This window comes from Sphingomonas sp. KRR8 (assembly GCF_023559245.1).
Lineage (GTDB): Bacteria > Pseudomonadota > Alphaproteobacteria > Sphingomonadales > Sphingomonadaceae > Sphingomicrobium.
This window is the reverse complement of record NZ_CP097462.1, coordinates 2,531,189-2,586,501: the sequence shown is the minus strand read 5'-3', so window position 1 is coordinate 2,586,501 and position 55,313 is coordinate 2,531,189. Positions and strand designations below refer to the sequence as shown.

Annotated in this window: 56 protein-coding genes, 3 tRNA genes and 3 pseudogenes (1 of these 62 cut by a window edge); 40 read left to right on the top strand and 22 right to left on the bottom strand. The window is 66.4% G+C overall.

From position 1 onward, the window contains the following. Window positions 1-1,174 carry the 5' portion of a tyrosine-type recombinase/integrase gene (locus M8312_RS13105; protein ID WP_250118123.1) on the bottom strand. The gene continues 128 nt to the left of window position 1, outside the view, so only the first 1,174 of its 1,302 coding nucleotides appear in the window; it begins with the start codon at window positions 1,172-1,174; the stop codon falls past the left edge of the window. 302 nt (window positions 1,175-1,476) lie between these two features. Beyond that, window positions 1,477-1,566: transfer RNA gene (locus tag M8312_RS13100), tRNA-Ser, on the bottom strand. A gap of 119 nt (window positions 1,567-1,685) precedes the next feature. Between M8312_RS13100 and M8312_RS13095 the strand changes: the two genes are divergently transcribed. From M8312_RS13095 to M8312_RS13070, 6 genes and pseudogenes are all read left to right on the top strand, one after another. After that, window positions 1,686-2,354, top strand: coding sequence for an SDR family NAD(P)-dependent oxidoreductase (locus M8312_RS13095; RefSeq protein WP_250118122.1), 669 nt, complete (start codon window positions 1,686-1,688; stop codon window positions 2,352-2,354). Window positions 2,355-2,418: 64 nt separating this feature from the next. Continuing rightward, the gene (gene hspQ / locus M8312_RS13090) at window positions 2,419-2,769 is read left to right on the top strand and encodes a heat shock protein HspQ (RefSeq protein ID WP_250118121.1); all 351 of its coding nucleotides are present in this window, start codon (window positions 2,419-2,421) and stop codon (window positions 2,767-2,769) included. 142 nt (window positions 2,770-2,911) lie between these two features. Continuing rightward, complete coding sequence (locus tag M8312_RS13085; RefSeq protein WP_250118120.1) at window positions 2,912-5,719, top strand: TonB-dependent receptor plug domain-containing protein; 2,808 nt, start codon at window positions 2,912-2,914, stop codon at window positions 5,717-5,719. Window positions 5,720-5,854: 135 nt separating this feature from the next. Next, window positions 5,855-6,214 (top strand): annotated as a pseudogene (gene rplU, locus M8312_RS14530) (50S ribosomal protein L21); the annotation flags it as partial. A 213-nt stretch (window positions 6,215-6,427) separates the two neighbouring features. Further along, complete coding sequence (gene rpmA / locus M8312_RS13075; RefSeq protein ID WP_250118118.1) at window positions 6,428-6,706, top strand: 50S ribosomal protein L27; 279 nt, start codon at window positions 6,428-6,430, stop codon at window positions 6,704-6,706. A 168-nt stretch (window positions 6,707-6,874) separates the two neighbouring features. Further along, the gene (locus M8312_RS13070; protein ID WP_250118117.1) at window positions 6,875-7,411 is read left to right on the top strand and encodes a GNAT family N-acetyltransferase; all 537 of its coding nucleotides are present in this window, start codon (window positions 6,875-6,877) and stop codon (window positions 7,409-7,411) included. Between the two features lie 105 nt (window positions 7,412-7,516). Here M8312_RS13070 and M8312_RS13065 read toward each other — a convergent pair whose 3' ends face one another. Next, the gene (locus tag M8312_RS13065; protein ID WP_250118116.1) at window positions 7,517-8,404 is read right to left on the bottom strand and encodes a metal-dependent hydrolase; all 888 of its coding nucleotides are present in this window, start codon (window positions 8,402-8,404) and stop codon (window positions 7,517-7,519) included. Window positions 8,405-8,452: 48 nt separating this feature from the next. Here M8312_RS13065 and M8312_RS13060 point away from each other — a divergent pair, with 48 nt between their 5' ends. Further along, entirely contained in the window at window positions 8,453-9,046 is a 594-nt protein-coding gene (locus M8312_RS13060; RefSeq protein WP_250118115.1) for a TetR/AcrR family transcriptional regulator, read from the top strand. Here the strand turns inward: M8312_RS13060 and M8312_RS13055 are convergent. Next, window positions 9,043-9,585: a peroxiredoxin gene (locus M8312_RS13055; protein ID WP_250118114.1), complete on the bottom strand. Its 543-nt coding sequence runs from the start codon at window positions 9,583-9,585 to the stop codon at window positions 9,043-9,045. The two genes, M8312_RS13060 and M8312_RS13055, sit on opposite strands and share 4 nt — an antisense overlap. A 74-nt stretch (window positions 9,586-9,659) precedes the next feature. Here M8312_RS13055 and M8312_RS13050 point away from each other — a divergent pair, with 74 nt between their 5' ends. Then, entirely contained in the window at window positions 9,660-10,580 is a 921-nt protein-coding gene (locus M8312_RS13050; protein WP_250118113.1) for a hydrogen peroxide-inducible genes activator, read from the top strand. Window positions 10,581-10,633: 53 nt separating this feature from the next. Here M8312_RS13050 and katG read toward each other — a convergent pair whose 3' ends face one another. Both katG and pgsA read right to left on the bottom strand, forming a co-directional pair. Beyond that, window positions 10,634-12,874 (bottom strand): catalase/peroxidase HPI, encoded by a 2,241-nt coding sequence (gene katG / locus M8312_RS13045; RefSeq protein WP_250118112.1) that lies wholly within the window; start codon window positions 12,872-12,874, stop codon window positions 10,634-10,636. Between the two features lie 296 nt (window positions 12,875-13,170). Continuing rightward, complete coding sequence (gene pgsA, locus M8312_RS13040; protein ID WP_250118111.1) at window positions 13,171-13,737, bottom strand: CDP-diacylglycerol--glycerol-3-phosphate 3-phosphatidyltransferase; 567 nt, start codon at window positions 13,735-13,737, stop codon at window positions 13,171-13,173. A gap of 94 nt (window positions 13,738-13,831) precedes the next feature. Here pgsA and M8312_RS13035 point away from each other — a divergent pair, with 94 nt between their 5' ends. Next, window positions 13,832-15,145: an MFS transporter gene (locus M8312_RS13035; protein ID WP_250119789.1), complete on the top strand. Its 1,314-nt coding sequence runs from the start codon at window positions 13,832-13,834 to the stop codon at window positions 15,143-15,145. On the opposite strand, the gene M8312_RS13030 is transcribed toward M8312_RS13035, so the two are convergent. The 4 genes from M8312_RS13030 to rpsA all read right to left on the bottom strand — a co-directional run bounded on the left by M8312_RS13030 (window position 15,142) and on the right by rpsA (window position 17,782). Continuing rightward, complete coding sequence (locus M8312_RS13030; protein WP_250118110.1) at window positions 15,142-15,306, bottom strand: hypothetical protein; 165 nt, start codon at window positions 15,304-15,306, stop codon at window positions 15,142-15,144. The two genes, M8312_RS13035 and M8312_RS13030, sit on opposite strands and share 4 nt — an antisense overlap. Before the next feature lie 179 nt (window positions 15,307-15,485). After that, a tRNA-Leu gene (locus M8312_RS13025) sits at window positions 15,486-15,570 on the bottom strand. A gap of 45 nt (window positions 15,571-15,615) precedes the next feature. Next, window positions 15,616-15,918: an integration host factor subunit beta gene (locus M8312_RS13020; protein WP_250118109.1), complete on the bottom strand. Its 303-nt coding sequence runs from the start codon at window positions 15,916-15,918 to the stop codon at window positions 15,616-15,618. Between the two features lie 148 nt (window positions 15,919-16,066). Further along, window positions 16,067-17,782, bottom strand: a complete 1,716-nt coding sequence (rpsA, locus tag M8312_RS13015) for a 30S ribosomal protein S1 (RefSeq protein ID WP_250118108.1) — start codon at window positions 17,780-17,782, stop codon at window positions 16,067-16,069. Window positions 17,783-18,210: 428 nt separating this feature from the next. Between rpsA and M8312_RS13010 the strand changes: the two genes are divergently transcribed. The 5 genes and pseudogenes from M8312_RS13010 to M8312_RS12990 all read left to right on the top strand — a co-directional run bounded on the left by M8312_RS13010 (window position 18,211) and on the right by M8312_RS12990 (window position 22,256). Beyond that, complete coding sequence (locus tag M8312_RS13010; RefSeq protein ID WP_250118107.1) at window positions 18,211-18,462, top strand: PilZ domain-containing protein; 252 nt, start codon at window positions 18,211-18,213, stop codon at window positions 18,460-18,462. Window positions 18,463-18,513: 51 nt separating this feature from the next. After that, the gene (locus M8312_RS13005; protein ID WP_250118106.1) at window positions 18,514-19,953 is read left to right on the top strand and encodes an NAD-dependent succinate-semialdehyde dehydrogenase; all 1,440 of its coding nucleotides are present in this window, start codon (window positions 18,514-18,516) and stop codon (window positions 19,951-19,953) included. Beyond that, window positions 19,950-20,324: a DUF423 domain-containing protein gene (locus M8312_RS13000; protein ID WP_502957426.1), complete on the top strand. Its 375-nt coding sequence runs from the start codon at window positions 19,950-19,952 to the stop codon at window positions 20,322-20,324. The genes M8312_RS13005 and M8312_RS13000 overlap by 4 nt, the downstream gene beginning before the upstream one ends. Window positions 20,325-20,511: 187 nt before the next feature. Next, window positions 20,512-20,862 (top strand): annotated as a pseudogene (locus tag M8312_RS14525) (PAS domain-containing protein); the annotation flags it as partial. A 104-nt stretch (window positions 20,863-20,966) separates the two neighbouring features. Next, entirely contained in the window at window positions 20,967-22,256 is a 1,290-nt protein-coding gene (locus M8312_RS12990) for a sensor histidine kinase (RefSeq protein ID WP_502957425.1), read from the top strand. Window positions 22,257-22,258: 2 nt separating this feature from the next. Here M8312_RS12990 and M8312_RS12985 read toward each other — a convergent pair whose 3' ends face one another. After that, window positions 22,259-22,840 (bottom strand): hypothetical protein, encoded by a 582-nt coding sequence (locus tag M8312_RS12985; protein ID WP_250118103.1) that lies wholly within the window; start codon window positions 22,838-22,840, stop codon window positions 22,259-22,261. 98 nt (window positions 22,841-22,938) lie between these two features. Here M8312_RS12985 and M8312_RS12980 point away from each other — a divergent pair, with 98 nt between their 5' ends. The 16 genes from M8312_RS12980 (at window position 22,939) to M8312_RS12905 (ending at window position 33,908) form a co-directional block, all read left to right on the top strand. Beyond that, window positions 22,939-23,238, top strand: coding sequence for an SCP2 sterol-binding domain-containing protein (locus M8312_RS12980; protein WP_250118102.1), 300 nt, complete (start codon window positions 22,939-22,941; stop codon window positions 23,236-23,238). 113 nt (window positions 23,239-23,351) lie between these two features. Continuing rightward, entirely contained in the window at window positions 23,352-23,987 is a 636-nt protein-coding gene (locus tag M8312_RS12975; RefSeq protein WP_250118101.1) for a glutathione S-transferase family protein, read from the top strand. A gap of 62 nt (window positions 23,988-24,049) precedes the next feature. Continuing rightward, entirely contained in the window at window positions 24,050-24,760 is a 711-nt protein-coding gene (locus M8312_RS12970; protein WP_250118100.1) for a CoA transferase subunit A, read from the top strand. Next, window positions 24,760-25,395: a CoA transferase subunit B gene (locus tag M8312_RS12965; protein ID WP_250119787.1), complete on the top strand. Its 636-nt coding sequence runs from the start codon at window positions 24,760-24,762 to the stop codon at window positions 25,393-25,395. The genes M8312_RS12970 and M8312_RS12965 overlap by 1 nt, the downstream gene beginning before the upstream one ends. 7 nt (window positions 25,396-25,402) lie before the next feature. Continuing rightward, complete coding sequence (locus M8312_RS12960) at window positions 25,403-26,086, top strand: glutathione S-transferase family protein (RefSeq protein WP_250118099.1); 684 nt, start codon at window positions 25,403-25,405, stop codon at window positions 26,084-26,086. 19 nt (window positions 26,087-26,105) lie between these two features. Then, the gene (locus M8312_RS12955) at window positions 26,106-27,101 is read left to right on the top strand and encodes an NADPH:quinone oxidoreductase family protein (protein ID WP_250118098.1); all 996 of its coding nucleotides are present in this window, start codon (window positions 26,106-26,108) and stop codon (window positions 27,099-27,101) included. Between the two features lie 69 nt (window positions 27,102-27,170). Beyond that, window positions 27,171-27,494, top strand: coding sequence for a DUF1476 domain-containing protein (locus M8312_RS12950; protein WP_250118097.1), 324 nt, complete (start codon window positions 27,171-27,173; stop codon window positions 27,492-27,494). A gap of 6 nt (window positions 27,495-27,500) precedes the next feature. Further along, entirely contained in the window at window positions 27,501-27,740 is a 240-nt protein-coding gene (locus tag M8312_RS12945) for a BolA family protein (protein ID WP_250118096.1), read from the top strand. A 5-nt stretch (window positions 27,741-27,745) separates the two neighbouring features. Beyond that, window positions 27,746-28,063, top strand: a complete 318-nt coding sequence (grxD, locus tag M8312_RS12940) for a Grx4 family monothiol glutaredoxin (protein ID WP_250118095.1) — start codon at window positions 27,746-27,748, stop codon at window positions 28,061-28,063. Between the two features lie 220 nt (window positions 28,064-28,283). Further along, window positions 28,284-29,531, top strand: a complete 1,248-nt coding sequence (locus M8312_RS12935) for a glycosyltransferase (protein ID WP_250118094.1) — start codon at window positions 28,284-28,286, stop codon at window positions 29,529-29,531. Window positions 29,532-29,598: 67 nt separating this feature from the next. Next, window positions 29,599-30,006, top strand: a complete 408-nt coding sequence (locus M8312_RS12930) for a hypothetical protein (RefSeq protein WP_250118093.1) — start codon at window positions 29,599-29,601, stop codon at window positions 30,004-30,006. Between the two features lie 48 nt (window positions 30,007-30,054). After that, complete coding sequence (locus M8312_RS12925) at window positions 30,055-30,909, top strand: MBL fold metallo-hydrolase (RefSeq protein WP_250118092.1); 855 nt, start codon at window positions 30,055-30,057, stop codon at window positions 30,907-30,909. Next, window positions 30,891-31,619 (top strand): hypothetical protein, encoded by a 729-nt coding sequence (locus tag M8312_RS12920; RefSeq protein ID WP_250118091.1) that lies wholly within the window; start codon window positions 30,891-30,893, stop codon window positions 31,617-31,619. The genes M8312_RS12925 and M8312_RS12920 overlap by 19 nt, the downstream gene beginning before the upstream one ends. 89 nt (window positions 31,620-31,708) lie before the next feature. Next, on the top strand, window positions 31,709-32,452 hold the full coding sequence (locus M8312_RS12915; RefSeq protein WP_250118090.1) for a hypothetical protein: 744 nt from the start codon (window positions 31,709-31,711) through the stop codon (window positions 32,450-32,452). Window positions 32,453-32,506: 54 nt separating this feature from the next. Beyond that, window positions 32,507-33,538 carry a quinolinate synthase NadA gene (gene nadA / locus M8312_RS12910; protein WP_250118089.1) on the top strand — a complete coding sequence of 344 codons (1,032 nt, stop codon included), beginning with the start codon at window positions 32,507-32,509 and terminating at the stop codon, window positions 33,536-33,538. 67 nt (window positions 33,539-33,605) lie between these two features. Beyond that, window positions 33,606-33,908 (top strand): hypothetical protein, encoded by a 303-nt coding sequence (locus tag M8312_RS12905; RefSeq protein ID WP_250118088.1) that lies wholly within the window; start codon window positions 33,606-33,608, stop codon window positions 33,906-33,908. Here M8312_RS12905 and M8312_RS12900 read toward each other — a convergent pair. Beyond that, window positions 33,905-34,333, bottom strand: coding sequence for a DUF4112 domain-containing protein (locus M8312_RS12900; RefSeq protein WP_250118087.1), 429 nt, complete (start codon window positions 34,331-34,333; stop codon window positions 33,905-33,907). The genes M8312_RS12905 and M8312_RS12900 overlap by 4 nt on opposite strands. A gap of 2 nt (window positions 34,334-34,335) precedes the next feature. After that, on the bottom strand, window positions 34,336-35,787 hold the full coding sequence (locus M8312_RS12895; RefSeq protein WP_250118086.1) for an ABC transporter substrate-binding protein: 1,452 nt from the start codon (window positions 35,785-35,787) through the stop codon (window positions 34,336-34,338). Window positions 35,788-35,889: 102 nt separating this feature from the next. Between M8312_RS12895 and M8312_RS12890 the strand changes: the two genes are divergently transcribed. The 3 genes from M8312_RS12890 to M8312_RS12880 all read left to right on the top strand — a co-directional run bounded on the left by M8312_RS12890 (window position 35,890) and on the right by M8312_RS12880 (window position 41,779). Then, entirely contained in the window at window positions 35,890-37,896 is a 2,007-nt protein-coding gene (locus M8312_RS12890; protein WP_250118085.1) for a transglycosylase domain-containing protein, read from the top strand. Window positions 37,897-38,051: 155 nt separating this feature from the next. Beyond that, complete coding sequence (locus M8312_RS12885) at window positions 38,052-38,228, top strand: Flp family type IVb pilin (RefSeq protein ID WP_250118084.1); 177 nt, start codon at window positions 38,052-38,054, stop codon at window positions 38,226-38,228. 422 nt (window positions 38,229-38,650) lie between these two features. Then, complete coding sequence (locus M8312_RS12880) at window positions 38,651-41,779, top strand: ATP-binding protein (RefSeq protein WP_250118083.1); 3,129 nt, start codon at window positions 38,651-38,653, stop codon at window positions 41,777-41,779. A gap of 5 nt (window positions 41,780-41,784) precedes the next feature. Here M8312_RS12880 and M8312_RS12875 read toward each other — a convergent pair whose 3' ends face one another. The 7 genes from M8312_RS12875 to M8312_RS12845 all read right to left on the bottom strand — a co-directional run bounded on the left by M8312_RS12875 (window position 41,785) and on the right by M8312_RS12845 (window position 47,626). Further along, window positions 41,785-43,233 (bottom strand): Dyp-type peroxidase, encoded by a 1,449-nt coding sequence (locus M8312_RS12875; protein ID WP_250118082.1) that lies wholly within the window; start codon window positions 43,231-43,233, stop codon window positions 41,785-41,787. Next, complete coding sequence (locus M8312_RS12870; protein WP_250118081.1) at window positions 43,230-43,946, bottom strand: hypothetical protein; 717 nt, start codon at window positions 43,944-43,946, stop codon at window positions 43,230-43,232. The genes M8312_RS12875 and M8312_RS12870 overlap by 4 nt, the downstream gene beginning before the upstream one ends. Next, window positions 43,936-45,039: a catalase gene (locus M8312_RS12865; RefSeq protein WP_250118080.1), complete on the bottom strand. Its 1,104-nt coding sequence runs from the start codon at window positions 45,037-45,039 to the stop codon at window positions 43,936-43,938. The genes M8312_RS12870 and M8312_RS12865 overlap by 11 nt, the downstream gene beginning before the upstream one ends. Then, on the bottom strand, window positions 45,036-45,959 hold the full coding sequence (locus M8312_RS12860; protein WP_250118079.1) for an SMP-30/gluconolactonase/LRE family protein: 924 nt from the start codon (window positions 45,957-45,959) through the stop codon (window positions 45,036-45,038). Before M8312_RS12860 ends, M8312_RS12865 begins: the two co-directional genes overlap by 4 nt. Window positions 45,960-46,139: 180 nt before the next feature. Next, entirely contained in the window at window positions 46,140-47,027 is an 888-nt protein-coding gene (locus M8312_RS12855; protein WP_250118078.1) for an alpha/beta hydrolase, read from the bottom strand. Window positions 47,028-47,173: 146 nt separating this feature from the next. Continuing rightward, window positions 47,174-47,249, bottom strand: a tRNA-Ala gene (locus M8312_RS12850). Between the two features lie 47 nt (window positions 47,250-47,296). Then, entirely contained in the window at window positions 47,297-47,626 is a 330-nt protein-coding gene (locus M8312_RS12845) for a TIGR02300 family protein (RefSeq protein ID WP_250118077.1), read from the bottom strand. A 116-nt stretch (window positions 47,627-47,742) separates the two neighbouring features. Between M8312_RS12845 and cmk the strand changes: the two genes are divergently transcribed. The 4 genes from cmk (at window position 47,743) to M8312_RS12825 (ending at window position 51,206) form a co-directional block, all read left to right on the top strand. Continuing rightward, the gene (gene cmk / locus M8312_RS12840; protein ID WP_250119786.1) at window positions 47,743-48,369 is read left to right on the top strand and encodes a (d)CMP kinase; all 627 of its coding nucleotides are present in this window, start codon (window positions 47,743-47,745) and stop codon (window positions 48,367-48,369) included. Window positions 48,370-48,380: 11 nt separating this feature from the next. Then, window positions 48,381-50,054, top strand: a complete 1,674-nt coding sequence (locus tag M8312_RS12835) for a thiamine pyrophosphate-binding protein (RefSeq protein WP_250118076.1) — start codon at window positions 48,381-48,383, stop codon at window positions 50,052-50,054. Window positions 50,055-50,123: 69 nt separating this feature from the next. Then, on the top strand, window positions 50,124-50,318 hold the full coding sequence (locus M8312_RS12830) for a YgaP family membrane protein (protein WP_250118075.1): 195 nt from the start codon (window positions 50,124-50,126) through the stop codon (window positions 50,316-50,318). Between the two features lie 90 nt (window positions 50,319-50,408). Next, window positions 50,409-51,206 (top strand): class I SAM-dependent methyltransferase, encoded by a 798-nt coding sequence (locus M8312_RS12825; RefSeq protein WP_250118074.1) that lies wholly within the window; start codon window positions 50,409-50,411, stop codon window positions 51,204-51,206. Window positions 51,207-51,220: 14 nt separating this feature from the next. Here M8312_RS12825 and M8312_RS12820 read toward each other — a convergent pair whose 3' ends face one another. Further along, window positions 51,221-51,877, bottom strand: a complete 657-nt coding sequence (locus M8312_RS12820; protein ID WP_250118073.1) for a hypothetical protein — start codon at window positions 51,875-51,877, stop codon at window positions 51,221-51,223. After that, window positions 51,877-52,889, bottom strand: a pseudogene (gene thiS / locus M8312_RS12815) (sulfur carrier protein ThiS). The gene M8312_RS12820 and the pseudogene thiS overlap by 1 nt, the downstream one beginning before the upstream one ends. Window positions 52,890-52,927: 38 nt before the next feature. Between thiS and aroQ the strand changes: the two are divergent. Genes aroQ through accC form a run of 3 tightly spaced genes read left to right on the top strand, consistent with a single transcriptional unit; the run spans window position 52,928 to window position 55,239 of the window. Then, window positions 52,928-53,359 (top strand): type II 3-dehydroquinate dehydratase, encoded by a 432-nt coding sequence (gene aroQ, locus M8312_RS12805; RefSeq protein WP_250118071.1) that lies wholly within the window; start codon window positions 52,928-52,930, stop codon window positions 53,357-53,359. Between the two features lie 37 nt (window positions 53,360-53,396). After that, window positions 53,397-53,885, top strand: coding sequence for an acetyl-CoA carboxylase biotin carboxyl carrier protein (gene accB / locus M8312_RS12800; protein WP_250118070.1), 489 nt, complete (start codon window positions 53,397-53,399; stop codon window positions 53,883-53,885). Window position 53,886: 1 nt separating this feature from the next. After that, window positions 53,887-55,239: an acetyl-CoA carboxylase biotin carboxylase subunit gene (gene accC / locus M8312_RS12795; RefSeq protein ID WP_250118069.1), complete on the top strand. Its 1,353-nt coding sequence runs from the start codon at window positions 53,887-53,889 to the stop codon at window positions 55,237-55,239. Window positions 55,240-55,313: the final 74 nt, after the last annotated feature.

Sequence of the window (55,313 nt, the reverse complement as noted above, 5' to 3'; positions counted from 1 at the left end):
GCTCACTGGCCGAGATACCGACCGGAAGATGCGCAAGCATGAGGTCAATGACCATGCGATCTTTATCTCGACCGTTGCTTAGCGCCCACTCATTCATAATCGTTGAGAAGGTGCTCCGCCAACCGTGAGGAACATGGCGGCCGCGGAAACCTTCTCGGAGGTAGAGGTAGCTAAGCGCGTTCTCGCTCATCGGGTCCTTGGTCGACCTAGCTCCCGGAAAAACGTAGTCGCTCCCGCTGTTCAGTGCGTAGCTCGCCCTGAGAACGTCGACAGCTTCACTTACGAGCGGCACCGGGTGGTCGAACTCGTCACTGGCCTGCAACGACAGCTCCTGCTTCATCTTCGCAGCTGGTACCCACCAGATGGCCTCGGGACATTCATCGACGCCCTCAAAGTCGATGTGGTGCAGTTCCTCCCAACGCATCCACCGGATCATGCCTGGTCTCTGCGCTGTGATGCTGAGGTAACGAGATGCAAGCTTGATCGTTGGCGTGACTTCGGCTTCGTCGGACGCCTGAAGCACCTTTCTTGCGTCCTCGATCTTCTTTACAGCTGGCCAACGCTTTCCGGCTGGCTTCGCTTGCAGTGCTTTGTTGAGGGTCGCCGCCGGGTCGTTCATCGAACGGCCGGCCGCGATACCGTAGACGAAGATGGCCGAGATCCGCTGACGGAGCCGATGAGCCGTCTCGACAGCTCCTCTGCCCTGCACCTTCTTTAAGATTGCGAGCACGATCGGCGAGTTGATGATCCCCACTGACAAGGGGCCAAGGTCGGGAAAAACGTCCCGTTCAAGGCTATGCAGAACGTCATCGGCGTGAACGCTGGTCCAACGCGGCTTCTGATCCTTGAACCAGTCACGCGCCAGCGTCTCGAAAGTGTCGGAAGCGGCGACGCTTGCCCTGAGGGCACGGGCGGCCGCTTCTACGCCCGGATCGATGCCATCGGCAAGTAGGCGCTTGTCCTCATCCCGGAGCGCTCGGGCTTCCTTAAGTCCGATCAGGGGATAGGCGCCGTACAGCCGCTGGCGTTCCTTGCCCGCGAACCTGTACTTCAGGCGCCAGGACTTGTGGCCTGTCGGCGAGACAAACAGGAAGAGGCCGCCACTATCGAACAGCTTCTGTGGTTTCGACTTCGGCTTGGCGCCTTTGCACTGAGCATCGTTAAGCAATTTCATCCCCCCTGCAACTTTTCACTTAGTCACAGGAGAGAACTTCAGGACATCCGTCGGTCACAGTTGCACATGTATGCTTAGAGGAGGTCGCTCTTGCCCCAGATTGGCCCGTTCAATCTCTGAATCACTGCTGCCGCTCGGAAAGCTGCGATGCCCCCAAAAATGGGCGTCAGTCCCCCCAACGATGCCCCTCAGTCGATGACCACAAACGATCACGGATTGTGAGGTTTGACCAAGCATTTGCGCCTGAGCCCCTGACGAACAGAGGCGAGTGGCCATAGATGGACCGACCTACATCGGGTAAGTGGCGGAGAGGGTGGGATTCGAACCCACGGTACGGTTGCCCGCACGCCGCATTTCGAGTGCGGTGCTTTCGACCACTCAGCCACCTCTCCGCAGATCAAAAGAAAGCGCTGCCCAGTGGGTCGCGGGCGGGCCTCTAGCAACAGCTTGCGCCCTTGCCTAGCCCGCAGGCCAGCTAGGAAACAGGCTGCCCTTCTTTCACCTTCACTCCATGTCCTCACTCATCATCGGCGCTTCCGGCGGCATCGGCGCCGGCCTCGCCTCCGTGTTGCGCACCAAGGGGCCGGTTAAGACCCTGTCACGCGCAGCCGGCGAGATCGATCTCTCCGATCAGGCCAGCATTGCCGACTCGGCGGCGCGACTGCGCGCGGAAGCACCATTTACGCGAATCATTGTCGCGACCGGCTTGCTGCACGGTGATGGCGTCGCTCCCGAACGCTCCTTGCGCGAACTCGACGCCGAGCGGCTGGCCCACAGCTTCGCCGTCAACGCCATCGGCCCGGCCCTGTGCGCCCGCTTCTTCCTGCCCCTGCTCCGCGACGACGGCCGCTTCGCCGCTCTTTCGGCGCGGGTCGGAAGCATCTCGGACAATCGGCTAGGCGGCTGGTACGGCTATCGCGCGTCGAAGGCCGCGCTGAACCAGCTCATCCGCACCGCCGCCATTGAGCTTGCCCGCACCCGACCGCAGGCCGTCTGCGTCACCCTCCACCCAGGCACAGTGGACACGGACATGAGCCGTCCTTTCCAGCGCGGCGTCAGCCCCGAACGCCTGTTCACCCCGCGTGAGTCCGCCGAGCGGCTCGTCGCTGTCCTTGACGCGCTGAAACCGGAGGACAGCGGCCACTGCTTCGACTGGGCCGGCGCGCCCATTCCCTTCTAGCGCTTGTGCTGCGCGCTTCCTCCACTAGATTGCAGCCATGACGCCCGTCGAACGTTCCCTGGTCATGACTGTCGATCCTTCAGCCCCGGCGGTGGCTCGCGCCCGCTTCGGCATTGGCGAGGTGGTGCGGCATCGCCTGCTCGACTTCCGTGGCGTGATCTTCGACGTCGATCCCGTCTTCGCCAACAGCGAGGAATGGTATGAGGCCATCCCGGCCGAGATCAGGCCGCCCAAGAACCAGCCCTTCTATCATCTGCTCGCCGAAAATGCGGAAAGCAGTTACGTCGCCTACGTCAGCCAGCAGAACCTCATCCCGGACGACGAGGATGAGCCGATCGATCATCCCGCCATCGACGGTCTGTTCGACGGCTTCGAGCCGGGCCGCTACCGGCTCAAGCCGGAGCACCGCCACTAGACTCCCTGCAGTGTGACGCCATTGTTGCAGCGCAGCAACATGACCGGCCATTAGCGCGTCGCTAGTCACCCAAAGGCTTGTCATCGCAGCGAATTCGGCATTCGTTACTTCCGAAGCTCCGCCAGAGCTCGGGGGATTACCAATGACCGCATTCACCAAGGCCTTTCTTCTCGCGTCCTTGAGCAGCGTCGCCGTCGCGACCGCCGCCGGCGCGCAATCGACCAACCAGACCTCGCCCGCCGCGCAGGACGCCACCGGCGCCACGCAAGCTAATGACCAGCGGCCCGCCGGCGACCAGACGATCATCGTCACCGGTACACGCACGGCCAACCGCACGGTCGCGAACAGCCCGGTGCCGGTCGACGTCATCGGGTCTGACGCCATCATTCACACCGGCCAGACCGAAACCAACCGGATTCTCAATCAGCTGGTCCCCTCGTTCAACTTTCCCCAGCCGTCGATTGCCGACGGTTCCGACTCGCTCCGCCCAGCGACCCTGCGCGGCCTCGCCCCCGACCAGACGCTGGTGCTGGTGAACGGCAAGCGCCGTCACGTGGCCGCGCTGCTCAACATCAACGGCACCATCGGCCGCGGCAGCGCGGCGGTGGACCTGAACCTCATCCCGGGCATCGCCATCAGCCGCGTCGAGGTGCTGCGTGATGGCGCCGCGGCCCAATATGGCTCCGACGCCATCGCCGGCGTCATCAACATCCAGCTCAAGAGCGCCAATCATGGTGGTCGCGCCAGCCTGACCTACGGAGAATATTGGACCACGCTGAAGGACGTCGCCAACGTCACCAGCCTGCAGTCCAGCGCCGGCCAACCCGTGCTCGACACGGACCCGCGCTATTTCCTTGCCAATACGAATGGCGACCGGACCGCGCATGACGGCACCCAGGCGACGCTCGCCGCCAACCTCGGCCTGCCGCTGGGCAGCCGCGGGTTCGTCAACGTCTCAGGTGAGGTGCGCGTCCGCGATCGCACCAACCGCGCCGGCTATGATCTCCGCCCCAACTTCAATCGCGTCGGCACCGGCCCGTTCGACTCGCGCGAGCTGACCTTCAACCGGCTCCAGTTCCGCTTCGGTGACCCCGACACCACCGACTACACCTTGTTCGTCAACTCCGGCTACGACATCACGCCGGACTGGCAGCTCTATGCGTTCGGCTCCTACGGTCACCGCAACGCCACCAGCGCGGCCAACTGGCGGCAGCAGTCGGCCACCGCCAACCGCGACTTCTCGACCCTGACGCCGGCCACCGCGCCGACCTCGGCCAATTTCGTGCCGCTGACCGACATCGGCTTCCTGCCACTGATCGCGACCAAGCTTCGGGATTATTCGGCGATCGGCGGCCTGCGCGGCAAGCTGGCCGGGTTCAAGGCCGACTTCTCGATCGGTCGCGGCTTCGACAAGTTCGATTATGACGTGAACAACACGCTGAACACGTCCTACGGCCCGGCCAGCCCGCGCAACTTCGATGCCGGCGGGCTTCGCTACGGCCAGTGGCTGGTCAACGCCGACTTCAGCCAGGACTTCAGCGTCGGCTTCGCCAAGCCGCTGACCCTGGCCTTCGGTGCCGAGCACCGCCGCGAGCGCTTCCAGATCCGCCCCGGCCAGCTCGAGTCCTACGCGGTCGGCCCGCTGTTCCGCGCCGCCTTTGCGACCACGTCCGCCAATTGCGCAACGCAGGGCGGTGTCTACGACACGACCACCGGTGTCTGCAGCTTCCCGGGCCGGCAGGCTCCCGCCGGCGCGCAAGGCTTCCCCGGCATTCCCGCGAGCAGCGCCACGGACGCCAAGCGGCACAGCTGGGCGGCTTATGCCGAGGTCGACACCGACCCGCTGCCGAACGTCACCACCACCATCGCTGGCCGGTTCGAGCATTTCTCCGACTTCGGCTCGACCGTGAACGGCAAGTTCGCCGCGCGCTGGGAGTTCATCCCCCACTATGCGATCCGTGGAGCCATCTCGAACGGCTTCCGTGCGCCGTCGCTGCACCAGCAGTACTTCACCACCACCTCGACCAACTTCATCGGGGGCGTTCCGGTCGACATCGCCACGCTGTCGGTCGGCGCACCGGCCGCTGTCGCGCTGGGCGCCAAGCCGCTCAAGCCTGAAAAGTCGGTCAACCTGAGCTTCGGTGCCACTGCCAACCCCTTCCGCGGCCTGACGCTCACCGCCGATTATTACCACATCAAGATCAAGGACCGGATCGTCCTCACCGAGACGCTGGGCAACGGCGGCACCGGCAACACCGCCACGGTGCAGAGCCAGGTCACCACCCTCCTCCAGACCCTCGGCTTCCCGACGGTCGCCGCTGCCCGCTTCTTTGTGAACGGCATCGACACCACCACCAAGGGCATCGACCTGGTGGGCGCCTACAACTGGCGGATGGGCGATTTCGGCAAGTGGACGGTGACCGCCGCCTACAACCGTAACAAGACCAGCATCGACAAGCGTCTGGCCGCGCCCGGTGCGCTGGCGCAGATTCCGAACATCGTGCTGTTCGGCCGGGTCGAGGGACTTCGCTTCACCGAGGGGCAGCCCAAGGACAAGATCGTGCTCAGCGCCGATGGCGATCTCGGTCCGGTCGGCATCACCGCCCGCACCACCCGCTACGGCCGAGTGGTCTCGCCCGGTTCCGCCAACCCGATCAGCGATCCCACCAGCCTCACCGCCTTCGGGCCCGACGACATCTTCCTTGGCCGCAAGTGGGTGACGGATGCCGAAATCCGCTGGAAGCCCGGCAAGGGCGGCAAGGGCGTGGAGTTCGCGCTTGGCGCCAACAACCTGTTCGACGTCTATCCGGACCGCTCGCCGTTCGGGCTGCGGCCGGCCAGCGTGACGGGTTCCTACCCGGCGAACCAGGAGTATATCCCTTACTCCATCTTCTCGCCGTTCGGCTTCAATGGCCGGTTCGTCTACGCCCGGGTGTCGGCCGACTTCTAAAGCGTCGTTCGGGAGGGCCGGCGCGGTTGACACCCGCCCGGCCCTCCCTTAGGCGGCACGCTTTCCGCGCGAGGGGTTTCCCTTGGGCTTCACGGCGCGCGGAAGCGAGATTCGAGACAGAAAAGAGAAGAGCCAATGTTCGCAATCGTGCGCACGGGCGGCAAGCAATATCGCGTCGCCCCCGGAGACAAGATCGTCGTCGAGAAGCTGGACGGCAATGCCGGTGACAGCATCACCCTCTCCGATGTGCTGCTCGCCGGTGACGGCTCTGACCTCAAGAGCGTCGATGGCCTGACCGTCGCCGCCGAGATCGTGGCCCAGGCCAAGGGTGAGAAGGTCGTCGTCTTCAAGAAGCGCCGCCGTCACAATTATCGCCGCAAGAAGGGCCATCGTCAGCAGCACACCATCCTGCGCATCACCGCGGTGGGCGACCAGAAGGCTGAGAAGAGCGCGCCGAAGAAGGCCGCGGCTGCTCCGACCGCTGCCGCTCCAGCCACTGGTGCCGGGGAAGCCACTCCGGCCAAGGCGCCGCGCAAGTCCAAGGCCGCCAGCAACCCGGCGCCCGAAGATGCAGTGAGCAACGAGGGCGTCGCTCCGGCCGACGCGGGCACCGAGGCGACGCATGAAGTGTCGACTCAGGATGCTGCACCTGCTAAGAAATCCAAGAAGGCCCCTGCGGCCAACCCGACCGAAGAGAAGTAATTCGTCATGGCACATAAAAAGGCTGGCGGCTCGTCACGGAACGGCCGCGACTCACAGAGCAAGCGCCTCGGCGTGAAGAAGTTCGGCGGTGAGCAGGTGCTCGCCGGCAACATCATCGTGCGTCAGCGCGGCACCAAGTGGTATCCGGGCAACAATGTTGGCCTGGGCAAGGACCATACCCTGTTCGCGCTGACCAGCGGACAAGTCGAGTTTCGCGACGGCCTGCTTGGCCGAAAGTACGTCCACGTGTCGGCGATTATGCCGACGATGGACGCCGCGGAATAGGGGTTGGTCACTGACAGGCCGTCCCCAGAGGGGCCGGCCCAGACCAACATCCGCACACCGGATTGAGGAAAGGGAGAAGAGGGAAGGCCCCTCTTCTCCCTTTCTTTTTCTTCTCCCGAAACTGTCACCGAGCCCGTCCATTGGGCTCGTCGAGTGGAGGGAAGACCAGTGTTCGCGAGAACCGAAAGACTGCTGCTGAGACCCGGCTGGGCCGAAGACGCTCCGGCGCTCGCCCAGGCGATCGCCGACGAGCAGATCGTCCGCAACCTGTCGGTCGTGCCCTGGCCCTATGGCCTGAAGGAGGCCGAAGCTTTCCTGGGTGCGCCCAAGGACCCGTGCCTGCCGAGCTTCCTGGCATTCGCCCGCACCAGCGCTGACCCGGAACTGGTCGGCGCTTGCGGTCTTGTCCGGCGCCCGACCGGGTCTGTCGAGCTTGGCTATTGGATCGCCCGCCCGCACTGGAACAACGGCTATGCAACCGAGGCAGCGACCCAGCTGATCGCGATCGCGCGCACGCTGGGCCTGCCGCGCCTGGCCGCCTTCCACTTTCTCGACAACCCGGCGAGCGGCCGGGTTCTCGAAAAGCTTGGCTTCACCCCCACCGGCCTCGTCGGGCCGCGCTACAGCTGCGGCCGCGCCGCGGAGGCACCGGCCCGGCAGCTCGCGCTCGGCTTGGCGCAACGGGCGGAGAAGCTTGCGGCATAGTTCGCCACCCCGGCCGTGCGCCGGGGTGTGCGTACTGATTGCTGATCAATGAGAGCGGATCCGTGAACGGGCTCCACCGCCGTCCATCAGGTCCGCGACGTTGAGTTAGAGAGCGCCGCGAACGCGCTTCTTGGGCGGCACCTGCAGGTAGGGATAGGTCTGCTCCCATCCCTTGATCAGCGCACGGTCATCCTCGTTCCACGGGTGGAACCCTGGCAGGAAGAACTTGAACCAGCCCCCGGCCACCTTCCGGAAGACGCCGGGCGAACCCCACATCTTCCACTGCAGCGTCCACCACACCTTGCGGCCGGTCAGGCCGTCCTGGCGCAACAGCTCCAGTGCGCCTTCCGTTCGGTGCTTCACGAAATTCTTCGTGACCAGCAGCATCATCATGGACTTGAGCTTCCAGCGCTTAAACCGCGGCATCTTCGCGGTCACGGCCAGCCAGGTGTCGTAAGCCACACCCTTGTGCTCGATCTCCTCCACCGCATGCCACCGCCACATGTCAGAGGTGGCCTGGTCCGCGCCGGCCAGGTGGCGCGGCGTCGCCAGCAATTCATGGGCGATGATGGCAGTGAAATGCTCCAGGCACATGGTCGACATGAGCCCGACGATCGGCGGCTTGGCCCGTAGCTCGACCAGGCTGTCCTCGACGGCCTGCTCGAGCGGCCGGAGGTCGAAGCCGGCATCCGTCGCACGCTTGTTGAAGGCCACATGCTCGCGGCTGTGAATCACTTCCTGCGTGGTGAAGGCCTTGATCTCGCCCGCCAGCCGTTCGTCGGCATGGTCACGAAATGCCCGCACCGTTTCGATGAAATTGGCCTCGCCCAGCGGGAAGGTCGCCGACAGGGCGTTATAGATGGCGGTCTCATAGGGATCGCCGTTCAGCCACCAGCGCGCTGTCCGTTCCTCTCGCCCGAACCGCAGGTCGCGGGGCGTGATGGTCAAGTCCGGCGGCGTCGGCGTCGTTCGGTTCAGGGTTGCAACGGTCATGAGCCTACTCCAAGCCTGTCCGGTCTTATCTGCGCATTGCTTACAAATATGTCAATAAAACCCCTCGCCCGTAAAAGAGTTTCGCCGGAGGAAAGCCGCGCCGCCGCACTGGAAGCCGCGCGCACCCTGCTGATCCGGGATGGCGCGGCGGCGGTGACCCTGCAGCGCGTGGCGATGATCGTCGGCCGAACCCACGCCAACCTGCTCCACCACTTCGGCTCGGCTGCGGGCCTCCAGCAGGCCATGGCCGAGGATATCGCCCACACCGTCTCAGCCTCGATCGAGGGCGCCATCGAGCAGCGCCGCCGCGGCGAGGCGAGCGAGCGTGACGTCATCGACGCCATGTTCGACGCCTTCCGCCGCGAAGGCGCGGGCGAGCTCATCGGCTGGATCGCGCTCACCCGCCAGCGCCAGGCACTTCAGCCGGTCATTGCCACCATCGAGCGGATCATCCGCACCATGCGGGCGGCGGGCGACCCGCGCCCGGTCGACCAGATGACGCTGGGCCTGACGCTCCTTGCCATCGGCGACAGCCTGGCCGGCGAGGAGATTGCACGCGCCTGCGGGTTGGATCGCGAAAAGGTCCGCGATGTCGCCATTCGCCAGATCGAAGCACTCGCCGGCGAGGCGCTTCGCCCCTAGGCCGGGCGGGGCAGGGTCGGCTCGCCCTCCAGCCAATTCGCCCCGCACGGCTCACCCGTCTGGATAGCGGCCAGCACGCGCAGCGTCTCGTGCGGGTTGCGGCCGACGTTCAGGCTGTTCACCGACACATGCTGGATCACGCCGGCAGGGTCGACGATGAAGGTCGCTCTCAGCGCGACCTGCTCACTGGCGTCGAGGATTCCGAGCGCCCGCGCCAGCACCCGCTCATGATCGGCAATCCACGGGAAATCCGCCGCCGCCAGTTGCTCGTCGGAACGACGCCAGGCGAAATGCTGCTCGGCGGTATCGGTCGATGCTCCAATCAACATCGCATCGTGCGCGGCGAAGGGACCCTTCAGGGCGCCGAAGGCCACGATCTCGGTCGGGCAAACAAAGGTGAAGTCGCGCGGCCAGTAGAATAGCACCCGCCACTGCCCTCGTGTCTCGCCCAGGTCGATGGTCTTCTCCGCGGGCGCCGCTGCGACCCCACGCTGCACCGGCACCACCAATGGTGGCAGGCGATCTCCAACCGTCAGCATCTCTTCTCCTCGTCACCCTGCCAGTGGCAGATGGTGCAATTCATCAATCACCCTGCTACTCATCGAGGAAAGCGATGAGCAACTACCTCCCCACCCTGCGCCAGCTGCAATATCTGGTCGCACTTCACGACCATGGCCATTTCGGCCGCGCTGCCGACGCTTGCTTCGTTACCCAATCAACCCTTTCCGCCGCCTTGCGCGAACTCGAAACCCTACTCGGCGCGATCATGGTCGAACGCACCCGCCGGGTGATCCGGTTCACTCCGCTCGGGCTGCGCGTGGTGGACAAGGCCCGCCAGGTGCTGCGCGAGGCGGAAGAGCTGGCCGATCTCGCCTCGGCCGAGCGCACCCCGCTGACAGGCGATCTTCGTCTCGGCGTCATCCCGACCATTGCCCCCTTCCTCCTGCCGACCCTGCTGCCGAAGCTGCGCGCCGAGTTCCCCGGCCTCAAGCTCTACCTGCGCGAAGAGACCAGCCAGGCGGCCTGCGACGGCCTTCGCCGTGGCCAGCTCGACTGCGTTCTGCTGGCGACGCCCTACCATTGCGGCGACGTCGAAGAGGCGGCGCTGTTCACCGACGAGCTGATGGTGGCGGTGCCCGCCGGGGAGGCCACGGGAGAGAGCATCGCGCCGGACGACATCGCCGCCGGTCGGCTGCTGCTGCTCGAGGACGGACATTGCCTCAAGGACCACGTCCTGTCCGCCTGCAATCGTCCCGACCTGCGCTCTTCGGCGATGATGCTTGGCACTTCTCTGCACACGCTGGTGCAGATGGTCGACAATGACCTGGGCGTCACGCTGGTGCCGCGGATGGCGGTGGAGGCCGGCCTGCTCGACGGTACCGGGGTCCGTGTGCGGCCACTGGCGGCGGATCACGCGAGCCGCACCATCGCCCTTGTCTGGCGGCGCGGCTCCGCCCGCTCCGCGGAGTTCCAGCTCCTTGCTGACGCATTGCGCCGCAACGCCAACCGGGCTGAGCAGCGCCAGGCTGCATAGGAAAGGGCCCGGAGGCATGTGCCTCCGAGCCCTCCTCACATCATGCCAGAAGCCTAGGCTCCGCGGTAGGAGCCGTCGCCGGCCTGGTCGGCCGAGACCTGCGCCTTGCCCAGCAGGTCGAAGCGGTCGGCGTTCATCACCTTGGTCCAGGCGGCGACGAAGTGCCGCACGAACAGCTCTTCATTGCCGCGCTCGGCATAGACTTCGGCGGTGGCGCGAAGCTGGCTGTTGGCTCCGAAGATGAGGTCGGTCCGGGTGGCCCGCCACTTCTCCTCACGACCCTCGCGCTTGTAACCGATGAACTCCTCGTCAGCGCTGGTGTCGACCACTTCCCAGAAGGTGTCGTTGTCCAGCAGATTGACGAAGAAGTCATTGGTCAGTTGCCCGACACGGTCGGTCAGCACGCCTTCCTTCTTGTTCTGGTAGGTCGCGCCGAGGACCCGCAGGCCGCCGACCAGCACCGTCATTTCCGGTGCGGACAGACCGAGCAGCGCCGCCTTGTCGAGCAGCAGCTCCTCCGTCTTCACGCTGTGCTTGGTCTTGAGATAATTGCGGAAGCCATCGGCCGCCGGCTCCATCACGTCGAAGCTCTCGACGTCGGTCCAGTCCTGGGTGGCATCGCCGCGGCCACCGCTGAACGGCACCTCGACGTTGAAGCCGGCGTCGCGCGCCGCCTTCTCCACCGCCGCCGTGCCGGCCAGCACGATGGCGTCCGCCATCGACAGGCTGCCACGCAGCTCCTCGAGCTTGGCAAGCACGCGGCCGAGCTCTTCCGGCTCGTTCACCGCCCAGTTGCGCTGCGGCTCCAGGCGGATGCGCGCGCCATTGGCGCCGCCCCGGTGATCCGACACGCGGTAGGAGGAGGCCGAGGCCCACGCCGTCTTGACCAGCTGGCTGATCGTCAGGCCCGAGTTCAGGACCTTGTCCTTGAACGCAGCGACGTCGGCGTCGGACGGCTTCGAACCCTGCGGCACCGGATCCTGCCAGATCAGGTCCTCGGCCGGCACTTCCGGTCCGAGGTAACGGACCTTCGGACCCATGTCGCGGTGAGTCAGCTTGAACCAGGCGCGGGCAAAAGCGTCCTTGAACGCCTCGTGGTCGTTGCGGAACTTCTCGCTGATCACGCGGAATTCCGGATCGACCTTCAGCGCCATGTCGGCAGTGGTCATCATGGTCGGGACCTTCTTGCCCGGCACATGAGCGTCCGGCGCCATGTCCTCTTCGCGCTGATTGATCGGCTGCCACTGCTGCGCACCGGCCGGCGAGCGGACCAGTTCATATTCATAGTCGAGCAGCAGGCGGAAGTAGTTCTCCGACCACTCGGTCGGCGTGTTGACCCACGCGCCTTCGATGCCGCTGGTGATGGTATGCTCGCCCATCCCGCTCTCGTGCGTGCTGGTCCAGCCAAGGCCCATCATCGCAATGTCCGCGCCCTCCGGCGCAGGGCCGACATGACTCGGATCGCCGGCGCCATGCGCCTTGCCGAAGGTGTGGCCGCCAGCGGTCAGTGCCACCGTCTCCTCATGGTTCATTGCCATGCGCTCGAAGGTGATCTTGATGTCGCGCGCGGACTGCAGCGGGTCGGGGTTGCCGCCCGGGCCTTCCGGATTGACGTAGATGAGGCCCATCTGGATCGCCGCCAGCGGGTTCTCCAGTTCCTTCTCACGGTCGGGCTGGATGCGGGTTTCGTCGGCCGCGACCCACTGCTCCTCGGCGCCCCAGTAGATGTCGCGTTCCGGCTCGAACACATCGCGGCGACCGCCGCCGAAGCCGAACACCGGTCCGCCCATGCTCTCGATGGCGACGTTGCCCGCCAGGATGAACAGGTCGGCCCAGCTGATGTTCTTGCCGTACTTCCGCTTGATCGGCCACAGCAGGCGGCGGGCCTTGTCGAGGTTGCCGTTGTCCGGCCAGCTGTTGAGCGGCGCGAAGCGCTGCTGCCCGCTATTGGCCCCGCCGCGGCCATCGGCGGTGCGGTAGGTGCCCGCCGCGTGCCAGGCCATGCGGATAAAGAAAGGACCGTAATTGCCATAGTCGGCCGGCCACCAGGGCTGGCTGTCGGTCATCAGCGCGGTGAGGTCGGCCTTCAGCGCATTATAGTCGAGCGCGTTGAACGCCTCGGCGTAATCGAAATCCGAGCCCAGCGGATCGGGCGAGCGCCCGCCCTGGTGGAGAATGTCGACGGGCAGCGCCTCGGGCCACCAATCCTTGTTCTGGCGACCCAGCAGCGAACGGGTCTGGCTTGGCTGGTGAATCGGGCAGCCGCCGGAAAGATCGCCGGTTTTCGCGTCCATGGAATCGTCACTCCTGTCAGGGTTTCTTGAGCTTGCCCTAGCTTGGGCTGCTCATCGACGGAAACAAACAATCTTCGTTGAAGTGAGCGACAAAACCGATTGAACGCCGCGCCGAAAGCCCGCCCCGAAGGTCACACCGAAGTTTCCATGTTTCCCCGGTATGGCAGGTTCTGGCGGCACCCTGCCGAGGGGAGGACGGCGAGGGCAACTGGTTCAGCTGTGACCCTGTCCATCTGGGCGGTCCCGTTTGCAGCAGAGACTCCCGGGCGCCACCCAAGCAGCCCAAACCCTATCGTTCAATCCATGTGCCTGAGGCCGAGGCGCAGATAGTCCCAGCCCGTGAACAGCGTCAGCAGCGCGGCCGCCCACAGGCTGAACAGCCCGACCGTGTGGATCCACGGCGCGTGGGGCACGCCGCCCGCGAGGATCAACGCGCCCAGCGACACCAGCTGGAAGGTCGTTTTCCACTTGGCCAGCTGGCTGACGGGAACCGAGACGTGCAGCGGCGCCAGGAACTCGCGCAGGCCCGAGACGATGATCTCGCGCAGCAGGATGGTCAGCGCGGGCAGGATGTGGATGCCGGCAATGATCGGATCCTCGCTCGCATGGCGGGTCGAGATCAGCATCACGATCACGGCGGCGATCATGATCTTGTCCGCGATCGGGTCGAGAAACTGGCCAAGCCGGCTGATCTGCCCATTCGCGCGGGCAAGATAGCCGTCGAAATAGTCGGTGATGCCGACAATGCAGTAAAGAACGAAGGTGACCAGATAGTCGACCGGAACCGGACGCCACAGCAGGAAGACGAGGATCGGCACCGCCAGGATGCGGGACAAGGTCAGCAGGTTTGGAAGCGACAGCACCGCCCTTTGTTATAGCGTTTGGTTCGACCCGCAAAGCTGGCTATGCCGGCGCCACTGCCGTTTGCCCCTGCGTTGGAGTTTCCCTACCGCCGTGATGCAGAATGTTACCCATCTGCTGCGTTCGCGGCGCTTCCTGCCACTGTTCGTCACGCAGTTCTGCAACGCCTTCAACGACAACCTTTTTCGTACGGCCATGATCATGCTGGTGATCTACGGCGTGTATCGGTCCGAAGCGCAGGAAGCGGCGTTCAGCGCCATCGCCGGCGGGCTGTTCATCCTGCCCTTCTTCCTGCTTTCGGCACTGTCGGGACAGTTGGCCGACGCGATCGACAAGACCCGGATCGTGCGCGCCGTGAAGAATGCCGAGATCGGGATCATGCTCGTCGGCGCCGGCGGCCTGATGCTCCACAACGTCCCGCTGATGCTGGTCGCGCTGACCGCCATGGGGGTCCACTCGACCTTTTTCGGACCCATCAAATATGCCCTCCTGCCCCAGCACCTGGAGGCGGACGAGGTGCTCGGCGGAACGGGCCTGGTCGAAGCCGGCACCTACATCGCCATCCTGGGCGGGACCATCCTGGGCGGCATCCTGGTCGTCGAGCAGTCGGACGGCAGCTACCATGCGGGCCTGGCCGCGGCGGGCGTGCTGGTGGTGGCGGTGCTCGGGCGTATCGCTGGGCAGTTCGTGCCGCCCGCCCCGCCGGTCGACGAGCCGGAGGACGAGGGCTTTCCGGCACGCGGGCTCGACTGGCACATCCTGCGCGCGTCGATCCGGCTGGTCCGCGCTACCCTGCACATCCCGCGCCTGTTCCTGGCGATCATGGCGATCAGCTTCTTCTGGGCGATCGGCGCCGTGCTCGCCGCGCAATTCCCGCCACTGGTCAAGAATGTGTTCAACGGGAGCCAGAGTGTCGCGACCCTGTTCCTGGCCATCTTCTCGGTCGGGGTGGCGGTAGGATCGCTGGTGATCAACCGCCTGCTCAAGGGAGAGGTGTCGGCGCGCTTCGCACCTGCCTCGGCGCTGCTGATGGGCGCGTTCGTGTTCGTGCTCTACCTGTTGGCGCGCACCTGGCCGCAAGGTTCGGGGTCGCTGATCGACGTGTCGGTCTTCCTGACGAACAAGAAGGCCTGGTGGGTCATCGCGACCCTGTTCGGGGTGGCGGTCGCGGGCGGCATGTTCGTGGTGCCGCTCTACGCGTTCCTGACCACCACCGTGCCAAAGTCGGAGACAGCGCGGACGGTCGCGGCGAACAATATCGTCAATGCCGGGGCGATGGTGCTTGGCGCCGTGCTGCTGCTGGGCCTGACCTGGCTGGGCGTGTCGATCGCCGGAACGCTGCTGCTGGTCTCGGCGGGGACGGTGGTTTCAGCCTGGCTAGGCTGGAAGCTCCACCTCGCCTGCGATTAAGAGATCCAGGCCGACACCACCACGAACGCGGCCGCATAAGCCGTCAGGAACAGCCTTGCGTCAGCCGAAAGCGTGATCGCCCGCGGCTGTGGCAGGGCCAGGGTGAAGGCACGGCCCCGGCCGAACTGGGCGGGTGCGGACAGGCGGACAAGTGGACGCATGCGCAATTCCTAACGCGACGTTTACCATTTCGGCAATTACGTCTGCGATGGGATGTGGGTCCGCGCGTCCCGAGCCGGGACAAGGGGAACGGTTCGCTGGCTTGATGAAGTGGGGAGCGGGCGGCGCCGACCGGCGCGGTTCCCGCTTTGCCGGGCGCGCGGCAGCGCTCCCGTCATGGTGGTGCGGGCGGCGGGACTCGAACCCGCACGCCTCAAGGACAGAAGATTTTAAGTCTCCAGCGTCTACCGTTCCGCCACGCCCGCACGGCTGTGCTCATCGGCAGCGGCGCCGCGCTGGTCAAGCGCTGGTTACTCGGCCTCGGCCGTCACCTCGGACAGGTTGAGACGCTCACGCATCTCCTTGCCCGGCTTGAAATAGGGAACGCACTTGGCGTCGACATCGACGCTGGCCCCGGTGCGCGGATTGCGGCCGACCCGGGCGTCGCGCTGGCGCGTCGAGAAGGCCCCGAAGCCGCGAAGCTCGACCCGGCCATTGTCGGCCAGCTGCTCCGTGATGGAGTCGAACAGGGCCGCGACCACGGTCTCGACCTCACGCTGGGTAAGGTCCGGGAAATCTCCACACAGCTTGTTGACCAGTTCCGACCGGATCATTCGCCGTCCTCGTCTTCGGTTCTTTGCCCAGAAAAGAAACGCTTACCCGGCATCGGGCAAGCTGTCAGGAAATTTCCGGCCGCGCAAGCCATTGCCCGCCGGCCGGAAGAAAGGGCGCGCCGCACTCGCATGCGGCGCACCCTGTCGCTTACTTCTTGGTCTTGCCCTGAGCTTCCTTGAGCGCCTGGCCAAGGATGTCACCAAGGCTCGCGCCGCTGTCGCTCGAACCGTACTGGGCGACCGCCTGCTTCTCTTCGGCGATCTGCAGCGCCTTGATCGAGAAGGTCGGCTTCTTGGACCGGTCGTAGCCGGTGACCAGGGCGTCGAACTTCTGGCCGACCTGGAACCGCTCCGGACGCTGCTCGTCGCGGTCGCGGCCAAGATCGTTGCGCTTGATGAAGCCGGTCGCGCCATCGTCGCCGATCTGCACTTCCAGGCCGCCGTCGCGGACCTCGAGGACGGTGACGGTGACCGTCTCGCCCTTGTTGGCGCCGCTGCCGGTGCCGCCGCCGACGGCCACGCCGCCGCGCTCGAGCTGCTTCATGCCGAGGCTGATGCGCTCCTTCTCGACGTCGACGTCGAGAACGACCGCCTGCACCCGCTCACCCTTGTGATGCAGCTGCAGCGCTTCCTCGCCCGACACGCCCCAGGCGATGTCCGACATGTGGACCATGCCATCGACGTCGCCGTCGAGGCCGACGAACAGGCCGAACTCGGTCGCGTTCTTGACTTCGCCTTCGACGGTCGAGCCCACCGGGTGCTTGTCCGCGAAATCGTGCCACGGATTGCTCTGGGCCTGCTTGAGGCCGAGCGAGATCCGGCGCTTCTCCTGATCGACCTCGAGCACCTTGACGTCCACCTCCTGCGAGGTGCTGACGATCTTGCCCGGGTGGACGTTCTTCTTGGTCCAGCTCATCTCCGAGACGTGGACCAGGCCTTCGATGCCCGGCTCCAGTTCGACGAAGGCGCCATATTCGGTGATGTTGGTGACGCGGCCGCGGAAGGTACCCTCGATCGGATACTTGGCAGCGGCGCCCTCCCACGGATCGCTTTCGAGCTGCTTCATGCCGAGGCTGATGCGCTGGGTCTCACGGTTGATGCGGACGATCTGCACCTTCACCGTGTCGCCGATGTTGAGCACTTCCGACGGGTGGTTGACGCGCTTGTAGCTGATGTCGGTGACGTGCAGCAGGCCGTCGATGCCGCCGAGATCCACGAAGGCGCCGTAGTCGGTGATGTTCTTCACCACGCCCTCGATCACCTGCTCTTCGGCCAGGCTCTGGATCAGGCCCGAACGCTGCTCGGCGCGGGTCTCTTCCAGAATAGCGCGGCGCGAGACGACGATGTTGCCGCGGCGGCGATCCATCTTCAGCACCTGGAAGGGCTGCGGCAGATCCATCAGCGGCTGGACGTCGCGGACCGGGCGGATGTCGACCTGGCTGCCGGGCAGGAACGCCACGGCGCCGCCGAGGTCGACAGTGAAGCCGCCCTTGACGCGGCCGAAGATCACGCCGTCGACGCGGTTGCCGGCCTCGAATTCCTTTTCAAGCTTGTCCCAGGCGGCTTCGCGGCGGGCGCGGTCGCGGCTGAGCATCGCTTCGCCGTTGGCGTTCTCGACCCGGTCGACGAACACCTCGACTTCGTCGCCGACCTTCAACTCGGCCTTCTGGCCGGGGAGGGCGAACTCACGCAGGGGAACCCGGCCTTCGCTCTTGAGGCCGACGTCGATCACCGCCAGGTCGTTCTCGATCCCGGTGACGGTGCCCTTGACGACGCGGCCCTCGAAGGCCTCGTTCTCGCCGCCAAGCGATTCATTGAGCATTGCCGCGAAATCGTCGCGGGTCGGAAAAGCCGCAGTGGCCATGAGATTCTTTCTTTCGTGCTCGGTCGGTTTGCCGCCAGCCGGACCAACAGCGGTCGGCTTTCCATCTGGCGGACCTGGCAAGCGTTGGGTCCAAGGCTCCGCCGGCACCATGCCGGACGAAGCACCGGACGAACGGCGAAGCACGAACAGCCCGGGACCGAGGGGGCCGCCAGCTTGATGCCGGGCGGCCTGCATGCTGGCGAGGGCCTCAAAAAGGCCCGGTGAGCACGCCGAAGGAACGGGCTGCCCGCGGATTTCACCACCCGTCAGGCAGGCGCGCCTTTAGCGCAGCACCTCCCCAGAGACAAGCGACGCCGCAGAAGTGTCAAGCTAGCTGATCACAGAGGCTTTCGCTTCAGCTTAAATTATGATTAATCCCGAACGACATCGCGGGGTTGTTCGTTCTCCGCCAAGCGTATGGAGCAGGAATGACGCGTGGACCGCGGGTCGGGGTTGAGTATCCGGCCATCCTCGTCGCCCGAGACGGGCATCAGTCGAAGGTGACCGTCAAGGATGTCTCCGCGCGGGGGTTCCGGCTGGAGCACTTCGACGATCTTCATGAAGGGGACGAGATCGAATTGCGCCTGGAAAAGGGCGAAACCGTGCTCGCCCGCATCCAGTGGACCTTGGGGAACGAGGCCGGCGGCCTGTTCCTCGACCCGCCGCCGACGGTGGATTGAGCCCCAGCGAACGGGCTTGGCGGGGGGCATCGGGAGGCCTAGATCGTCCCCATGACCGACACCGCCACCTACGACGCCGACCTCAAGCTCTTCATCGACGGCAGCTGGCGCGCCGGCGAGCAAGCCGATGCCGCAGCCGTGATCAACCCGGCTACCGGCGATACGATCGGCGAAGTGCCGCTCGCGTCCACCGCCGACCTTGAGGAAGCATTGGCGGCGGCCGACCGCGCCTGGCCCGCCTGGCGCGCGACCGATGTCGAGGCGCGCGGTGCGATCCTCCACAAGGCCGCCGCTCTGCTGCGCGAACGGGCGCCGGCAATCGGCGCGCTCCTCACCCAGGAGCAGGGAAAGCCGCTGCCCGAGGCGATCGGCGAGGTCTACGGCGCGGCGCAGCTGTTCGATTATTATGCCGAGGAGGCCAAGCGCTCCTACGGCCGCGTGCTGGTTCGCCCGGCCGGCCAGCGCTCGATCGTGATTCCGCAGCCGGTCGGCCCGACCGCTACCTTCACGCCGTGGAATTTCCCGATCTACCTTCTCGCCAAGAAGGTCGCGGCGGCGCTCGCGGCGGGCTGCACCGTCATTTCCAAACCGCCCGAGGAAACGCCGGGCTGCACCGGCGCGCTGGGCCGGGCGCTGGCCGATGCCGGCATTCCCAACGGCGTGTTCCAGCTGGTCCACGGGGTTCCCGACACGGTCAGCCGCCAGCTGATCGGCAGCCGGGTCATCCGCAAGATCAGCTTCACCGGCTCCATCCCCGTCGGCAAGCATCTGATGAAACTCGCCGCGGATGGAATGAAGCGAATCACCATGGAGCTTGGCGGACACGCGCCCGTGCTAGTGTTCGACGATTGCGACCTGGAAAAGACCCTGGATGCGGTCGTTCCACAGAAATTCCGCAACGCCGGCCAGGTGTGCGTCTCCCCCACCCGCTTCTACGTCCAGGAAGGGATCTACGACGCGTTCAAGCGTGGCTTCGCCGAGCGCGCCCGCCAGGTGAAGGTCGGCAATGGCATGGAGGCCGGCGTCGGCATGGGCCCGCTCGCCAACCAGCGCCGCCTGCCCGCCATCCAGCAGCTGGTCGACGACGCCAAGGCCAAGGGCGCGAGCGTGCTTGCGGGCGGTGAGCGGGGGGATGCCGGCTTCTTCTTCCAGCCGACCGTCCTCGCCGACGTGCCGCTCGAGGCGGACGTGATGAACAACGAGCCGTTCGGCCCGGTCGCGCTGATGCGCTCATTCGCCAGCGACGACGAGGCGCTCGAGCAGGCCAATCGCCTGCCATACGGCCTCGCCGCCTTCGTCTTCACCGAGAATGGCCGCCGCGCCAACCTGATGGGCGATGGGATCGAGAGCGGGATGGTGGGCATCAACACCTTCGCCATCTCGGTCGCCGACGCTCCCTTCGGCGGAATCAAGGATTCGGGCACCGGCTCCGAAGGCGGACCCGAGGGGCTGCAGAGCTACCAGGTGACCAAGGCCATCCACCAGGCGTGAGCGCCGGCGGACGTGATCCGCTGGTGGTGACCGGCGCGCTGCTTGGCGCGGTGGCGGTCATGCTTGGTGCGTTCGGCGCACATGCGCTGAAAGGGCGGCTCGATGCCGAAGCGCTCGGCTGGTGGCAGACCGCCGTGCAATATCTCTTGCCGATTGCCGTGCTGGCGGTGGCGCTGGGCGTGAGCGGGCGGACCGAGGTGCGCCTTTCCGGCTGGCTGCTCGGCGGCGGCGCGGCGCTGTTCGCGGCCACGTTGTTCGCCATGGCGCTCGGCGCGCCGCGCTGGCTTGGAGCGGTGACTCCGGTTGGCGGTGCGGCAATGATCCTGGGCTGGGCCCTGCTCGCCTGGAAAGCGTCGCGGCCGCGCCCCTGACGAGCTGTGGCCCAGCCTAGACCTGAGGCCGAGATTGCGAGTTACGGTTCGCTTGGTTAATCCTGAGGTCGTGACGACTCAGCACCTCGCCGACCGCGTCCGCGAACTGGAGGCGCAGCTTGCCGCGCTGACCCGGACGCGCGCCGACGAGGGCGACGGACCTATCCTCAAGGCGCTGCTCGACGACATGGCGAAGCGCCGTGCCGTCGAGGACCAGCTTCGCCAGGCCCACGAGTGGCTGCGGCTGGCGCAGGAAGCCGGCAAGGTCGCCGCCTACACGTTCGACTTCAGAACCCAGAAGCTTGAATGGTCGGCCTCCACCATCGCCCTTTATGGGTTCGCGGCGGGCACCGAACCAACCCTGGAGTGCTGGCTCGGCGCGATCCACCCGGACGACCGGGACCAGGTCGCAAGTGTCGCCGAGGCGGCGCTGAAGCACGGCGCGGATGTGGATCACCGGTTTCGAATGCTTCGTCCCGATGGTTCGATGCTGTGGATCCAGGATCGCGGTCGGATCATCCTGGGAGTGGACGGTCACCCCGAGCGTCTGGTCGGGATCAATGTCGACATCACCGAGCTGGTCCTGCTGGAGCAGAAGGCCACCGCCAATCAGGAACGCTTGCAGCTCGCCATGCAGGCGAAATGCATCGCCTGCTGGGAGTGGGACCCCTCCACCGGCGCCGTGGAATGGGACGAGAAGCTCGCCGCCATGGCTGGCGTCGACCCGGACTTCGGCCAGAACGTCGACGGCTTCTTCGCCCTCGTCCATCCCATGACCAGGAGCCTGTTAAGAAGGCGCTGCAGCAGGCTCTCGCCGGCACCAGGGACTACGACATCGAGTTCCGCATGGTCCGGCCCGACGGAAGCCATCGCTGGACCCACACCCGCGGGGTCGTGGTGCGGGAGTCCACCGGCAAGCCGCTGCGCATGGTCGGCGTCGACGAGGACATCACCGACCACAAGGCGCGCGAGACGGCACTGCGGGAGAACGACCGCTTCCTTCAGTCGGTGCTCGACGCCTCAACCGATTGCATCAAGGTGATCGAGCTCGACGGAACGGTGAGCTTCATGAACCGCAATGGGCAACGCGTGATGGAGGTCGCCGACGTCACCCGCCTGCTGGGCAAGCCGTGGGAACAGTTCTGGCCCGAGCCGGGCGCCGCGCACGTGCGCGATGCGCTGGTGAGGGCGGCGCGCGGGGAGCATTCGACCTTCGAGGCCTTCTGCCCCACCGCCGCGGGCACGCCCAAGTGGTGGGACGTTTCCGTTTCTCCGATCCTCGACGAAAATGGCGCGCCCTCTCGGATCGTCTCCATCTCCCGCGACATCACCGCTCGCCGCTACGCCGACGACCAGCTCAAGCTGTTCAACGCCGAGCTTCACCACCGTATCAAGAACAACCTTGCAACGATCCAGGCGATGGCGCGCGCAACGCTGCGCAACGCACCCGATGCCGCCACGTTCGAGAAGAACTTCTCCGAGCGGCTGATGGCGCTGGCCTCGACCTATGGCCTGCTTCGCACCGACAACGACGCCGCATCCCTCACCGATCTCGTCCGTAATGAGCTCAGGCCCTATGAGATGGGCTCCCAGGAGATCCGCATCACGGGGCCGGACGTGGTGCTTCCCGCCAAGAGCGCGATCACCGTCGGCATGGTGCTTCACGAGCTCACCACCAACGCGTGCAAGTATGGAAGCCTGCACGTCGAAGGCGGAGCGCTGGAGGTCTGCTGGACGCTCGACGAGAACCACACGCCCGCGCAAGTTCATCTGACCTGGACGGAGCGGAACAGCCCCTGCAGCGGAGCGCCGATCCGGAGCGGTTTCGGATCGACGCTGATCGACCGGCTGGTGCGCCAGCATCGGGGGACGCTAGAGCGCGACTGGCAAAGTGACGGGCTCAGCCTGCGGCTGACGCTTCCGCTGGCCTGAGGTCAGGCCGCGCCCTCGCGCTCGCAGTTGGCGACCTCGAGCAGCATCGTCCCGGTGGCGAGGAAGCTGAGCGCCAGCACCCACGAGAAACTGGCGACCAGTTGCTGTGTCGGGCCGAACAGATTGTAGACGAGGCTCGCGATCGACACGCCGACCACGAGCAGCGCGGCCAGCAGGAAGTCGGTGGCGGCGGCGATCGCCGTCCACTTGCGGATGGACGAGGTGCCCGCGCGCCAGGTTGCGACCAGCAGCAGCAGGCTGCGCAGCGCCAGCCAGATGATGATGATATTCACCGCCGGCAGTAGCCCGCGCCACTCACCGGTAAGGAACATGACGCCGGCACCGACCGTCAGCGCGCCAGCGGTCACGGACGGCAAGCGGGCCGCCTCGCGCTGGCTTCCGGCCACCGTCTCCATGACTCCGGCGGCAAGCAGCAACAGCCCGATCATCCTGCCCGCATGGCGCGGATCACCGAGTGGAAGGACGAACGTCACGGCCGCCACGGCGATCACCAGCCAGCCCGTGATCAGCGTCAGGATACCCCGCCGATTATCGATCCTCGCGTCACTTCCACTCTTCACCATGACGCTTCTTAACGCATGACCAGCGGACCTGGCACCCCCTTGCCGCACCCCGGCCACCAAGCTACCGCCGAGCCAATATCTGCCAATTGGAGAACGTCATGACCAAGCAGGAACTGGTGCAGAAGATGCAGGAGTCCAACGCCTATCTCCCGGGCAAGAAGGTCAAGCTGGACTTCGGTGATGAAGGCAAGATCATGCTGGACGGAACCGCGAACAGCGTCAGCGAGGACGACGGCCAGGCGGACACCACCATCAAGGTCAGCTGGGCCGACTGGCAGGCGATGGCCGCCGGTCAGCTCGACGGCATGACCGCCTTCATGACCGGCAAGCTCAAGGTCGAGGGCGACATGTCCAACGCCATGCAGCTGCAGGGCGTCGTCTCCAAGCTGCGCGGCTAAGCCGCTCACCAACGTCATCGCGAGCGGTGCGAAGCCGTCCAGTTTCCATTGGTAGCGAACTGGACTGCTTCGGCGCTGCGGCTCCTCGCCGTGACCACGATAGGAGCGCACCGATGCTCACTTTCTATTATTCCCCCGGCGCCTGCTCGCTGGTCAGCCACATCGCGCTCGAGGAAGCCGGGGCCGAGTATGAAGGCGCGCGCCTGAACCTCGCCCAGGGCGACCAGCACGGCGAGGAGTTCCTTCGCGTCAATCCGCACGCGCGGGTGCCGGCACTGGTGACGGGCCAGGGCACAATCACCGAAAATATCGCCATCCTCAACTGGATCGGCGACACTTACGGAGCCGAAGGTTCGGTGCCGGTCGGAGACCCGCTGGAGCGTGCGCGGGTGAACCAGCTGCTCGGCTGGTTCGCCAGCACGGTTCATATCTCCTTCGCCCAGCTGTTCCGGCCCGGCCGCTTCAGCCCCGACGATGAGATCCATGCCGCCATCCAGGAAGGCGGACGCGCCGCGCTGACCAGCCACTTCAACGAGCTCGACGACCTGTGCGGGGCCGGCTGGCTTGCGGGTGACGCGTTCACCGCTGCCGACAGCTATGCCGCGGTCTTCTACCGCTGGGCGGTCCGGGCCAAGTTCGACATGAGCGTCTATCCCCGCTGGTCATCGCTGGTCGGCCGGGTGATCGAGCGGCCGGCGGTGGCCCGCGCTCTTGAACAGGAAGGCCTCAAGCCGGCCGAGTTCGACTGAGCGGGGCGAAGTTGAACCAACTTTCAACTTCGCTTAGGCGAGCGCCCGACGAGGAGGGCTGAATGGCCAACAAGATCTATCCCGACGCCGGCGCCGCCCTGCACGGGCTGCTGTTCGACGGCATGACCATCGCGGCGGGCGGTTTCGGCCTCTGCGGCATCCCGGAGAGGCTGATCGATGCGCTGGTCGAAGCCAAGGTCGAGGACCTGACCATCGCCTCCAACAATGCCGGCATCGACAATGAGGGGCTCGGCAAGCTGCTCCGCACGCGGCAGGTCAGGAAGATGATCTCGTCCTACGTCGGCGAGAACAAGGAGTTCGAGCGGCAGTTTCTGGCCGGGGAGCTGGAGGTGGAGTTCTGCCCCCAGGGCACCTTGGCCGAGCGGATGCGCGCCGGCGGCGCGGGCATTCCGGGCTTCTACACCAGGACGGGCGTCGGCACCCAGGTGGCCGAGGGCAAGGAAGTGAAGAACTTCGACGGGGAGGAATATATCCTCGAGCGGGGCATTCGCGCTGACCTGGCGATCATCAAGGGCTGGAAGGCCGACGAGGCCGGTAACCTCGTCTTCCGCAAGACCGCCCGCAACTTCAACGCGCCGGCCGCCACCTGCGGCAAGGTCTGCGTCGCGGAAGTCGAGGAGATCGTGCCGGTGGGCAGCCTCGACCCCGACGGTATCCACCTGCCGAGCATCTACGTGAACCGCCTGATCCTCGGCGCCCCCTACGACAAGAAGATCGAGTTCCGCACCGTGCGGCAGCGGGAGACTGCATGATGGGCTGGACCCGCGACGAGATGGCGGCACGTGCCGCGAAGGAGCTTCAGGACGGCTTCTACGTGAACCTCGGCATCGGCATTCCGACCCTGGTCGCGAACCACGTTCCGGCGGGTATGGAGGTGACGCTTCAGTCCGAGAACGGGATGCTGGGCATCGGGCCGTTCCCCTATGAGGACGAGGTCGATCCCGACCTCATCAACGCCGGCAAGCAGACCGTCTCCGAGCTCGACAAGACGAGCTACTTTTCGAGTGCGGACAGCTTCGCCATGATCCGCGGCGGGCACATCGACCTCGCCGTGCTGGGCGGCATGGAAGTGAGCGAAGGCGGCGACCTTGCCAACTGGATGGTCCCGGGCAAGATGATCAAGGGCATGGGCGGCGCCATGGACCTGGTGGCCGGCGTCAAGAAGATCATCGTCGTCATGGAGCACAATGCCAAGGACGGCAGCCCCAAGTTCATTCCGGCCTGCACCCTGCCTCTGACGGGCAGGAATGTGGTCGACATGATCATCACCGACCTTGCCGTGTTCCAGCGCGCCGACCACCAGAGCCCGTTCCGGCTGATCGAGACCGCACCCGGCGTTTCGGCCGACGAAGTGCGGCAGAAGACCACGGCGACATTCGAAGGCTGACGGCGCGATGAAGCTGATCATCGCCAACAAGAATTATTCCAGCTGGTCGCTGCGCCCGTGGGTGCTGATGACAGCGCTCGGCATCCCGTTCGAGGAAGAGCTGGTGCAGTTCGCCGGCCTCGACAACCGCGCGGCGTTCCGGCGCTTCTCACCCAGCGGGACGGTGCCCTGCCTGGTCGACGGCACACAGACCGTGTGGGGCAGCCTGGCCATTATTCTCTACCTGGCCGATCGGCACGAAGCGGTCTGGCCACGGGAGCTGTCGGCGCGGGTGTGGGCGCAATGCGTCACCTGCGAGATGCACAGCGGCTTCCCGGCGCTGCGCAATGATTGCAGCATGAATGTCGGAGTTCGGGTGCGGCCGCGCCCCGCCAGCCCGGCCCTTGAGCGCGACGTCGAGCGCATCCGCGAGATCTTCGAGGAAGGGCTTGAGCGTTTCGGCGGTCCTTACCTGGCCGGGGCGCATTTCACCGCGGCCGACGCGTTCTTCGCCCCCGTGGTCTTTCGCATTCGGACCTATGGGCTGGAGGTGGGCCCGCTTGGGCAGGCGTGGGTCGAGCGGATGCTGGCCGAACCGGCCATGCAGGCTTGGGAAACGGCGGCATTGGCCGAGACCTACCGCGAGGAAGGGCATGAAGCCGAGCTGGCCGAAGCGGGCGTGGTGACGGCGGACTATCGGGCCAAGGCCTAAGCGGACGGAGAAGGAAGTCATGCGCGCACTGTTGAGCACGGCCCCGGGCGGACCAGAGACGCTGGCGATCACCGACCTCCCCTCCCCGACGCCGGGTGAAGGCGAACTGCTGGTCCGCGTGCGCGCGGCCGCCATCAACTATCCCGACGTGCTGATCATCGAGGACAAGTATCAGCTGAAACCCCCGCGCCCGTTCGCGCCGGGCGGCGAGATCGCGGGCGAGGTGATCGGCGTCGGCAAAGGCGTCAGCGACTGGCAGGTCGGTGATCGGCTGATCGCCGTGCCCGGCTTCGGCGGATTGGCGGAGGAGATCGTCATTCCGGCCCGAAGCGCCTTCCGACTGCCGGAGGGACGCAGCTTCACCGATGGAGCGGCGCTGCTGCTGACCTATGCCACCAGCATTCACGCGCTGTGGGACCGCGGCCATCTCCAGGCGGGTCAGACGCTGCTGGTATTGGGCGCGGCGGGCGGTGTCGGGCTGGCCGCGGTGGAACTCGGCAAGGCCCGCGGCGCGCGGGTGATCGCCGCGGTGTCCAGCGAGGACAAGGCGCGGGCCGCCCGCGACGCCGGCGCCGACGCCGCCATCGTCTACCCGCGCGGGCCGTTCGATCGCGATGGCCAGAAGGCCTTGGCCGAGCAGTTCAAGGCGGCGGTCGGACCGGCCGGGGCGGACGTCATCTATGATCCGGTCGGCGGCGATTATGCCGAACCCGCACTGCGCAGCATCGCCTGGGAGGGACGCTACCTGGTGGTCGGCTTCCCGGCCGGCATTCCAAAGCTTCCGCTCAACCTCACCCTGCTCAAGAGCTGCGATGTGTGCGGCGTCTTCTGGGGTGCGTTCGCCATGCGCGACCCGGCCGCGAACCAGGCGCATGTCGCGGAACTGTTCGCACTGTGGGATGCCGGCAAGATCGCGCCCAGGGTCAGCGCCACCTACCCGCTGGAGAGGGCCGGTGAGGCCATCGCCGCGATGGCGGCGCGGCAGGTGATCGGCAAGCTGGTGGTCGAACTCTGACCCCGCTTGGTTGAGTTGCGGCCCCTCCCCGCCTATCTCGCCAGCCAAACGAGAACAGGGGACGCCACGATGACCACCTTCGACGACCGCGAAAAAGCCTTCGAAGCCAAGTTCGCCCATGACGAGGACATGAAGTTCCGCATGCTTGCGCGCCGCAACCGGCTGCTCGGAACCTGGGCGGCGGGGCTGATGGGTCTGTCCGACGTCGAGGCGGACGCCTACGCCAAGGACGTGGTGCGCGCCGATTTCGAGGAAGCGGGCGACGAGGACGTCATTCGCAAGGTTCTTGGCGACCTCACCAGCGCCGGCGTCGACACCGACGAGGCGACCATCCGTGAGCAGCTCGGGCACAAGGCCGACGAGGCCCGCCGCCAGCTGATGGCGGGGAGCTGATCCCCCATGCCGATGGCCGCCGATGACATCGCCGACCTGATCCGCGCTGCCCTGCCGGACGCGGAGGTCACCATCCGTGACCTGGCCGGCGATGGCGATCATTATGCGGCGCGGGTCGTCAGCGCCGCCTTTGCCGGAATGCCGCGCGTCCGCCAGCACCAGCTGGTCTATCGCGCGTTGGGGGGACGAATGGGGGAAGAGCTTCACGCGCTGCAGCTCGAAACTGCGGCGCCTGCAACGGAGTAACATCAATGACCGACGCTTCCGCCCGAATCGACGAACTGGTGAAGGCCAGCCCCGTCGTCCTGTTCATGAAGGGCACCCAATTCTTTCCGCAGTGCGGCTTCTCCAGCCGCGCGGTCGCGATCCTCGACCGGCTTGGCGCCGATTATCAGACGGTGGACGTGCTGCAGGACGCGGAGATCCGCCAGGGGATCAAGGCCTATTCCGACTGGCCGACCATTCCGCAGCTCTACGTCAACGGTGAGTTCGTGGGCGGCTCGGACATCATGATGGAGATGTACGAGAGTGGCGAGCTGCAACAGCTGGTCGGCACTCCCGCCGCTTAACCGCGTTGTGCGAGCGTTCTGAACGAAGAAGGGACGGCAACCCGGGACCAGAGAAACCGGAGTGCCGTCCCTTCCGATTGGCGTGGAACCAATGTGGACAGCTTCAGTGTTGCAGGCTGTGTGCCAAATGCGCGTGATTAGCGGAAAATAGGGATTTCTTCATGCGGTCGCAGCACGGCCAATCTCCTGAGTGTCAAACTTTCCGACGGATTTGCCCCGCGTGAGCCCGGCCGCAGCCTCACCTCCACGCCTGATTTGCGACCTGACCCAGAGCTGGTCCGCGGTCGGCGGCGGCGTTGGCACCTATCTTCGGGCCAAGCGCGCCCACATCCTTGCCGAGACCCCACACCGCCACCTGATGGTCCTCCCCGCCGACCGCGACTGGGTGGAGGAAAGCGACGGTGGACGCGCCATCACGGCCTGGATCAAGTCGCCGCACGTCCCCTTCAGCCCCAATTACCGCCTGCTGCTCCGCAATGGCGCGGTGCGCGAGGCGCTGGAGCGCTTCCGCCCGGACGTCATCGAATGCCAGGACGCCTATAATCTGCCGTGGGTCGCGCTCGGCCATCGCCGCCGCTTTCCCGAGACCGCGCTGGTTGCCGGCTACATGACGGACTTCCCGACGGTCTACGCGAGGCGTCCCATCTCCAAGGCCGTGGGCACGCGGCTGGGCGAGGCCGCGGGCAGGCTGTGCTATTCCTATTGTGGCAAGCTCTATCGCCAGTTCGATGCGGTCTACGCCTTGTCCGATGCCGGCGGCGGCGCGCGCTTGCGGTCACTCGGCGTCGACCCTGTTCACATCCTTCCGCTCGGCGTGGAGCTTGGCGATTTCGGCTCAAGCCGGCGCGACCCGGCCCTGCGGAAGCGGCTCGGGATAGGTGATGACCAGCCGCTGCTGATCTATGTCGGCCGGATGGACGTGGAGAAGCGACCCGACGTCGTGGTCGAGGCGTTCCGCCAGCTGCCCCCCGAACTCGACGCCCGGCTGGTCCTGCTTGGACAGGGACCCATGCTCGAGCAGATCGCGCGTCTCAACGATCCGCGCATCGTCACCCCGGGCTTCGTCACCGATCGGGCGGAGCTGGCCCGCTGGCTCGCCTCCAGCGACATCTACGTATCGGCCATGCCGAACGAGACGTTCGGCGTTTCGGTGATCGAGGCGCAGGCGTCGGGCCTGCCGGTCGTTGGCGTCAGCGGCGGCGCGATGCCGGAGCGCGTTCGGCCAGGTATGGGCCTGCTCGGCCCTGTCGGAGACCCGGCGGCGATGGCCGCCAACATCGCGGAGGTCTGGCGTTCGGACCGGACCGCGATGGGACGGCTCGCGCGCGACTATGTCGCGGGCGAATTCACCTGGCGCCACAGCATGGACGTGCTGTTCGGCGAGGTGATCCCGGCCGCGCAGAACCGCCGCCGCCTGGCCGCGCACGAGGCCTCCGCGGGATTGCGCGGTTCCGCCGTCCGCATCTGACCTGTTCAGCGGCGGTTTATCGGTCATCATCAACCTTCCTTGGTTCCATGCCAGAGGAGCCGTTTCGATGATCTTTCTGCTTGCCGCCGCCGCCCAGGCCGCAACGCCGCCAGCGCCGCCCGCGCCGCCCGCGCCCGAGCAGCGGCAGGTCGTCGTCGTCCGCAAGGTCGGACCGGACGGCAAGGTCACCGAGCAGCGGCTTGAGGGCGCCGACGCCGCGAGGATCGCCGGCGTGCGCCAGAATTGCGACCCCAACCGCACTTTCTCCAGTGAGGTCGATCGGACCGTCGGCGGAAAGCGCCAGGTCAGCCGCATCCGCGTATGCGCCAATCGGGCGGAGAGCCCGGCGCAGTGGCAGCAGGCCCTGCGCGACACCATGGCAAGGGTGCGCAACGACCCGAACCTCTCACCCGAGGTTCGTGCGAGGGTGGTCAACGAACTGGTGATCGCGCTCGACAAGGCCGGGCGCCCGTAAGCGCCCGCCTGCAGCCTTCCCCGCCGCCGCCAAGCTGCTAAGCGCTGAATGGTGGACGCGCCCTACGGACAGCTGATCGAAGTGGAGCCCGGTGTGGCGCGGCTGCTTGCGCCCAATCCGTCGCCATACACCTTCACCGGCACCCAGGTGCATCTGGTCGGCCAGAGCGAGCTTGCCATCATCGATCCAGGGCCCGCTGAACCGGGGCATCTGGACGCGCTGGTCGCCGCCATCGCCGGACGCCCGGTGGCAGCGATCCTCGTCACCCATACGCACCGCGATCACTCGCCGGGCGCCGCGCCGCTGGCCGAACGCACCGGCGCGCCGGTGATCGGCTGTGCTCCGCTGGTGGTGGAGGGTGATCAGGAATCGGGTTTCGACCGCAGCTATGCGCCCGACCGGGTGCTGGCTGATGGCGAAAGCGTCACCGTTGACGGGCGCACGCTCACCGCCGTCCACACCCCTGGCCACACCAGCAACCACCTCTGCTTCGCCGACGATGCGGCCGGCCTGCTGTTCACCGGGGATCATGTGATGGGCTGGTCGACCAGCGTCGTCATCCCGCCGGACGGGAACATGGGCGATTACCTCGCCAGCCTCATGCGCCTGCGCGAACGAACCCATGACCGCCTCTACCTGCCCGCGCATGGAGACCCGGTCGGCGACCCGCACCGGCTGGTGCGGGGGATGATCAGCCACCGGCTGCAACGCGAGCGGCAGCTGCTGCGCCTGCTCGACGAATATGGCTCCTCCACCCTCGAGGCGCTCGTCGGCTGGGCCTATCCCGCACTCGACAAACGGCTGATCCCTGCCGCCCAGGCGACCGCGCTCGCCCACCTGCTGGACCTTCAGGCGCGCGGGCTCGTTCGCGAAGCGATGGAGCAATGGATGCCCGCGTCATGACGGCCTCGGTCGAGCGCCTGCCGCTGACCACCGTCGTCAAGACGCTGATCACCGCGGCCCTCCTGATCGGAGCCGGCTACTGGCTGGCGCGCTACTTCGACCGGGAGGAGCAGCGGAAGGTCGCCACCAGCGACGTCGACCGGTTGGTCGTGGCCCTGCGCGACAATCGCAACCGCCTCGAGGTCTACAAGATGGCCGGTACGGTCACCACCAAGCGCCGCACCACCGGCGGGATCGGCGACATCCTGACCGGCGGAATCACGGTCAAGCAGCCCTGGTCGCTGTCCTACTTCGTCGACATGGGCGAGATCGGGCTGGACGATTACATCTGGGACGAACGCACGCGCACTCTGCTCGTGCGGGCGCCGGCGGCGAAGCCGGACGCACCCAACATCGACGAGAGCCGTCAGGTGGTGGCCTATAACGGTCCGCTGATCACGCGCGACATGCAGAGCCGCCTGCGCACCGGCATCGCGATCGGCGCGCGTCAGCAGGCCTCCGCCGAGGCCGACAAGCCAGCCAATCGCGCCGCGGCCGACGAAGCCGCTCGCAAGGCCATCGCCCGCAACCTCGAGGCGCCGCTTCGGGCAGCGGGGCTCGGCGACGTGTCGGTCGAGGTGCGCGGGCCGCCGGAGGACCGCCGCAGCGGCGAGCGGTGGGACGTCAGCCGGTCCATCGCCGACGTGCTTGAAGAGCGTTCGCGCCGCTAACAATCGGCGGAAGACTGTGGTAAACGACCCCCGACGCGTGAGGTCTGGGGACAAGGCCCTGCGCTGCAAAAGCAGGGGAATACATCATCATGGCAACGCATGCCGCCACCACCACGACCGCTCGGACCGGCCGGGGTTACATGGCCGATCAGCGATTCTTTACCCGTTACGCCATCTTCCTGGCCGCCTTCATCCTGTTCGGCTTCATCCAGTTCGAGCTGCGCGGCTTTGTCGACTTCCGCACCGTGCCGGCCTTTCTCCACCTTCATGGCGGACTGATGGTCAGCTGGCTCGGCATGTTCGTTCTGCAAAGCGTGCTGATCAGCCGGATGCAGGTGCAGTTGCACCGGACGCTGGGCTGGGTCGCCATGGCGCTGGCAGCGGCGATCGTGGTGGTCGGCAGCTATACCGGGATCCACGCGATCTCTCTTGGCATCGTTCCGCCCTTCTTCACCCCGGCATTCTTCCTGTCGCTGAACCAGATCGACATCGCGGCTTTCGCGCTGATGGTCGTGCTTGCCGTCAGCTATCGCCGGCAGGTCCAGTGGCATCGTCGGCTGATGATCGGCACCGGCTTCATCATTGCCGAGCCGGCGCTGGGCCGGCTGCTGCCGATGCCGCTGCTCGGCCAGACCTGGGGCGAGATGCTCGCGCTGGCGGTGCAGCTGGGCTTCATCGCGGTCATCGCCCGGCACGATCGCAAGCAGTTGGGCCAGGTCCATCCGGCGACGCTGGTGGTCGCCGCCGTGCTGGTCGGCTCGCACCTGCTGATCGAGGTCGCCTCGCGCCTGCCGGTGACGGCCCAGCTTGCCGCGAGCATTGCGGCGGGCTGACCTCGCGCATATCTCGGCCGGGCGGGCGACCGGCCCGCCGGGAGAGTAGGACCAGTGACCGCGCCAACCACCAGCCTCAAGGGCACCGACCTGCTGGGCGAGATCAAGCGCCTCAAGGAAGAGCGCAACGCGGTCATCCTCGCCCATTATTACCAGAAGCCCGAGATCCAGGACCTCGCGGACTTCGTCGGCGACAGCCTCGACCTGTCCCGTAAGGCGGCGGCGACCGATGCCGACGTGATCGCCTTCTGCGGCGTCCGCTTCATGGCGGAAACGGCCAAGATCCTCAGCCCTGAGAAGACCGTCATCCTGCCCGACATGGATGCTGGCTGCAGCCTCGAGGACAGCTGTCCGCCCGACCAGTTCGCCGCCTTCCGCGCGGCGCATCCGGACCATATCGCGCTGACATACATCAACTGTTCGGCGGCGGTGAAGGCGCTCAGCGACATCATCGTGACCTCGTCCAGCGCCGACGTGATCCTCAGCCAGATCCCCAAGGATCAGAAGATCATCTTCGGACCCGACCGGCACCTTGGCGGCTATCTGGCGCGCAAGACCGGTCGGGACATGCTGCTGTGGCCCGGCATCTGCATCGTCCACCAGGCCTTCAGCGAGACCGAGCTGCTGAAGCTCAAGGCGCAATATCCCGGCGCTCCGGTCGCGGCGCACCCGGAATGCCCGCCGCACATCGTCGACCATGCCGACCATGTCGGCTCGACCCGCGCGATCCTCGACTTCGCGGTGAACTCACCCAGCGATGTGATCCTGGTCGCGACCGAGCCGCACATCATCCACCAGATGGAGAAGGCCGCGCCGCACAAGACCTTCATCGGTGTCCCGGGCGGGGACGGCAACTGCAACTGCAACATGTGCCCCTACATGGCGCTGAACACGCTGGAGAAATTGTACGTCGCGCTGCGCGACCTGACCCCGCGGGTTGAGCTCTCCACCGAGCTGATGGACAAGGCGCGAGTGCCGCTGGAGCGGATGCTGGAGATGGCGGGCCGAACCGTCGGCCAGGGAGACGTCGGACGGCCGATCCTCAGCAGCAGCGAAGGCGAGGCAGTGGTTCCAGTCCGCGACTGACGGCGGAAACCATCGCCAACCTGTCGCGTTGATTTCGGGAGCTATACGACCCTTGAAAGGAAATATCATGTCTCGCACCCTTTTCGGCAGCGCCGCATTGGCGATTGCCACCATCTCCAGCGTCGTCGCGGTCAGCCCGGCTGACGCACGCCGTCACCACTATCGCCACTCGACCTACTACGGTCGTTCGTGCCGTTATTCGTCGGGCAGCACCGGCCTGATCGCCGGCGGTGTCGGCGGTGCGCTGGTTGGCCGCAGCATCCTTGGCCACGGCCTGCTCGGCACAGCTGGTGGCGCTGTCGGCGGCGCGCTCGCGGGCCGGGCGATCGATCGGTCGCTGACCGCCAACCGCCGCTGCTACCGCCGCTAAAGTTCGTCCGCCTTGCCCTCGATCGTCATCGTCTCCGGATGATGGCGGTCGAGGTGGCGCTTGATCATCCGCAGGTTGCGGGTGTTCGAGCGGAAGAAGAAATCCGGCACTGCCCCGACGAAGGGGATCATGCCCAGCAGCCAGTCGACCCCGATATTGCCGGCCATCCGGCTCAGCTGCCACTTGGACATGCCAAGGTTGCGCGCCTCCCACGCCAGATAGGCGCCAAGTCCCGCGGCCACCGTCGGCCCGACCACCGGCACGAAGTCGAGCACCACGTCCAGGCCCACGGGCCGGTTGATGCCCGGCAGCACCACCAGCCGCTCCAGCACATGCTCCAGTCCCTCGATGCGGTCGCGCACCGCTCGCGGCTCGCCCGACACGGTGAACCGGCCGATCTTCGCGCCCTTTGTCTCTGTCACCATGGCTACTGACTGCTCCCATTCCTGAGATCACTCAATGAATGGCGAGCGAAACGGTTCTCCTGAAAACCCGGCAGGTCGCGGACCAGCGACCAGCGCACCGGCGCCGCCAGCGGCATGAACAGCACATTGTCGCGCATCATCCGCTCGGCTTCGGCCAGGCGGGCGTTGCGCTCGGCGACGTTGAGTGTCTCGCGCGCGATGTTGAGCGGCTCCTCGGCTTGCGGAACGCAGATGGGCACCGCGCCGCAGCGGAAGGAACGCAGGTACCAGGCCGGGGATACGGACGGCGCCACCCAGTCGATCAACCTGAGGTCCGCCTCGTCCTCGTCATCGGCATGGGCGACCATGATCCCCAGCCGGCGCCAGTCGGCACGAAGCCGCTGCAGCAGCGCGGCGCCTCCTGGTGAGCGCGGCACCGCGACGCGTATCACGGGCGGCTGATCTCCAGGCTTGCGCGGAAACAGCCGGTGCGCCTCGGCGACGAGGGCGGGCAGACGATCGGACAGCTGCTGCCCCGCCCACGCCGGGTTCGCCGGAGCGATGTTGCCGTCCAGTCCGCCTTCCAGGATCGAGGCTCTTGGTTGCAGGTCCGGAACGCCCAGCGCGCTGACCAGCGCGGGCCGGTCGATCGCGCGGTCGAGGAGGTCGCGAACCTCGCGGTCGGCCAGCAGTCCGTTGGCTCGCCCTGGAACGAGGCCGAACAGCCCGGCGGCGGGATCGAAGCGCAACGTCCCGCGCGGCAGGCGCGCGTCATTGGTCAGCGGCAGGTCGGCAAAGGTCCCGCCAAGCACCAGGCCCACCTTGCGGTCGGTGAACGCCCGCACCGCCGCGGTCATGGGGGCGGCGGTCAGCATCACGCGCTCGACCTGCGGCTCCTCGTCCTCCCCGGACGGCAACGTCCGGCTGAGCTGCATCCATCGGCCCTGCTGCGCCAGCGTGAACGGCCCGGTGCCGACATCACCGCGAACGATGCCGAATTCCGGCTGGGCGAGCAGCTGCAGGAGGTGCGGTCGCGGCGCGAACAGCTGGATGGCGAGAACCCGGTCGGTCATCGCCACGATCTGCGTGACGGCTCCCGCAGTGTCCTTCAGGCTGTTGCGGCTTGCCCTCGCAATCTCGCGCCGAAGGAGGCGGGCGACGTCTTCCGCGACGATCTTGCGCCCGCCCGGCCATGTCCCGCTCTGTAGCCGGAAGATGTAGAGCAGCCCGTCGTTGGACACGTTCCAGCGCTCGGCCAGGCCGCCAACGATATTGCCGTCGCCGTCGAACCGCACCAGCCCCTGCGCCACGGCGGACAGCAGCACCGCCTGCGGCCCGTCGATCGGCCCATCTGCCGGATCGACCACTGCGGGCGCGTCGCCGGCGACCACGACCCGCACCGCGCCGGTTTCCTGCTTCTGGCAGCCCCCGGCCAGCGCCAGCGCTCCGAGCAGCAGAAGTCGGACACGGTTCATCTTGTCTGCTCTAGCGGCTGGCGCACCTTCACCCAAGCCTTCACAAGCCACGCGAACTGTATTACCCGCGTAGGTCAGTCCGAAGAGGTGCTTAAAGCGCGCATGGCCGACCGCGATTCTCCCTGGCTCAGCCGCTCCGGCACTCCCGTCGAGGACCTGCCAGATCCGTTCGCGCCCGAGGTCGATCCTCATTCGGAGGACGAGCTAGCCCCACCGCCGCGCCGCCGCCGCCGCTGGCTGCGCTGGGCGCTCACCACCTTCTTCGCGCTGCTGCTGATCACCATCCTGTGGCTGGTCTTCACGGCCCCGCTTGGCCGCGCGCTGGAGCCGCTGCCGAACCCGGCCATGCTGATCGTGTCCGCCGACGGGCAGGCGATCGCGCGGCGCGGCGCGATCAAGGAAGCGCCGGTGGAAGTTGCCAGGCTCAACAAATATACGCCGGGCGCCTTTGTCGCGATCGAGGACCGGCGCTTTTACTCGCACTGGGGCATCGACCCCCGCTCCATCGGCCGTGCGCTGATCACCAACCTTCACGCCGGCGGCGTGCGCCAGGGTGGCAGCACGATCACCCAGCAGCTTGCCAAGACCAGCTTCCTGTCCTCCGACCGCAATCTCAAGCGCAAGGCCCAGGAAGTGATCATCGCCTTCTGGCTCGAGGCGTGGCTGACGAAGGATGAGATCCTCTCCCGCTACCTCTCGTCGGTCTATTTCGGCGATGGCGTCTATGGGCTGCGCGCTGCCGCTCACCATTATTTCGGACGCGATCCCGAGAATCTGACGCTCGCCCAGTCGGCAATGCTGGCCGGAATGGTCCAGGCGCCCTCCCGCCTCGCGCCGACTCACAACCTCCCCGCCGCGCAGAAGCGCTCGCGGCTGGTGTTGCAGGAAATGGCCGACACCGGAGTTATCTCGCTCGCCCGCGCGCGGGCTGCCGCATCGGCCCGGCCGGTGATCGTCGATGCCAAGGTTCCCACCGGCACCTATTTCGCCGACTGGGTCGCGCCGCAGGCCGCCGACGCGTTCGCCGCCGACTTCGGTGAGATCAAGGTGAAGACGACGCTCGATTCGCGGCTTCAACGGCTCGCCAGCCGGGCGGTCGCCAACGCCAGCATCGGCGGCGCGCAGGCCGCGCTGGTGGCGATGCGCCCGGACGGACGGGTGGTCGCGATGGTCGGTGGGAACAGCTACAAGGCCTCTCCCTTCAACCGGGCGACCCAGGGCCGCCGGCAACCGGGCAGCACCTTCAAGCTGTTCGTCTACCTCGCCGCGCTGCGTTCCGGCTGGACGCCCGACAGCAAGATCTCGGACACGCCCATCAAGATCGACGGCTGGTCGCCGACCAACAGCGACGGCGTCTACCGGGGTGACATTACGCTCAAGGAGGCGTTCGCGCGGTCCAGCAATGCCGCGTCGGTGCGCCTGTCTGAAAGCGTCGGACGGCAGAACGTCCTGCGCGCGGCGCGCGACCTCGGCATCTCCACCCCGCTGCCCAATACACCCAGCGTGGCGCTTGGCAGCGCAGGTGTCAGCCTGCTTGAGCTGACCAGCGCTTATGCGGCGATCGCCAGCGGACGCTATCCGGTGCGTGCGTCAGGGCTTCCGCCCCAGCCGGCCAAGGAAGGCGCGGACGAATCGAACCTGTCCTCGCTCTTCTTCACCCAGGGCGGTCGGCTCGATCGCTCGCGCGACTGGAAGCCCATGCTCGACCTGCTGTGGGCGGCCGCCAACGAAGGCACCGGCCGGCGGGCCGCGCTGTCGACGCCCACCTTCGGCAAGACCGGCACCAGCCAGGACAATCGCGATGCGCTGTTCGTCGGCTTTGCGGGTGACCTGGTCGTCGGCGTCTGGGTCGGCCGCGACGACAACACACCAATGGCGCATTCGATGAGCGGCGGCAGCGCCCCGGCGGAAATCTGGCGTGCATTCATGGCGCCGGCGCTCGCGGTAGACGGGCGAAACGCAACCTCGCTTCCAGGCGACTACCAGCCGCCCCGCCGTCTTCCCCCGCCGACTCGCAAGAGCCCGCTGCCGTCGGATTGGGATGTCGATCCCTCGCAATGGGTCGGTGATTTGATGAAAGACGCCGAACGGCTGCTCGACCGCCTATAATGACAAATTGAGCCCCTGAATCTGTAAAGGCAAATTAAGGAGGCGCTTTAACGGCTTCTCAACCACCGACTCGTAGAGATGCTCTCAACCGACGGGCTCCTGAGTGATCCGCCGGTGGGGCGTAAGCCCAGGTGAGTGGAACTAGGAGACCGGACATGTCGAAGTTCATCAAGAAGATCATGAAGAATGAAGAGGGTGCCACCGCGATCGAGTACGGCCTGATCGCCGCTCTGATCGCCGTTGCTTGCATCACCGCGCTGGGCGCGGTCGGCAACCAGCTGAGCCGCACCTTCACGGGCGTTTCGAACAGCCTGAGCGGCGCGAACTCGTAAGAGCTCGCGAGCTACGGCTCGAACAATTGGGCGGCGGCGTCGGAAGACGCCGCCGCCTTTTTGTTGTTCATGACACCCTGACATGCCGGCGGCGCCGACCGCTGCCCTGGGCCGCGAGACGCTGCGGCCGAAAGCCTGATTAGCAAAGACCGGCTGCGCTCCAGCAGCGCGCGCGTACTCCGATCGCCCCGGCTTTCGCGCTAGTTCCTGCCGTTCGGTGGAGATGCGCCTTCACGACTCGCGTGTGCGCGGGTAAATTCTGCGCTACTGCTATTCGTTCAAGTTTCGATTAAGGACGGTTGCTGAGCGCATCGCGACGAACTTCCCTCGATCCGATGTGCCAGCTTTGAGAGAAGAGCCACGTGATCGAGAGTCCAACCTCTCAAGGCCATGCTTCTCCCGCCGGCGGTGAGCGGCGCCACGTGTCTGTCCTGTTTGCCGACATGGTCGGTTACACCGCCACCCTCGAAAAGCTTGGCGAAGAAAGGTCGCTGGAGTTCGTTCAGGCGATCTACGCCTCCCTCGCGCGCTGTGTTCGCGAACATGACGGTCGCGTCCACGCCTTCGGCGGCGACAGTGTCATGGCCGTTTTCGGCCTTTCCGAAGCGTCGGAGAATGCGGCGTTGCAGGCTTGCCGCGCAGCCATGTCGATCCAGAAGACCTTCGCCGAAGCCACCAACACCATCAACGACGAGTTCAACATCCAGGCTCAGATGCGAGTCGGCATCAGCTCCGGGGTGGCGGCAGTGGCCCCCGTCGACAGCGAAAGCATGGCGATCACCACGATCGGCAATGCCGTGAACCTCGCGTCGAGGATCGAGAGCCGGGCGCCACCGGGTGGCTGCCTCATCTGCGAAGCGACGCGCGGCCTGATCGAATGGCAGGTGGAGCTCGAGCTTCACTGCGAAACGATGATCAAGGGCGTGTCGAAGCCGCAGAAGCTGTGGCGCCTCGTCTCCGTTCGCGACAATGCCACGCGCTTTCACCGGTCGCTTGGCCGGGGCTTGAGCCCGCTCGTCGGCCGCGACGAGAACCTCGCCGTGCTCGCCGATGCGCTCGAGCGGTCCAGGTCGGAGTTGTGCGTCGTCGACCTCGCTGCTGAGCCGGGCCTCGGCAAGACCCGGCTGACATTTGAATTCCTCGAGCATGTCCCGCCGGACGGGGTTCGGGTGCTTCAGGGCCACTGCGCCGCGGACAGCCAGCCGATCCCGTTCCTCCCCTTCATCGAGGTGGTGCGCGGAGCGTTCCAGATCGGACTGGACGACGAGCCCGCCGCGATCGCGAAGAAGCTTGAGATTGGCCTTCGCACCCTGTCGCTCGACGCCCTCGAGAACCGCGGCCTGTTGTTGAACCTGCTGGGCCTTGCTCCGCCCGCCGGGGCGCTGACCGGACTCGACGTGGTTCTGATCGGTCTGCGAACGCGCGACCTGCTGTTCAAGCTGCTCAAGGCGCGATGCAGCATGACCCCTGTTCTCCTGTTGCTGGAGGACATCCACTGGATCGACAGCGCGTCGGAGGAGGTGCTGGCCGCCATCGTCGCAAGTTCCGGGATCGCCAACCTGCTGGTGGTGCATACCCGACGTCCCGAATATCATCCGCCCTGGGCGGAAGCGCCCTGCGTCATCGCGCAAACGCTCACGCCGCTGACCGGCGAAGAAATCCTGCGAGTGGCGCGCGACCGCCTCGGCGTGAGCGATCTGCCCGAACCCCTGATCCGCCAGGTGGTCGAGCGGGCTGGCGGAAACCCTTTGTTCAGCGAAGAGATCCTCAGCTTCCTGATCGAGCAAGGGGCCGTCCGGATCGACGATGGCGAAGCCGTGTTCGATTCCGCGGCCTGCGAAACGGCCCTGCCCACCAGCCTGCTCGGCTTGCTCGCCGCCCGCCTCGACCGCTTGATGCCCAGCGAGCGTGGCGTGCTGCAGGCGGCCGCCGTCGTTGGCCGCCGCTTCGATGCGGGCCTTCTGGCGCTCGCCCGCCCAGAGGTCGATCATCTCGGCGACGCTTTGAAAGCGCTTCAGAAACAGGACTTTATCGACGGCGACAGCGCAGCGACCAATTACTCCTTCAAACACGTGCTGATGCGCGACTGCGTCTATCACGGCCTGTTGCCGGCCGATCGCACGAAGCTGCATCTCGCGGTCGCCGAGGCCCTTGAGGTCCGCAGCCACGGGCGCCTGACCGAGGTCGCCGAGTTGCTGGCGCTGCATTACGCGCAGACCGCGTGCGATGACCGCGCCTTCACTTTCCTCGCCATGGCCGGAGCGAAGAGCCTGGGCACCTTCTCGCACGACCAGGCCGCGGAATATTTCGCCTCCGCCCTTGCGCTCTACGAATCTAATCCGCGCTGCGCCAGCGAAGCCGAGGTCGCGGTCATGCTGGCGAACTATGCGCTCTGCTTGAACCTGTCCCTGTCAGTGAAGCCGATGCTCGCGCTGGCGGACCGGGTCGAGCCGCTCCTCGCCCGGATCGGCGACAGCCCTCACCACGCGCTGTTCCTGCATCATTATGCGGCATGCCTCATCTGCAACGCGCGCTACCGGGATGCCCTGGCCGTGCAGCAGAGATTGTCGGCGATGGCGGGGCGGCTGAACGACCGGCAGGCGACCGCCTACGCGCTGGTCAGTGAGCTCTCCGTGTCCACTTACTGCGCGCCGATGCCGATCGAGCGGTTCGACGCCACCAGTCGCGAAGCGGCGCGCGCGCTCAGCGATCTCGACGACGCTTATTTGAAGAACTTCACCCTTGCGAGCATCGGCTGGGATCAGGTCTGCCGGGGACAGGTCGATCGCGCGCTCGAGACCGCCGACCGGCTGGTCGCCAATGGAACGGCGCTGAATGACCCGCGCGCGCTCGGCTATGGGACGGCCATGCGCGCGCTGATCGCAAGCATCGCCGATGACTATGAGCAGGCGCTTGAACTCGCCGAACGGGCGTTGGACATGTCGCGCGCGCGGTTCGAACAGATCATCGCCTCCGCCGCCCGTTGCGGAGCCATCGTTCCCCTGGCGCGACCCAATGCGCTCGAAGTCGTGCAAAGCCACCTCGACCTTTGTCGCCGCAACGGTTGGACGATGTTCGAAGCGGGCCCCGAACTCATGCTCGGCGTCGCGCAGGTCACCAATGGACAGATCGGAGCGGGTCTGGCGCGGATCGAAGCCGCCATCGTCCGCAACGAACAGCTGGGCTTCCACGTCTCGGCCGACTGGGGCCGGCTCTATCTTTGCGAAGTCTACCTCGCCGTTCTTTCAGGCAAGGGCGGCGCGTCGGCCAGCATTCTGTTGCGCAATGCGTGGACGCTGGGGAAGGTCTTCCTGCAGGGGCCGAGCCGCATTCTCAGCCTCATCGCGCAGGTACGCGCCAACCCCCAGCTGGACCCGGAAGGTCATAACATCGGCCGGGCCGAGATGGTGGTCGGCTTGCTCCACGCGGCGCGGCGCAAGCCCGATCTGGCAAGGCATCACCTGAGTGAGGCGAAGCGGCTCATCCAGGCCTCGGGCGCGTCGCCGCTGCTCGACCGGATCGATGGAGCCTTGAGCGCTCTTGCCGCCTAGGTAGCCTAGCCGGTCAGCGCTGCCAGGTACCGAATGCCGTCCATGCTCGGGATAAAGGTGTAGGCTCCGCCACGGGTGGTGACGAACCGCGGGAAACCGCGCAGGCGAAGCTTCGAGCCGTCCTTCATTCGGAGATCGAACCAGCTCGTCGTCGGCTCGTTCGCCCCGATCAGCGGGTCATTGGAGCGGGTGATGTCCGGATCCTGAAGGCCGAGGTTAAGCCAGTCGCACATGATCGCTTCGAACTGCGCGGCGATGTTCGCGCCGATGAAATTGCCGAGCAGGCCGCGCTCCAGGCGGTCGGGCTTGGCAGGATCGTAAGGCGGTCCATAGGGCATGCCGCGCCGGACCAGCCGCCGCGTATAATTGGCGATCCGCTGCACCATCGGACCTCCACGCGGATTGACCCGGCGAAGATGCGACCCCGCCGGGCAAGTCGATGAAGCGCCATAGTCGAACTGGGTCAGCGACCTGGACGGGTCCGGAACGTCGGGACAGGACGCCAGCGGGTCGCCGTTGCGCCACCGGCCGCACATCTGGGCAGCGACGATCTCCCGCAAGGCGAGGAACTGGTCGTCGCGCCTGTCGGCTTGCGTGCGGTCGCCCGGGCCAAGCAGCACGTCCATGATCTTGCGGTCGTCACCAGGCGCGAGAAGCCTCGCCATCTTCTCACCCGGCAGTCGCTCGATCAGTTCGGTTGCGGCCCGGTCGAGGTAATCTTCGAACCCCGAAACATCCTGCGCCAGGACCCGGAAAGCGTTGAAGCTGCCATTAAACCCAAGCTCGGGTGGCTCGGGAACCCGGAACATCAGGCCCTCCAGCCGGGTGGGGTAACCCAGCAGTACCGTGCCGAGCGGGTCGACGGGTTCGATCGTGTCAGGCCGCTTGCGAAATTGCGGTTGGGAGATGCTGTCGACGTAGCCGAAGTGAACCCTGTTCTCCTTGAAGGCGGCACCGTCGCGGACGCCCAGGACGGTGAACGCCCGAGCCACTTGCCGTTGCACCTGGTCGAGGATCGACGATCCGTCGAGGGCGCTGTTCTCGCTCGCGTAGATCGAGGCGACCACGTGCAGGCGCTCGGGTTCGTCGAACGGCGCCGGCCAGTTCTCCGGTGCGCTTGGGCCGGTATCGTAAAGGCGCACCGCGCGGGCCGTCATCCCTTGGGCGAATTCGATCGGAAAGGTTGCGAGAGATTGTGCTGGAGTGCCCATCGCTCGCAGGCCGGCGAAGGTGAAGGTGACGTTGAAGCAGCTATGCTGCTCCTCGATCCAGGTTTCATCGGTGGTGATGCCCGGCACCTCGGAAGTACCGCCGGCCGCCGCCTCGGCGAGAAACTGCCGTGCCGCGGTCCGGTCGCTGACTTCGAGCATGAGATAGCGAACGAAGCGCAAATTGCTGCGATATCCCCGAAGGACGTTACCCTGGATGCTCCATGGTTCGAGCTGGTCGATCACCAGCCGACACCGAAAGCGCCGCGCACCTGGGCTGCGGATACGCCAGGGTAGGCGCGATAACCGCCGCCGAGCGACAGGTTGGGATTGGCCCGCATCTGCAGGATGAGCGCGCGCGGCAATGAGCGGAGCGGCCGCGGCGGACGGTCAGGTCCAAGGCCCTTCGCCGCATCCTGCAGCGCGAAAAGGTCGGTCGGGAAGTCTGACGCCTGGAACAGGTCATGCGCCCTGACCCACTCGATGAACGTCTCGATGTTGTGAGCGGTCGGGATCATTTCGTCACCACCGTCGACGAGCGAGATGACGGCGTCGAACACGCTGCCGACGGTCGCGATGAAGTCGCGGATGTAGTTGTTGAAGTCGCCATCGTAGACCGAGATCATGCAGATGTAGTCGCCGATGAGGACGAAGCGGGCGAAGTGAACCGTGCCGACGTTGTCCAAACCGGCGAAGATCTCCTCGACGTTCTGGGCGATCGCAAACGCCGCCTTCGCCCGTCCGACCGGAGAGGGATCGTTGAGCGGCATGACGAGGTTCATCATGCGCTGCAGGTTCTCGCTCGGCTGAACCGCGGCGCGTGGACCGCCCGGCAGCGGCGGCGTCGGTTCGCGCCACGCCCAGAACGGCACGATGACGTGGGTCGACAGCCACTTGAACCCGCCCCAGTCGGGGAGGGTGTCGACCAAGCGATCCATCATGCCCGGCCTACGCGGCATGGTCGTCCCTCCTCGCGCACGGGCAGGCCGCAGCGCCGCGGCGGCGGCCGGAGATTTCGTACGCTTCCTTGCGGACTCTTAGAACGGGATCGTTGGACGGCCCGATGCCGTCGGGCAGCAACCACGGATTGAAGTTCAGCCGCTCGCAAATGTCGTCATCGAGAAGCTTGTCGAGCGTCAATGTTCCCATGAACACGCGGCGTCGATGCGGCGGCCATGGACGGGTGGAATCGTCAAAGTCGTCCCCCGCTTCGCCAAGCACCATCATCAGGTTGAAATGCACCGGCCCGGCAGCGATCCGCCGGTGAAGCTCCCGCTCGAGATAGCGATCCACTGGAACGGCCAACGGGTCGGTGTTGAGCACCCCCACCGTCGGCAACCAGCTGAAGCGTACATAGCGCCGGGTACCGTCGGGCGCGGTGAGGACGAACGTGTGCACCGCGTGATATGACGCGCGGGCGTAGCTGACGGGTGCACCGATCGACGCCGCGTCGAACACCGCGAGTTGCGCATAATCATGCTGATTGGCGAATGCGACGGCACCCTCGTCAGGGCGGATGACCTCGCCGGGATAGGCGTCGCGAACCGGCAATCTGAGATTCAGGTAATCCCAGATCTTGCCCAGCCAGCTCGTGGATTTGAAATGCCTGGGCTTCGCCGCCACCGCGAACCGCAGAAATGAATAGGCGTCCGGCGCGAAGAACTCTCGAAGGGTCATCGCGATGAGGTCGGTGGCGCTGCCGTCCGCGAGGTGGAAGCGGGTCGCCATGCCGCGAACGTCGGACCAGCCGTCATGGCGGGTCGCGCAGCCCGAGCCATTGGAGAAACGCACGGTCGCCCGCACGGGTGAGCAGCCACGGCGAAAATGGCTCGCCTTGCAGAACTTGTGCGCGACGTCGGAGGGAGCGAACGAACCGGTCGCTCCATTACCGGTCGCGTGGACCGGTCGAAGCGCGGCACTGCCATCGGGACGGGCGAGGGCATCGACCAGGCGCTCGGCAATGGTCGGGTCCTCGCCCGAGTCGCTGCCAGCCGCACTCGCCGGCATCCGGGCGCCGGGCGTCAGCGTAGGGTCGACCGTTCGCAAGCTCATGCCTGGAACGCCGGCTTGAGCCCGGGGCGCGGCCACCGTCCCTTGTAGATCGTGCCCGTGCCCGACGCGGTGATCCACACATCCATCATATCGGCCCCGCCGAAACACAGGTTGGTCGTGAAGATGTCGTTCACCGAGACGTGCTCGACGCTTCCGTCCGTGCCGAACACACTGATCCCGCCGTTGAAGATGGTGCCGACGCAGATGCGCCCGTCCTGCTCGACCTTGAGGCTATCCAGCCACTGGAAACCGGGAAGGGTCTGGACGACGTTGCCGACCATGACCGGCAGCGGGCCGGGCGCGACCGTGCCCGGTCCTGTGACCTGCAACGACCACAATCGGCCATAGATCGTATCCGAGACGTAGAGGATCTTGCCATCGGGTGAGAGGCCGACGCCGTTGGGCATCGGAATGGTCGCGGCCTTGACCAGCGGGCGCCCGTCGGCCGTTCCGTAATAAACCGCACCATGCTTGGTGCCGTCCACCAGCTGCAGCCCCGAGTCCGTGAACCAGAACCCGCCCGCGGCATCGAAGACGATGTCGTCCGGCGCAAGCAGCCGAGCTCCGTCGTAGCTGTCATACAGGGTGGTCACGGCGCCCGTGGCCAGATCCACGCGCTGGATGGAACCGCCTCGGTAGCTTGCGGGCGGCGGCGGCGGCGCCGGGACCGTCACCTTGCCGAACTTGCCCCAGTTGTAGACACCGCCATTGTTGCAGACATAGGCCGCACCGTCGGGCCCGATGGCGACCCCGTTCGGCCCACCTTCCAGCTTGGCGACGGTTTCCACCTGCCCACCCCCACGGGAGCGGCCGAGCAGCTCGTTCTTGATGTCTACGAACAGCAATGACCCGTCGGCCATCGCCACCGGACCTTCCGGAAAGCCGAGATTCCCGACTTCGACGGTGAGGGCCAGATCCATTGGGAGCGCCTTCCAGACGGAGTGGCTTGGACGCCAAGCCCACTGTCAGGCCACGGCGGTACGCACTCTACAGCTCACCAGAAAGTCGACTCATCATGACGATGTTAATGACTATCCGCAAGGTCGGCGCATGATGCAGCGATCGCAGCTCCCCCGGCAGGGACGGGCAGGCTCATCGCGTCACCGGGAGCACGTCGCCACAAAACCATATTCCGGTGGCGCGGGGTGTTCGGGCGGGAGCAGCAGCTGCAGCACGGCGGGCGCAAGCTGCTGGTAGATGGTCGCATGAGTTTGGTCGGGTCGGGGCATCAGGCACAGGTCAAGGTCCGCGCCGCGGACCACGGAGACCAGCCGGTCATAGGCGTCCGGTTCCTCCAGCTGCTCCCGCGCGGCCGCAACCAGCAACTTGCGTGACCGCTGGCCCTTGCCCACCCGTGTTGCGGCCGACCGCGACAAGGCGCCCTGATCCCACCAGAGACTGGGGTCGATCGCCGCATATCCCCCGAACAGCGCGGGATCGGCCAGGTAAGTCTCCACGATAAAGAGGCCCGCCAGCGACTCACCCATGACCACGTCATGGCCGCTGGTGCGATAACGCTGCTCGATCAGCGGCTTGACTTCGGTCCGGATGAAGTCGCGAAACTGTGCCGAGGCGCCGGCCGTCGGATAACGTTTGAGGAGGGCCGGGTCGTGTGTCGGCCCAACCAGTTCGCGCCGCCGGTCCTTGGTCTCGATGCCCACGACGATGGCGTCGGCTGACCGGCCCCACAGGGCTCCTGACCGGGCAAGTCCTGCGACCGACAGAAGGTCCTGCTCTACGCCTCCGTCGATCAGGTACAGCACGGGATAACGGCGTTGCGGGGCCGCCGCGTAGCCTGCCGGGAGCACCACGTTAAGGACGCGTCGCTCGCCCAGCACCTTCGACGTGATGACGTGGGAAGTTCCGATCTCCAGCCGACTGGTCAGGACGTCGGGGCGTGACGGCGGGCGAGCTGCCCGTGCTGGAACTGGGCCGATGACGGCCGCGGCAAGACTGCTGGCCATCAGGAACAAGGCGCGGATGAACATGGGCCGGAGACAACACGAACTCGGTGAGGTCGGCAATGCGCGAAAGCGGGAACACGCTCGACCCGGCCGCGATGATCGGACGGGCTCAGGCGCGAAGGGTACCGCCAGAACGAAAAAAAGCCCGCGTTTCCGCGGGCTTTTTGTAATGGTGGAGCCGAGGGGGATCGAACCCCTGACCTTCGCAATGCCATTGCGACGCTCTCCCAGCTGAGCTACGGCCCCTTGTCCCCGCGCCTTTAGGGATTTTGCGGCGCGGGTCAAACCTCAAATCAGCTGTTTTCGTCGTCGTCCGCCGCGGTCTCGACGCCAAGGTCGTCGTCGCCGGTGCCGATATCGACCTCGTCGTCGGCGCTCGGCTCCTCGTCCTCGTCGGGCAGGGCCAGATCCTCGGCGCCCAGATCCTCGTCGGCGTTCTGCTCGGGCGCGGCCTGCGCGGGGGCGGCCTCGAACGGCAGCGGCTGCTTGGACTTCAGCACCGGCTCCGGCACGAAGGTCGCGCCGCAATTGATGCAGGTGACCGGGTCGTCCTTGCCCAGGTCATAAAAACGAGTCGAGCACTTGGGGCAGGTGCGCTTGTGGCCCCACTCGGGCTTCACCATGGAAAACTCCAATATTCATAGAGGCCCCAGGGCAGGCAGCCGAGACCAAATCGGGCGGCGCCTTGCCATAGCGAGGGGTGGCTGTCAAAGCCGCCGCCGTGCCGCAAGCCTCCCCAATCGTGATTGCCGTCGACGGTCCCGCCGCCAGCGGCAAGGGTACCATCGCCCGCGCGCTGGCCGCTCATTTCGGCTTGCCGCACATGGATACGGGCATGCTGTACCGGGCCGTGGCGCTCAACCTGCTCCGCCGGGAACTCGACCCCGACAGCGAATTCGCGGCGGTGCGCGCCTGCGACGGAGTTGCTGCCCTGCTCGACGATGAAGAATTGCGCAGCGAAGCGGTCGGCGGGATCGCCAGCCGTATTTCCGCTTACCCCGCCGTTCGCGAGGCACTCCTTGAACGGCAGCGCGACTTCGCAGAGGGGACAAGCGGAGCAGTGCTCGATGGCCGCGACATCGGCACCGTGATCGCGCCGCACGCCACCGCCAAGCTGTTCGTCACCGCCTCGCCCCAGGTCCGCGCCGAGCGCCGCCTGGCCGAACTGCAGGCGCGCGGCGTGACCGCCCATCTGCCCGACGTCCTGCTCGACATCGAGGCGCGGGACGAGCGCGACAGCCACCGCTCCGCCGCGCCGCTGCGGCAGGCGGCCGACGCCATGCTGCTCGACACCAGCGCGCTCGATCGCGAGGCGTCGGTGGCCGCCGCCATCCGGCTGGTTGAGGAGCGGCTGGCCGCGGTCTAAGCGGTGCGGCCATGAGCGACACCCCTCCCCTCCGCACCGGCGGCCGGCTGCTGGTCGACCAGCTTGTCCTGAACGGCTGTGACCGGATCTTCACCGTCCCAGGCGAAAGCTTCCTCGCCGTGCTCGACGCGCTGCACGATACGCCCGAGATCGAGACGGTCGTCTGCCGCCAGGAAGGCGGAGTCGCCTACATGGCCGATGCGGACGGCAAGCTCACCGGCCGCCCGGGCGTGGCCTTCGTTACCCGCGGACCTGGCGCCACCAACGCCAGCGCGGGCGTCCATGTCGCCTTCCAGGACTCGACCCCGATGATCCTGTTCGTCGGCGACCTCGACCGCCGCGACAAGGACCGCGAAGGCTTCCAGGAAGTCGACTTTCCGGCCTTCTTCGGTCCCATCGCCAAGTGGGCGGCGCGGATCGACGATGCGCGGCGCATTCCGGAATATGTCGCCCGCGCCTGGCGAGTTGCGACCAGCGGCCGCCCCGGCCCGGTGGTCCTCGCGATCCCCGAGGACATGCTGCGGGACGAGGTTGGCGTGCCCGACCGCCCGCCGGTCCCGCCGGTGGTCGAGAGCCCCGATCCGGCGGCGATCGCGACCCTGTTCGAGCTGCTCAAGGAAGCCGCCGCGCCGGTCGCCATCGTCGGCGGCGCCGACTGGAGCCCCTGCGCCGCCCACCATTTCGCCAATTTCGCGGCCCGCCACGGCATTCCCACGGCCGCCGCCTTCCGCCGCCAGGACGCGATCGCCAACGATTGCCGCGCCTATGCCGGTAACCTGGGCTACGGCCCCAATCCCAAGCTGCAGCAGCGCGTCCGGGATGCCGACCTGCTGCTGGTGGTTGGCGCCCGTTTGGGCGAGGCGACCACCGACGGCTATACGCTGATCACGCCCGACCACCCGGGCCAGACCATCGTCCACGTCCACCCCGACCCGAACGAGCTTGGCCGGGTCTACCACGCCGACCTGCCGATCGTCGCCGACATGGGCGAGTTCGCGCAGGTGATCGACAGCTGGGCCGACCCGGAACTCGTCCGGTTCGGAAGCGGCGACGAGGCCCATGCCGAATGGCTGGAGTGGAGCGAGCCGAAACCCCGCGACGGCGTGACCCTCGACCTTGGACCGTGCGTGAAGCAGTTGCGCGAAGCCCTCCCGGCCGACACCATCGTCTGCAACGGTGCCGGGAATTTCTCGGGCTGGGTGCATCGTTACTGGCGCTACGCCTCCACACCGACGCAGCTGGCGCCGACCAGCGGAACCATGGGCTACGGCCTCCCGGCCGCTGTCGCTGCCGCCCTGCGCTTTCGCGACCGCGCCGTGTTGTGCGTCGCCGGCGACGGCGACTTCCTGATGAATGGGCAGGAGCTGGCGACCGCCGCTCAATATGGCGCCGACCTCATCGTGCTGATCGTCGACAATGGCAGCTACGGCACCATCCGGATGCACCAGGAGCGCGAATATCCCGCCCGCTTGTCCGCGACCGAGCTCCGCAACCCCGACTTCGCCGCGCTGGCTCGTGCCTATGGCGGCTGGGCGGCCACCATCGAGCGCACCGAAGAGTTCGCGCCGGCCTTGCAGGATGCGCTAGGCCGCAAGGGCATCCGCCTGCTCCACTGCAAGACCGATGTCGAAGTGATCAGCCATGCGACCACGGTCACTCGGCTTCGGGAGCGGGCCAGCGCCTAAGGAACAATCCTGATGGCGGCCCGCACCCGATGAGCGCCAACATCGCCGATCCTCAACAGGAGATGCGCGATGTTCGCACGCAATGAAGGTCCCTTCGATCGCAGCCTCAGGATCGCGGTCGGCCTTGTGATCCTCTCGCTCGCCTTCGTCGGCCCCAAGACGCCGTGGGCGTTTGTCGGGCTGATCCCGCTCGTCACCGGTCTTGTCGGTACTTGCCCGCTGTACAGCCTGCTGGGGTTCTCGACCGGCGGTCCTCGCAGCTAGTCCAAGCGAGCAGAAAGCGGCGGTTTTCCGCGCTCTCGCCACCGGCAATGAAAAGGCGCATAGTCCATGCGGCGATCAGGGGAGGACAGCATGGCCAGTAGCGACGCGACGTTCGCGGGTTCAATACCCTCGATCTACGACCGCCACATGGGGCCGCTATACTTCCAACCCTATGCAGCCGAAGTCGCCCGCCGAGTCGCTGGGTGGCAACCTGACCGGCTGCTCGAGACCGCCGCCGGCACGGGCATTGTCACCGCCGCCATCGCCCACGCGAGCCCCGGCACGCGGATTACCGCCACCGACCTCAATCCCGATATGCTGAGCGTCGCCAAACGCCGCCTGTCGAGCGCACCCAACGTGCGCACCCAGATGGCCGACATGCAGTCGCTCCCGTTCGAGGATGGATCGTTCGACGCGGTGGTCTGCCAGTTCGGGATCATGTTCGTGCCCGACAAAGTGCGGGCTCATGCCGAAGCCCGGCGAGTGCTCGCGCCGGGCGGCCGTTACCTGCTCGTCATCTGGGACCGGCTGGAGAAGAACCCGGTCGCTCAATGCGTCCACGATACGATCAGCGGGATGTTCCCCGACGATCCGCCGCAGTTCGTCGGCCGAACTCCCTTTGGCTATGGCGATCCAGCGGCGATAGAACATGACCTGATGGCGGCAGGATTCACTGACATCGAGTTTGAAACTGTGGCCCTGGACAGTTCGCCCGATGCGACGGCGGAAGATGCCTCGCTGGGCCTGGTCGAGGGTTCACCCCTGCGCGCCGAACTGGAAGCGCGCGGCGACGGCTGGCTCGAAAAGGCCGAAGCCGCTGTCCGCAAGGCGCTCACCGCCAACTTCTCCCGCGCCCTCTCAGCCCACGTGGTGACGGCGCGCCGTTAGCCGCCAGTCAAGGGTCACACGAGATCGAGCTCGATCGCTCGCAGCGCGACCTCGTCCCACGCATTACCGGCTTTGCGGTTGGTCGGGTCGGCGCGCATCCGGGCGATGGCCTCGGCAATTGCCCGATTTTTGGCAGCCTGCTGAGCCAGATAGGCCCTCGCCTCCGACTGGAGCCCATGCGCACAGGCGTAAACCAGCGCGCGCGATGAGATGAACCCGTCTTCCAGCGAGTGCAGGACGTGCAGCGGATCGCGCATCCGTTCGAACCACGGCAGCACGTCGGCGCGGATGATGGCCTCCGCTTCCGCCGCGATGGCGGGCCTTCTTTCCACATCCAGCGCGTCCCAGCGCACCGTATGCGGCGTACCGGGAAACTTGATCTGGCGCGACGTCGCGAAGCGGTCGTAGCGGGTGATGTTGGCGGGTCGACTAGGCCAGCGCGCCTTGCGAAACCGACTCATCGTGCCGCTCTCGAGACGCGCGGACAGGGCAAACCAGGCCTGTACATCGCGGCGGTTCCACACGCTCGTCTGGCAACTGATAACGTCGGTAAGATCGCCCGCCGGTCGCTTGATCGCCAGACCCGGCTTCAACGCGAAGCCGACATCGGCCAACCGGGCCGCGATTAGCGCCAGCACCGCCTGCACCGCGTCACGCGGCGCCTCGGCCATCAGATCAATCCTGCCAGCGGGCTCGACGGGTCGGCGTAGCGGCGCTTCTGCATGCGGCCGGCGCGATAGGCGAGGCGACCGGCCTCGACCGCGGCCTTCATCGCCCGGGCCATCAGGATCGGGTCCTTGGCCTCCGCAATGGCGGTGTTCATCAGTACGCCGTCGCAGCCCAGCTCCATTGCCGCCGCAGCATCGCTTGCGGTCCCGACGCCGGCGTCGACCAGCACCGGCACCTTCGCCTGCTCGACGATCAGCCGGATGGTGACCGGGTTCTGGACGCCCAACCCTGAGCCGATCGGCGCGCCCAGCGGCATGATCGCCACCGCGCCGGCCTCTTCGCAGCGACGGGCCATGATGGGGTCGTCAGTGCAATAGACCATCACCTCGAACCCCTCTTTGGTGAGGAGCTCGGTCGCTCGGACCGTTTCGATCATGTCGGGGTAGAGCGTCTTGGCCTCGGCCAGCACCTCGAGCTTCACCAGGTTCCAACCCCCCGCCTCGCGGGCCAGGCGAAGCGTGCGGATGGCTTCCTCGGCGGTGAAGCAGCCGGCTGTGTTGGGCAGGTAGGTGGTGACCTTGGGGTCGATATAGTCCGACAGCATCGGCGCGTTCGGGTCCGACACGTTGACCCGCCGCACCGCGACCGTGACGATCTCCGCCCCCGAGGCCGCGACCGCCGCGGCATTCTGCTCCAGGCTCTTATACTTGCCGGTGCCCACGATCAGCCGCGAGCGGAAGGTCCGCCCGGCAACGGTCCACGTGTCAGGGTCGATGTTCTGCGGCGCGTTCAAACTCAGCCTCCCCCGACGAAATGGACGATCTCATAGTCGTCGCCGTCCTCGACCAGCACGTCGGCGAGGGTCGAGCGGGGGACGATCTGGAGATTGCGTTCGACCGCCACACGGGCGGGATCGAAGCCGATTTCCTGGACCAGACCGGCGACGGTCGTTCCGGCGGGGATCCGGCGATGCTCTCCATTGACGGAGATGGAGTGGGTTTCGGTCTCGCTCATTGACGGACCGCATCTAGGTGGCGCAGGTCAGCGCCGCAATGCGCAAGATCCTTGTTCTCAACGGCCCCAACCTCAACCTGCTCGGCAGCCGTGAGCCGGACATCTACGGCTCGGCGACGCTCGACGACATCGCCGGCGACCTGCACACGCAGGCGTCAGGGCTGGATGTGGAAGTGGACGTGCGCCAGTCTAATCACGAAGGCCACCTGATCGACTGGCTTCACGAGGCGCAGGCCGATGGCTCGCACGCGGTCATCCTCAACGCCGGCGGCTTCACCCACACGTCGGTGGCACTGCGCGATGCCGTGGCGGCCATCGCTACCCCGGTGATCGAGGTTCACCTGAGCAACCCGCACGCACGCGAATCGTTTCGGCACCGCAGCCTGATTTCGGCGGTTTGCAAGGGATCGATCAGTGGGTTCGGCGCGCTTTCCTACCGGCTGGCACTGGACGCCGCCGCTCGGCTCTGACAGAGCGCCCCGCGTTTCAAGTGACAGGGAAGTGACCATGGCCGACGACAAGGGCGAGACCGGCAAGCAGATGCGCGTCGACAGCGCGCTGGTGCGCGAACTGGCCGAGCTGCTGTCCGCCAACGAGCTGAGCGAGATCGAAGTCGAGGACGGCGACCGCAAGATCCGCGTCCGGCGTGAACTGACCGCGGCCCACCCGGTGGCGATGGTCGCGGCGCCTGCGCCCGCCGCCGCTCCGGCCCAGGCTCCCGCCGCAGCTCCGGCGGCTGCCGCCGCCGACGCGCTGCCGGCTGGCGAAGTGGTCAGGTCGCCGATGGTCGGCACTGCCTATCTGTCCGCCGAACCGGGCTCCAAGCCGTTCGCTTCGCCCGGCGATACCGTGCGCGAAGGCGATACGCTGCTGATCGTCGAGGCGATGAAGGTGATGAACCCGATCGTCGCGCCGCGGGCGGGCAAAATCGTCCAGGTGATGGTCGCCAACGCCCAGCCGGTGGAGTTCGACCAGCCGCTGTTCGTGATCGAATAAGATGGCCAAGATCACCAAGCTGCTGATCGCCAATCGCGGCGAGATCGCGCTTCGTATCCACCGCGCCTGCCATGAGCTGGGCATCAAGACGGTGGCGGTGCACTCCACCGCCGACTCGGACGCCATGCACGTCCGCCTGGCCGACGAAGCCGTCTGCATCGGCCCGCCGCCGGCGACCGACAGCTATCTCAACATCGCCAACATCATCTCGGCGGCCGAGATCACGCACGCCGACGCCATCCACCCCGGCTACGGCTTCCTCAGCGAGAACGCGCAGTTCGCCGAGATCGTCGAGCTTCACAACATCATCTGGGTCGGACCCAAACCCGAGCACATCCGGATCATGGGCGACAAGGTCGAGGCCAAGCGCACCGCGGCCGCGCTTGGGCTGCCGCTGGTCCCCGGTTCGCCGGGGCCGCTCGAGACGATCGAGGAAGCGCTCAAGATCGCCGAGGAGGTCGGCTATCCGGTCCTCATCAAGGCGGCCTCGGGCGGCGGCGGGCGCGGCATGAAGGTGGTGCCCAGCGCCGAGCAGCTGGAGAGCCTGATGATGCAGGCGTCGTCAGAGGCGAAGGCCGCCTTCGGCGACTCCACCGTCTATCTGGAAAAGTATCTCGGCGACCCGAAGCACATCGAGTTCCAGGTGTTCGGCGACGGCAACGGCAAGGCCGTGCACCTGGGGGAGCGCGACTGCTCCATCCAGCGCCGCCACCAGAAGGTCATCGAGGAAGCGCCCTCACCCGTGATCAGCGCCGAGCAGCGCGCCGAGATGGGCGGCATCGTGGCCCGGGCCATGGCCGACATGGGCTATCGCGGCGCCGGCACCATCGAGTTCCTCTACGAGAATGGTGAGTTCTACTTCATCGAGATGAACACCCGTCTGCAGGTGGAGCATCCGGTAACCGAGATGATCACCGGCATGGACCTGGTCGCCGAGCAGATCCGCGTCGCCGAGGGCGAAGGGCTGAGCGTCACTCAGGACGAGGTCACCCTGACCGGTCACGCGATCGAGTGCCGGATCAACGCCGAGGATCCGGAGACCTTCGTGCCCTCGCCGGGCCTGGTGAAGAACTATGTCGCGCCTGGCGGCATGAGCGTGCGGGTCGATAGCGGCCTCTACGTCGGCTACAAGGTGCCGCCTTATTACGACAGCATGATCGGCAAGCTGATCGTCAACGGCAAGGACCGCGACGAATGCATCCGGCGGCTGTCCCGAGCGCTCGAGGAATTCGTTCTGGAGGGCATGAAGACCACCGTGCCGCTGCACCAGCGGATCATCCGCACCGAGGCGTTCGCGCAAGGCGACTATACCATCAAGTGGCTCGAGCGCTGGCTCGAGGAGCAGCGCGCCTAGGCCGCCAACCTCCGCTTTCGCTCCCTAAGTCCTTGGCAGGATTCGCAGGTTTTCTGCCATAGCGGCCCAAATAA

Coding starts and splice junctions, on each gene's coding strand:
- M8312_RS13095 (WP_250118122.1), top strand. CDS start 1,686: ATGTCCTCACTCATCATCGGCGCTTCCGGCGGCATCGGCGCCGGCCTC.
- hspQ (WP_250118121.1), top strand. CDS start 2,419: ATGACTGTCGATCCTTCAGCCCCGGCGGTGGCTCGCGCCCGCTTCGGC.
- M8312_RS13085 (WP_250118120.1), top strand. CDS start 2,912: ATGACCGCATTCACCAAGGCCTTTCTTCTCGCGTCCTTGAGCAGCGTC.
- rpmA (WP_250118118.1), top strand. CDS start 6,428: ATGGCACATAAAAAGGCTGGCGGCTCGTCACGGAACGGCCGCGACTCA.
- M8312_RS13065 (WP_250118116.1), bottom strand. CDS start 8,404: ATGACCGTTGCAACCCTGAACCGAACGACGCCGACGCCGCCGGACTTG.
- M8312_RS13060 (WP_250118115.1), top strand. CDS start 8,453: ATGTCAATAAAACCCCTCGCCCGTAAAAGAGTTTCGCCGGAGGAAAGC.
- M8312_RS13055 (WP_250118114.1), bottom strand. CDS start 9,585: ATGCTGACGGTTGGAGATCGCCTGCCACCATTGGTGGTGCCGGTGCAG.
- M8312_RS13050 (WP_250118113.1), top strand. CDS start 9,660: ATGAGCAACTACCTCCCCACCCTGCGCCAGCTGCAATATCTGGTCGCA.
- katG (WP_250118112.1), bottom strand. CDS start 12,874: ATGGACGCGAAAACCGGCGATCTTTCCGGCGGCTGCCCGATTCACCAG.
- M8312_RS13035 (WP_250119789.1), top strand. CDS start 13,832: ATGCAGAATGTTACCCATCTGCTGCGTTCGCGGCGCTTCCTGCCACTG.
- M8312_RS13030 (WP_250118110.1), bottom strand. CDS start 15,306: ATGCGTCCACTTGTCCGCCTGTCCGCACCCGCCCAGTTCGGCCGGGGC.
- M8312_RS13020 (WP_250118109.1), bottom strand. CDS start 15,918: ATGATCCGGTCGGAACTGGTCAACAAGCTGTGTGGAGATTTCCCGGAC.
- rpsA (WP_250118108.1), bottom strand. CDS start 17,782: ATGGCCACTGCGGCTTTTCCGACCCGCGACGATTTCGCGGCAATGCTC.
- M8312_RS13010 (WP_250118107.1), top strand. CDS start 18,211: ATGACGCGTGGACCGCGGGTCGGGGTTGAGTATCCGGCCATCCTCGTC.
- M8312_RS13005 (WP_250118106.1), top strand. CDS start 18,514: ATGACCGACACCGCCACCTACGACGCCGACCTCAAGCTCTTCATCGAC.
- M8312_RS12990 (WP_502957425.1), top strand. CDS start 20,967: ATGCATCGCCTGCTGGGAGTGGGACCCCTCCACCGGCGCCGTGGAATG.
- M8312_RS12985 (WP_250118103.1), bottom strand. CDS start 22,840: ATGGTGAAGAGTGGAAGTGACGCGAGGATCGATAATCGGCGGGGTATC.
- M8312_RS12980 (WP_250118102.1), top strand. CDS start 22,939: ATGACCAAGCAGGAACTGGTGCAGAAGATGCAGGAGTCCAACGCCTAT.
- M8312_RS12975 (WP_250118101.1), top strand. CDS start 23,352: ATGCTCACTTTCTATTATTCCCCCGGCGCCTGCTCGCTGGTCAGCCAC.
- M8312_RS12970 (WP_250118100.1), top strand. CDS start 24,050: ATGGCCAACAAGATCTATCCCGACGCCGGCGCCGCCCTGCACGGGCTG.
- M8312_RS12965 (WP_250119787.1), top strand. CDS start 24,760: ATGGGCTGGACCCGCGACGAGATGGCGGCACGTGCCGCGAAGGAGCTT.
- M8312_RS12960 (WP_250118099.1), top strand. CDS start 25,403: ATGAAGCTGATCATCGCCAACAAGAATTATTCCAGCTGGTCGCTGCGC.
- M8312_RS12955 (WP_250118098.1), top strand. CDS start 26,106: ATGCGCGCACTGTTGAGCACGGCCCCGGGCGGACCAGAGACGCTGGCG.
- M8312_RS12950 (WP_250118097.1), top strand. CDS start 27,171: ATGACCACCTTCGACGACCGCGAAAAAGCCTTCGAAGCCAAGTTCGCC.
- M8312_RS12945 (WP_250118096.1), top strand. CDS start 27,501: ATGCCGATGGCCGCCGATGACATCGCCGACCTGATCCGCGCTGCCCTG.
- grxD (WP_250118095.1), top strand. CDS start 27,746: ATGACCGACGCTTCCGCCCGAATCGACGAACTGGTGAAGGCCAGCCCC.
- M8312_RS12930 (WP_250118093.1), top strand. CDS start 29,599: ATGATCTTTCTGCTTGCCGCCGCCGCCCAGGCCGCAACGCCGCCAGCG.
- M8312_RS12925 (WP_250118092.1), top strand. CDS start 30,055: ATGGTGGACGCGCCCTACGGACAGCTGATCGAAGTGGAGCCCGGTGTG.
- M8312_RS12920 (WP_250118091.1), top strand. CDS start 30,891: ATGGATGCCCGCGTCATGACGGCCTCGGTCGAGCGCCTGCCGCTGACC.
- M8312_RS12915 (WP_250118090.1), top strand. CDS start 31,709: ATGGCAACGCATGCCGCCACCACCACGACCGCTCGGACCGGCCGGGGT.
- M8312_RS12905 (WP_250118088.1), top strand. CDS start 33,606: ATGTCTCGCACCCTTTTCGGCAGCGCCGCATTGGCGATTGCCACCATC.
- M8312_RS12900 (WP_250118087.1), bottom strand. CDS start 34,333: ATGGTGACAGAGACAAAGGGCGCGAAGATCGGCCGGTTCACCGTGTCG.
- M8312_RS12895 (WP_250118086.1), bottom strand. CDS start 35,787: ATGAACCGTGTCCGACTTCTGCTGCTCGGAGCGCTGGCGCTGGCCGGG.
- M8312_RS12890 (WP_250118085.1), top strand. CDS start 35,890: ATGGCCGACCGCGATTCTCCCTGGCTCAGCCGCTCCGGCACTCCCGTC.
- M8312_RS12885 (WP_250118084.1), top strand. CDS start 38,052: ATGTCGAAGTTCATCAAGAAGATCATGAAGAATGAAGAGGGTGCCACC.
- M8312_RS12870 (WP_250118081.1), bottom strand. CDS start 43,946: ATGCCGCGTAGGCCGGGCATGATGGATCGCTTGGTCGACACCCTCCCC.
- M8312_RS12865 (WP_250118080.1), bottom strand. CDS start 45,039: ATGAGCTTGCGAACGGTCGACCCTACGCTGACGCCCGGCGCCCGGATG.
- M8312_RS12860 (WP_250118079.1), bottom strand. CDS start 45,959: ATGGATCTGGCCCTCACCGTCGAAGTCGGGAATCTCGGCTTTCCGGAA.
- M8312_RS12855 (WP_250118078.1), bottom strand. CDS start 47,027: ATGTTCATCCGCGCCTTGTTCCTGATGGCCAGCAGTCTTGCCGCGGCC.
- M8312_RS12845 (WP_250118077.1), bottom strand. CDS start 47,626: ATGGTGAAGCCCGAGTGGGGCCACAAGCGCACCTGCCCCAAGTGCTCG.
- M8312_RS12835 (WP_250118076.1), top strand. CDS start 48,381: ATGAGCGACACCCCTCCCCTCCGCACCGGCGGCCGGCTGCTGGTCGAC.
- M8312_RS12830 (WP_250118075.1), top strand. CDS start 50,124: ATGTTCGCACGCAATGAAGGTCCCTTCGATCGCAGCCTCAGGATCGCG.
- M8312_RS12825 (WP_250118074.1), top strand. CDS start 50,409: ATGGCCAGTAGCGACGCGACGTTCGCGGGTTCAATACCCTCGATCTAC.
- M8312_RS12820 (WP_250118073.1), bottom strand. CDS start 51,877: ATGGCCGAGGCGCCGCGTGACGCGGTGCAGGCGGTGCTGGCGCTAATC.
- aroQ (WP_250118071.1), top strand. CDS start 52,928: ATGCGCAAGATCCTTGTTCTCAACGGCCCCAACCTCAACCTGCTCGGC.
- accB (WP_250118070.1), top strand. CDS start 53,397: ATGGCCGACGACAAGGGCGAGACCGGCAAGCAGATGCGCGTCGACAGC.
- accC (WP_250118069.1), top strand. CDS start 53,887: ATGGCCAAGATCACCAAGCTGCTGATCGCCAATCGCGGCGAGATCGCG.